This window comes from Microbulbifer donghaiensis, assembly GCF_900129095.1.
Classification (GTDB): Bacteria; Pseudomonadota; Gammaproteobacteria; order Pseudomonadales; family Cellvibrionaceae; genus Microbulbifer; species Microbulbifer donghaiensis.
The window spans coordinates 57,672-115,342 of the sequence record NZ_FQVA01000003.1; the positions used below are offsets into that span (position 1 = coordinate 57,672).

The 57,671-nt window shown below is 60.0% G+C and carries 49 protein-coding genes and 1 tRNA gene (2 of these 50 cut by a window edge); 32 read left to right on the plus strand and 18 right to left on the minus strand.

Features of this window, described 5'->3' with window-relative positions; translation table 11 throughout:
- On the plus strand, nt 1–275 hold the end of the coding sequence (locus tag BUC36_RS12375) for a YeaH/YhbH family protein (RefSeq protein WP_073275622.1). It extends 1,006 nt beyond the left edge of the window; the window shows 275 of its 1,281 coding nt (coding positions 1,007–1,281); its start codon lies beyond the left edge, outside the window; the stop codon is at nt 273–275.
- Entirely contained in the window at nt 275–1,864 is a 1,590-nt protein-coding gene (locus BUC36_RS12380) for a SpoVR family protein (protein WP_073275624.1), read from the plus strand. Before BUC36_RS12375 ends, BUC36_RS12380 begins: the two co-directional genes overlap by 1 nt.
- Nucleotides 1,865–1,931: 67 nt before the next feature.
- Here BUC36_RS12380 and BUC36_RS12385 read toward each other — a convergent pair whose 3' ends face one another.
- On the minus strand, nt 1,932–2,498 hold the full coding sequence (locus tag BUC36_RS12385) for a response regulator (RefSeq protein WP_073275626.1): 567 nt from the start codon (nt 2,496–2,498) through the stop codon (nt 1,932–1,934).
- 529 nt (nt 2,499–3,027) lie between these two features.
- On the opposite strand from BUC36_RS12385, the gene BUC36_RS12390 reads away from it, so the two are divergent.
- From BUC36_RS12390 to BUC36_RS12415, 6 genes are all read left to right on the plus strand, one after another.
- On the plus strand, nt 3,028–4,278 hold the full coding sequence (locus tag BUC36_RS12390; RefSeq protein WP_073275628.1) for a multifunctional CCA addition/repair protein: 1,251 nt from the start codon (nt 3,028–3,030) through the stop codon (nt 4,276–4,278).
- Complete coding sequence (locus BUC36_RS12395) at nt 4,271–4,999, plus strand: pteridine reductase (protein WP_073275630.1); 729 nt, start codon at nt 4,271–4,273, stop codon at nt 4,997–4,999. Before BUC36_RS12390 ends, BUC36_RS12395 begins: the two co-directional genes overlap by 8 nt.
- Before the next feature lie 68 nt (nt 5,000–5,067).
- Entirely contained in the window at nt 5,068–5,760 is a 693-nt protein-coding gene (locus BUC36_RS12400) for a response regulator transcription factor (RefSeq protein WP_073275632.1), read from the plus strand.
- Nucleotides 5,747–7,000, plus strand: a complete 1,254-nt coding sequence (locus tag BUC36_RS12405) for a sensor histidine kinase (RefSeq protein ID WP_073275634.1) — start codon at nt 5,747–5,749, stop codon at nt 6,998–7,000. Before BUC36_RS12400 ends, BUC36_RS12405 begins: the two co-directional genes overlap by 14 nt.
- A gap of 51 nt (nt 7,001–7,051) precedes the next feature.
- On the plus strand, nt 7,052–7,948 hold the full coding sequence (locus tag BUC36_RS12410; protein WP_073275636.1) for an alpha/beta hydrolase: 897 nt from the start codon (nt 7,052–7,054) through the stop codon (nt 7,946–7,948).
- Nucleotides 7,949–8,189: 241 nt separating this feature from the next.
- Complete coding sequence (locus tag BUC36_RS12415; RefSeq protein ID WP_073275638.1) at nt 8,190–8,465, plus strand: hypothetical protein; 276 nt, start codon at nt 8,190–8,192, stop codon at nt 8,463–8,465.
- 52 nt (nt 8,466–8,517) lie between these two features.
- On the opposite strand, the gene BUC36_RS12420 is transcribed toward BUC36_RS12415, so the two are convergent.
- Nucleotides 8,518–8,979, minus strand: coding sequence for a winged helix-turn-helix transcriptional regulator (locus BUC36_RS12420; protein ID WP_073276137.1), 462 nt, complete (start codon nt 8,977–8,979; stop codon nt 8,518–8,520).
- Nucleotides 8,980–9,108: 129 nt separating this feature from the next.
- Between BUC36_RS12420 and BUC36_RS12425 the strand changes: the two genes are divergently transcribed.
- Complete coding sequence (locus tag BUC36_RS12425; protein ID WP_073275640.1) at nt 9,109–10,221, plus strand: NADH:flavin oxidoreductase; 1,113 nt, start codon at nt 9,109–9,111, stop codon at nt 10,219–10,221.
- A gap of 73 nt (nt 10,222–10,294) precedes the next feature.
- Here BUC36_RS12425 and folK read toward each other — a convergent pair whose 3' ends face one another.
- The 3 genes from folK to tsaD are packed head-to-tail and all read right to left on the minus strand — an operon-like array spanning nt 10,295 to nt 12,219.
- Nucleotides 10,295–10,792, minus strand: coding sequence for a 2-amino-4-hydroxy-6-hydroxymethyldihydropteridine diphosphokinase (folK, locus tag BUC36_RS12430; protein ID WP_073275642.1), 498 nt, complete (start codon nt 10,790–10,792; stop codon nt 10,295–10,297).
- Nucleotides 10,793–10,794: 2 nt separating this feature from the next.
- Nucleotides 10,795–11,181 (minus strand): dihydroneopterin aldolase, encoded by a 387-nt coding sequence (folB, locus tag BUC36_RS12435; RefSeq protein ID WP_073275644.1) that lies wholly within the window; start codon nt 11,179–11,181, stop codon nt 10,795–10,797.
- A 3-nt stretch (nt 11,182–11,184) separates the two neighbouring features.
- On the minus strand, nt 11,185–12,219 hold the full coding sequence (gene tsaD, locus BUC36_RS12440) for a tRNA (adenosine(37)-N6)-threonylcarbamoyltransferase complex transferase subunit TsaD (protein ID WP_073275646.1): 1,035 nt from the start codon (nt 12,217–12,219) through the stop codon (nt 11,185–11,187).
- 316 nt (nt 12,220–12,535) lie between these two features.
- Between tsaD and rpsU the strand changes: the two genes are divergently transcribed.
- From rpsU to BUC36_RS18820, 11 genes are all read left to right on the plus strand, one after another.
- Nucleotides 12,536–12,751 carry a 30S ribosomal protein S21 gene (gene rpsU, locus BUC36_RS12445; RefSeq protein WP_020411530.1) on the plus strand — a complete coding sequence of 72 codons (216 nt, stop codon included), beginning with the start codon at nt 12,536–12,538 and terminating at the stop codon, nt 12,749–12,751.
- A 192-nt stretch (nt 12,752–12,943) separates the two neighbouring features.
- Complete coding sequence (locus BUC36_RS12450) at nt 12,944–13,390, plus strand: GatB/YqeY domain-containing protein (RefSeq protein ID WP_073275648.1); 447 nt, start codon at nt 12,944–12,946, stop codon at nt 13,388–13,390.
- Nucleotides 13,391–13,425: 35 nt separating this feature from the next.
- Nucleotides 13,426–15,405 (plus strand): DNA primase, encoded by a 1,980-nt coding sequence (dnaG, locus tag BUC36_RS12455; RefSeq protein ID WP_073275650.1) that lies wholly within the window; start codon nt 13,426–13,428, stop codon nt 15,403–15,405.
- Nucleotides 15,406–15,596: 191 nt separating this feature from the next.
- Nucleotides 15,597–17,474: an RNA polymerase sigma factor RpoD gene (rpoD, locus tag BUC36_RS12460; RefSeq protein ID WP_073275652.1), complete on the plus strand. Its 1,878-nt coding sequence runs from the start codon at nt 15,597–15,599 to the stop codon at nt 17,472–17,474.
- Nucleotides 17,475–17,591: 117 nt separating this feature from the next.
- Nucleotides 17,592–17,984 carry a diacylglycerol kinase gene (locus BUC36_RS12465; protein WP_084536054.1) on the plus strand — a complete coding sequence of 131 codons (393 nt, stop codon included), beginning with the start codon at nt 17,592–17,594 and terminating at the stop codon, nt 17,982–17,984.
- A gap of 134 nt (nt 17,985–18,118) precedes the next feature.
- Nucleotides 18,119–19,801, plus strand: coding sequence for an autotransporter family protein (locus BUC36_RS12470; protein ID WP_073275656.1), 1,683 nt, complete (start codon nt 18,119–18,121; stop codon nt 19,799–19,801).
- Between the two features lie 84 nt (nt 19,802–19,885).
- Nucleotides 19,886–19,962 (plus strand) — tRNA-Ile (locus BUC36_RS12475).
- Nucleotides 19,963–20,888: 926 nt separating this feature from the next.
- Nucleotides 20,889–21,218: a hypothetical protein gene (locus tag BUC36_RS12480; RefSeq protein WP_143186979.1), complete on the plus strand. Its 330-nt coding sequence runs from the start codon at nt 20,889–20,891 to the stop codon at nt 21,216–21,218.
- A gap of 150 nt (nt 21,219–21,368) precedes the next feature.
- Nucleotides 21,369–22,046 (plus strand): DUF2306 domain-containing protein, encoded by a 678-nt coding sequence (locus BUC36_RS12485; RefSeq protein ID WP_084535985.1) that lies wholly within the window; start codon nt 21,369–21,371, stop codon nt 22,044–22,046.
- Between the two features lie 93 nt (nt 22,047–22,139).
- Entirely contained in the window at nt 22,140–22,466 is a 327-nt protein-coding gene (locus BUC36_RS18815) for a hypothetical protein (RefSeq protein WP_143186980.1), read from the plus strand.
- 54 nt (nt 22,467–22,520) lie between these two features.
- Nucleotides 22,521–22,832, plus strand: a complete 312-nt coding sequence (locus BUC36_RS18820) for a hypothetical protein (protein WP_143186981.1) — start codon at nt 22,521–22,523, stop codon at nt 22,830–22,832.
- Between the two features lie 170 nt (nt 22,833–23,002).
- Here the strand turns inward: BUC36_RS18820 and BUC36_RS12490 are convergent, their stop codons facing one another.
- From BUC36_RS12490 to BUC36_RS12500, 3 genes are read right to left on the minus strand one after another with little or no spacing between them, the layout of a single operon-like run.
- Nucleotides 23,003–24,082, minus strand: coding sequence for a lipocalin-like domain-containing protein (locus BUC36_RS12490; RefSeq protein WP_073275662.1), 1,080 nt, complete (start codon nt 24,080–24,082; stop codon nt 23,003–23,005).
- On the minus strand, nt 24,075–26,474 hold the full coding sequence (locus tag BUC36_RS12495; protein WP_073275664.1) for an FtsX-like permease family protein: 2,400 nt from the start codon (nt 26,472–26,474) through the stop codon (nt 24,075–24,077). The genes BUC36_RS12490 and BUC36_RS12495 overlap by 8 nt, the downstream gene beginning before the upstream one ends.
- Nucleotides 26,450–27,136: an ABC transporter ATP-binding protein gene (locus BUC36_RS12500; RefSeq protein WP_073275666.1), complete on the minus strand. Its 687-nt coding sequence runs from the start codon at nt 27,134–27,136 to the stop codon at nt 26,450–26,452. Before BUC36_RS12500 ends, BUC36_RS12495 begins: the two co-directional genes overlap by 25 nt.
- 231 nt (nt 27,137–27,367) lie before the next feature.
- Between BUC36_RS12500 and BUC36_RS12505 the strand changes: the two genes are divergently transcribed.
- From BUC36_RS12505 to gntH, 3 genes are all read left to right on the plus strand, one after another.
- The gene (locus tag BUC36_RS12505; RefSeq protein ID WP_073275668.1) at nt 27,368–28,261 is read left to right on the plus strand and encodes a LysR family transcriptional regulator; all 894 of its coding nucleotides are present in this window, start codon (nt 27,368–27,370) and stop codon (nt 28,259–28,261) included.
- 97 nt (nt 28,262–28,358) lie between these two features.
- The gene (locus BUC36_RS12510; protein ID WP_073275670.1) at nt 28,359–28,760 is read left to right on the plus strand and encodes a RidA family protein; all 402 of its coding nucleotides are present in this window, start codon (nt 28,359–28,361) and stop codon (nt 28,758–28,760) included.
- Nucleotides 28,761–29,050: 290 nt separating this feature from the next.
- Nucleotides 29,051–30,595, plus strand: coding sequence for a guanitoxin biosynthesis MBL fold metallo-hydrolase GntH (gene gntH / locus BUC36_RS12515; RefSeq protein WP_084535987.1), 1,545 nt, complete (start codon nt 29,051–29,053; stop codon nt 30,593–30,595).
- A gap of 275 nt (nt 30,596–30,870) precedes the next feature.
- On the opposite strand, the gene BUC36_RS12520 is transcribed toward gntH, so the two are convergent.
- Both BUC36_RS12520 and BUC36_RS12525 read right to left on the minus strand, forming a co-directional pair.
- A complete protein-coding gene (locus BUC36_RS12520; RefSeq protein ID WP_073275672.1) occupies nt 30,871–32,259 on the minus strand; it encodes a M28 family peptidase in 1,389 nt (462 codons plus the stop codon).
- 98 nt (nt 32,260–32,357) lie between these two features.
- Nucleotides 32,358–32,579 carry a DUF2061 domain-containing protein gene (locus BUC36_RS12525; RefSeq protein ID WP_073275674.1) on the minus strand — a complete coding sequence of 74 codons (222 nt, stop codon included), beginning with the start codon at nt 32,577–32,579 and terminating at the stop codon, nt 32,358–32,360.
- 440 nt (nt 32,580–33,019) lie between these two features.
- On the opposite strand from BUC36_RS12525, the gene BUC36_RS12530 reads away from it, so the two are divergent.
- The 7 genes from BUC36_RS12530 to BUC36_RS12560 all read left to right on the plus strand — a co-directional run bounded on the left by BUC36_RS12530 (nt 33,020) and on the right by BUC36_RS12560 (nt 45,860).
- Nucleotides 33,020–35,092: a pectate lyase family protein gene (locus BUC36_RS12530; protein ID WP_073275676.1), complete on the plus strand. Its 2,073-nt coding sequence runs from the start codon at nt 33,020–33,022 to the stop codon at nt 35,090–35,092.
- Nucleotides 35,093–35,338: 246 nt separating this feature from the next.
- The gene (locus tag BUC36_RS12535; protein WP_073275678.1) at nt 35,339–38,029 is read left to right on the plus strand and encodes a fibronectin type III domain-containing protein; all 2,691 of its coding nucleotides are present in this window, start codon (nt 35,339–35,341) and stop codon (nt 38,027–38,029) included.
- A 91-nt stretch (nt 38,030–38,120) separates the two neighbouring features.
- Nucleotides 38,121–41,117, plus strand: a complete 2,997-nt coding sequence (locus BUC36_RS12540; RefSeq protein ID WP_073275680.1) for a TonB-dependent receptor — start codon at nt 38,121–38,123, stop codon at nt 41,115–41,117.
- A 137-nt stretch (nt 41,118–41,254) separates the two neighbouring features.
- A complete protein-coding gene (locus tag BUC36_RS12545; RefSeq protein WP_234994984.1) occupies nt 41,255–42,871 on the plus strand; it encodes a pectate lyase family protein in 1,617 nt (538 codons plus the stop codon).
- Between the two features lie 86 nt (nt 42,872–42,957).
- Nucleotides 42,958–43,713 carry a rhamnogalacturonan acetylesterase gene (locus tag BUC36_RS12550; RefSeq protein WP_073275684.1) on the plus strand — a complete coding sequence of 252 codons (756 nt, stop codon included), beginning with the start codon at nt 42,958–42,960 and terminating at the stop codon, nt 43,711–43,713.
- Nucleotides 43,714–43,758: 45 nt separating this feature from the next.
- On the plus strand, nt 43,759–44,907 hold the full coding sequence (locus BUC36_RS12555) for a pectinesterase family protein (RefSeq protein WP_073275686.1): 1,149 nt from the start codon (nt 43,759–43,761) through the stop codon (nt 44,905–44,907).
- Complete coding sequence (locus BUC36_RS12560) at nt 44,904–45,860, plus strand: alpha/beta hydrolase (RefSeq protein ID WP_084535991.1); 957 nt, start codon at nt 44,904–44,906, stop codon at nt 45,858–45,860. The genes BUC36_RS12555 and BUC36_RS12560 overlap by 4 nt, the downstream gene beginning before the upstream one ends.
- Before the next feature lie 66 nt (nt 45,861–45,926).
- Here the strand turns inward: BUC36_RS12560 and BUC36_RS12565 are convergent, their stop codons facing one another.
- The 5 genes from BUC36_RS12565 to BUC36_RS12585 form a co-directional block, all read right to left on the minus strand.
- Nucleotides 45,927–47,138 (minus strand): PQQ-dependent sugar dehydrogenase, encoded by a 1,212-nt coding sequence (locus tag BUC36_RS12565; RefSeq protein WP_073275688.1) that lies wholly within the window; start codon nt 47,136–47,138, stop codon nt 45,927–45,929.
- Nucleotides 47,139–47,201: 63 nt separating this feature from the next.
- Complete coding sequence (locus BUC36_RS12570) at nt 47,202–48,503, minus strand: TRAP transporter large permease (RefSeq protein ID WP_073275690.1); 1,302 nt, start codon at nt 48,501–48,503, stop codon at nt 47,202–47,204.
- Nucleotides 48,504–48,513: 10 nt separating this feature from the next.
- Complete coding sequence (locus BUC36_RS12575; RefSeq protein ID WP_073276143.1) at nt 48,514–49,035, minus strand: TRAP transporter small permease; 522 nt, start codon at nt 49,033–49,035, stop codon at nt 48,514–48,516.
- 86 nt (nt 49,036–49,121) lie between these two features.
- The gene (locus tag BUC36_RS12580) at nt 49,122–50,102 is read right to left on the minus strand and encodes a TRAP transporter substrate-binding protein (RefSeq protein ID WP_073276145.1); all 981 of its coding nucleotides are present in this window, start codon (nt 50,100–50,102) and stop codon (nt 49,122–49,124) included.
- Between the two features lie 135 nt (nt 50,103–50,237).
- Entirely contained in the window at nt 50,238–51,203 is a 966-nt protein-coding gene (locus BUC36_RS12585; RefSeq protein WP_327049693.1) for a sugar kinase, read from the minus strand.
- A gap of 275 nt (nt 51,204–51,478) precedes the next feature.
- Here BUC36_RS12585 and uxaC point away from each other — a divergent pair, with 275 nt between their 5' ends.
- Nucleotides 51,479–52,894, plus strand: a complete 1,416-nt coding sequence (gene uxaC / locus BUC36_RS12590) for a glucuronate isomerase (RefSeq protein WP_073275694.1) — start codon at nt 51,479–51,481, stop codon at nt 52,892–52,894.
- A gap of 53 nt (nt 52,895–52,947) precedes the next feature.
- Nucleotides 52,948–54,441: a mannitol dehydrogenase family protein gene (locus BUC36_RS12595; protein ID WP_073275696.1), complete on the plus strand. Its 1,494-nt coding sequence runs from the start codon at nt 52,948–52,950 to the stop codon at nt 54,439–54,441.
- Between the two features lie 259 nt (nt 54,442–54,700).
- On the opposite strand, the gene BUC36_RS12600 is transcribed toward BUC36_RS12595, so the two are convergent.
- The 3 genes in view from BUC36_RS12600 to BUC36_RS12610 are tightly spaced (at most 44 nt apart) and all read right to left on the minus strand, a layout consistent with a single transcriptional unit that may run on beyond the window.
- Nucleotides 54,701–55,489, minus strand: coding sequence for a gluconate 5-dehydrogenase (locus BUC36_RS12600; RefSeq protein ID WP_073275698.1), 789 nt, complete (start codon nt 55,487–55,489; stop codon nt 54,701–54,703).
- Between the two features lie 29 nt (nt 55,490–55,518).
- Nucleotides 55,519–56,361, minus strand: a complete 843-nt coding sequence (gene kduI, locus BUC36_RS12605; RefSeq protein WP_073275700.1) for a 5-dehydro-4-deoxy-D-glucuronate isomerase — start codon at nt 56,359–56,361, stop codon at nt 55,519–55,521.
- Between the two features lie 44 nt (nt 56,362–56,405).
- A protein-coding gene (locus BUC36_RS12610) for a glycoside hydrolase family 88 protein (protein ID WP_200797271.1) crosses the window boundary here: on the minus strand, nt 56,406–57,671 show its 3' portion. 1,248 nt of this gene lie beyond the right edge of the window; the window shows 1,266 of its 2,514 coding nt (coding positions 1,249–2,514); its start codon lies beyond the right edge, outside the window; its stop codon occupies nt 56,406–56,408.

The following is a 57,671-nucleotide window of genomic DNA, read 5'->3' on the forward strand; positions in this document are numbered from 1 at the left end:
GCGAGTGGAATATATACGGCGCCCAGGCCTCCGACGGCGACAACTGGAACGACGATTCCAGTACCTGCCACAAGATTCTGATCGACGACATCATGCCCCACGTGCAGTACTACTCCTATGTCGAGATCACACCACGGGATCACCAGGCTCTGTGGGAGGAATACGAAAGTGTTCGCACCCTGTTCCCGGAGCACTTTGCCATGGAGCAGATCGTCGACGTGCAGGACATCTATCCGGTTTTCCGCCAACTGTTCAGCCAGAAGGTATCCGCCTGATGTTAGATACGTTTACCACCGGCACCAACGCACCGGAATCCGAATCCGGCGGCCCCATTTCCACCAACTCCGAGTGGACCTTTGAGCTGATCCAGGAGTACGACCGCGCCATCGGCGAGCTGGCAGAAGAATTCGGCCTGGACACCTATCCCAACCAGATAGAGGTAATCTGTTCCGAACAGATGATGGATGCCTATTCCTCCGTGGGCATGCCGGTGGGCTACCATCACTGGTCTTTCGGCAAGCAGTTCATCAGCGTCGAAAACAACTATCAGCGCGGCCTGATGGGACTCGCCTATGAGATAGTGATCAATTCCAACCCCTGTATCGCCTATCTCATGGAAGAGAACACCATGACGATGCAGGCGCTGGTTATCGCCCACGCCAGTTACGGGCACAATTCGTTCTTCAAAGGCAATTACCTGTTCCGCTCCTGGACCGATGCAAGCAGCATTATCGACTACCTGATTTTTGCCAAAAACTATATTGCCCGCTGCGAGGAGCGCCACGGGCTGGAAGAGGTGGAGGCGGTACTGGACTCTTGCCACGCCCTGATGAACTATGGCGTGGACCGCTACAAGCGCCCCTATCCCATTTCCGCGGTGGAGGAGGAACGCCGACAGAAGGAGCGCGAAGAGTATCGCCAGCGGCAGCTGAATGACCTGTGGCGCACAATACCCAAGATGGGTAACGGTACCGAAGAAGCGGTCGAGCGACGCTTCCCCGAGGAACCGCAGGAAAATATCCTCTATTTCATCGAGAAGAATGCACCGCTGCTGGAGAACTGGCAGCGAGAACTGGTCCGCATCGTGCGCAAGCTGGCGCAGTACTTCTACCCGCAGCGACAGACCCAGGTCATGAACGAGGGCTGGGCCACTTTCTGGCATTACACGCTGCTGAGCGAATTGTACAAACGGGGACGGGTGACCGAAGGCTTTATGCTGGAGTTCCTGCAGAGTCACACCAACGTGATCTATCAGCCGTCTTTCGACAGTCCCTATTACAGCGGCATCAACCCCTACACACTGGGCTTCAGTATTTTCACTGATCTGCGGCGTATCTGTGAAAATCCCACCGACGAGGACCGTCAGTGGTTTCCGGATATCGCGGGTAGCAACTGGAAGGACACCCTGCAATTCGCCATGCGCGACTTCAAGGACGAGAGCTTTATCCTGCAGTTCCTGTCACCGAAGGTTATGCGTGACATGAAACTCTTTTGCATCAGCGACAACGACCGCGAGAATGAGATAGTCGTCAGCGCCATTCACGACGAAGATGGCTACCGCGAATTGCGCGCCAATCTGGCGGGCCAGTACAACCTGGGCAACAGGGAGCCGAACATCCAGGTCTACGCCGTGGATACCCGCGGCGATCGCTCACTCACCCTGCATCACACCCAACACCGCCGCCGGCCACTGGGGAAGGATACCGGCGAGGTGCTGAAACATCTGCACCGCCTGTGGGGGTTCGACGTGCACCTGCACAGCCTCAACGGTGATGAAATCACGGCCAGCTACCACTGCCCGGAACAGGGGCGCGACCGCCCCGAAGGCGATGAGGAATCGATGCTGGTCCCCAAGCCCATCTAGCAATACGGAATGGTGAAGGCGAAACAGCACTTACGCGAATTTTCCGCCTTCACCATTCCGCATCGACTCACACTTCCAGCAGCAACTTCACCTTGGCGGCCAGCTCGCTGCGCTCTCCCGGATGGGCCACCAGGGCGTCCGCCCCGGCGTCCAGCCAGCGCTGCTGGTCCTGCTCGCCAGCCGGCGCGATGACCACCACGCGCACATTGGCATACTCACTGCGCGAACGCAGGTGGTCGAGAATCTGGAAGCCGTTGACGCCCACCAGGTTCGCGTCGACCACCATCAGCGCAGGTTTACAGCCCGCCATCAGGGTACCCGCAACGAAGCTGTCGCCGGCCACCTCCACGTCACAGCCGACCTGCTGCAGGGCCTGGCGGCCGGCGGCGGTCAGCTCCGGATCGCTGGCCAGCAGCAGCACCTTGCGACTGGCAGCGGCCAGCTCGCTGGGTACCGGCATCGAGTTATCGCGCAGGAAGCCGACAAAATCCTCGACACAGATACGGTGATCGCCGCGGCCGGGCAGCTTGTAAGCCTTGAGCTGACCCCGTTCAATCCAGCGAATTACGGTGCGGAAGTTCACCCCACAGTATCTCGCTGCCTCCCCGGTGGTAAGCACATGCAGTTCGCTCATCTTTATTATTCCCCCAACATCCTGCAATTACTGGCAGGCACTTGCGAAATTTACTTGCGCAACAAGCCGCTTAAATCCGCCACTTGACGCGAAATTATCCTGTCTTTTTCAAGTGCCCTTATAAATTATGCTGTTCAACACTGAAAAACCAGTCTGAAACTCGGGCTATGTACTTAATTAACGAACGGCAGCAAAACTCCCTCAAAAAATACTGAAAGATATAGTTGACAGGTATGACAGGTTACATAGAATGGTCACAATTCGGCAGCTCACAGGACGCCGAGGGCCTTCGGGCCAGGCCAGGTAGGCAACAGTCTTTTTGAATGGCGAACGGATATTCCCCAAGCGAATACCCTAAGACCCTGGGCCCCCTTGTTTTTTCGGGGCCTTTTTTTTATCTTGCCGAAACTCCAGTCCCCTCTTTCTCTATCCGCCCTGTATGCTGATGCGGCGGCGCCGGAACTATTGGATTTATGGCAGTACAAAGCTCAGCCCGGCACCAAGTCCCCCGCTCCCCGGAGCAACTCCCGTGAAGACCTACCTGGTCGGCGGCGCCGTGCGCGACAAACTGCTCGATCGGCCGGTGCACGAGCGCGACTGGGTGGTAGTCGGCGCCGATGAAGGGAAGATGCGCGAGCTAGGATTCAAGCCGGTGGGTAAGGACTTTCCGGTATTCCTGCACCCGGATACCGGCGAGGAATACGCCCTCGCCCGCACCGAGCGCAAGAGCGGCCACGGTTATGGCGGTTTTACCGTCCACGCCGCGCCGGATGTGACGCTGGAACAGGACCTGCTGCGCCGCGACCTCACCATCAATGCCATGGCCGAAGACCAGGACGGCCAGCTCGTCGATCCTTACGGCGGCCAGTCCGACCTGGACGCGCGCCTGCTGCGCCACGTTTCCCCGGCTTTTGCCGAAGATCCGCTGCGCATACTGCGGGTGGCCCGTTTCGCCGCCCGCTACCACCACCTCGGCTTTGCGATCGCCGAGGACACCATGACCCTGATGCGGCAGATGGTCGATGCGGGCGAGGTGCAGCATCTGGTGGCCGAGCGGGTGTGGAAGGAAATCAGCCGGGCACTGACCGAGCCGGATCCGGATATCTTTATCCGCGTGCTGCGCGAATGCGGCGCACTGAAGATTCTGCTGCCGGAGGTCGAACAGCTGTTCGGCGTGCCGCAGCCGCCGCTGCACCACCCCGAAATCGACACCGGCGAACATGTCTTGATGGCCCTGCGCATCGCCCCACCGGACCTGCCGGTGCGCTTTGCGGTCCTGCTGCACGATCTCGGCAAGGGCATCACCCCCAAGGAAATCCTGCCCAGCCACCGCGGCCACGAATGCGGCGGGCTACCGCTGGTGCGCGACGTCTGCAAGCGCTGGCGCGTTCCCAAGCAACTGACGGCGCTGGCGACGGGGGTGTGTGAGTACCACCTGCACTGCCACAAGGCATTTGAACTGCGCCCGCAGACGCTGATGAAGATGCTGCGGGCACTGGATGCCCTGCGCCGCCCGGAACGCTTCGAACACTTCCTGCTCGCCTGCGAGGCAGATGCCCGCGGACGCAAGGGCCTGCAGGACCGCGACTACCCCCAGGTGGATTACCTGCGCAAAGTGCGCGACGCCGCCGCGGCTGTCACCGCGGACACGCTGATGGAACAGGGTTTCGAAGGCGCCGAGCTGGGCAAGGCCCTGGATCGGGCGCGCGTCCGCGCCATCGCCAAGGTAAAGGAGCGATACCTTGAAAACGACGACCTCGAGGACGACGGCGATGCGTAGCGCGCTGATCACCGGCGCCGCCGCGCGTCTCGGTCGCGCCATAGCCCGCGAGCTACACCGGGATCACCGCGTCATCATCCACTACCGCAGCTCCGCCGCCGCGGCACAGCAGCTGGTCGATGAACTGAATGCCATCCGCCCCGGCTCTGCCGTCGCGCTGCACAGCGACCTGGTCAGTGCCGCCGACTGCGCTCGCCTGGCCGAACAGGCGGCACAGCAGTGGGGCGGCGTCGACGTACTGGTCAATAACGCCTCCGCCTTTTTCCCGACGCCGGTCGGCAGCGCAACGGAGGAACACTGGGATCAGCTGATCGGCAGCAACCTGAAAGCCCCGTTTTTCCTCAGCCAGGCTCTGGCACAAAGCCTGGCGCAAGGTAGTGGTTGCATTGTCAATATGGCGGACATCCACGCCGAGCGCCCGATGCCACGGCATCCGATCTACTGCGCCGCCAAGGCGGGCCTGGTGATGCTGACCAAGAGCCTGGCCCTGGAACTGGCACCGCAGGTGCGCGTCAACGCCGTGGCCCCCGGCGCGATCCTGTGGCCGGAGCAGCAGACGGTGGACGACACGTCCAAGGCAAAGGTTCTCGAGCGTATTCCGCTGGCGCGCACCGGCGGCGCCGAGGATATCGCCCGCACAGTGCGCTTCCTCGTCAGCGACGCGCCCTATATCAGCGGCCAGGTGATCGCGGTGGACGGCGGCCGCAATCTCAATATCTGATTTCACTTCTATTTCACCCGGATGTCGTCACAATGATCTAGCGATCGAGAACCACAAGATCCATACCGGTGAAAGCACTCAAGATACTACTCATAGAAGACAACCCGACCATTGCCCGCCAGACCGGAGAGTTTCTGGGAGGACATGGCTGGCATATCGATTTTGCCCACTGCGGGCGCCTCGGCGTCGAGCTGGCACAGGAGCAGATTTACGACCTGATTGTTCTCGACTTAAACCTGCCGGATTTGGACGGGCTGGAAGTTTGCCGCCTGATAAAAGAACAGGCTGCGGTGAATATGCCGGTGCTGATGCTGACCGCCCGCGACGCCTTCAGCGACATGGCGGCAGGCTTCAACACCGGTGCCGATGACTATCTGTGCAAACCCTTCGACCCCCGTGAACTGGCGCTGCGCTGCCGCGCGCTGGCACGCCGGAACCAGCTGCATCAGAGCGACAAAATCCGCATCGGCGATCTCGTTATTCGTTGCCGCGAACACTCGGCATACAGAGAGGGGCAGGCTTTACAGTTGACCACAATCGGATTTCAGATACTTTCAATCCTGGCCCGGGCTCACCCGCAACCGGTCAGTCGCTCAGAAATATTGCACCAGGTCTGGGGCGATAATCCGCCGGAGACAGACGCACTTAAATCCCACATCTACGGCCTGCGCCAAGCGCTGGACAAGCAGTTTGCCGCGCCGATGCTGAAGACCATTACCAATCTGGGCTATCGACTGGAGGTGCCCGGTGCGGATCAATAGAAGCCTCCAGCGACGCGTCTTCGCCACCTTCGGCGCCTTCACCCTTCTGCTCTGCCTGCTCTATAGCGCCATCTGCGCGTTGGTGGCCTACGTCATCGAAGACCAGGTACTGGACAACCTGCTCGCCGATGAAGTCCGCTATATCGAACTGGAGTTTCGGGCCAGCGGCGAATTGCCCGCGCCGCGACTGCCCTATATCGAGCTCTACCACGACGGCAAGCCGGCACCACAGGATCTCCTCGCCGCAATACCCGACGGGAAGACCAGCGCCGAGTGGTTCGCCGATGGCGAGCGCCACTTCCACCTGCGCCGGCTGGACCTGGACGCAAATACTTCAGCGGTGCTCGCCGCCGAGGTGAGCCGGCTGCTCACCGTTTCCCGCCAGTCCGGCAACCTGCTGTGGCTGCTGATCAGCGCCCTGCTGGCCACCGCCGTTCTGGCACTGTGGACCGCTTTCCGGCTGTCCTCACGAACCGTCAGGCCGGTACTGCTCCTCGCCGAGGAGGTCGAAAATCGACAAACCCACAGTGCAGCCCTGTCGTTAACCGCCAGTTCCGCCCGGGATGAAATCGGCTTCCTGGCCCGGACACTTGAGAGCGCACTCAACCAGCTCGGGTCCGCCCTCCAGCGCGAAACAGAATTCACCCGCGACGTCAGCCACGAGCTGCGCACCGCCATCACCATTGCCAAAAACACACTGGCGCTGTCCCGCGGCCGTGCACTCTCGGCACAGGAAACCGAGCAGCTGTACAGTGCGTTATCCGAAATGGAAAACACAATCACCTCGCTGCTGGCACTGGCGCGGGCCGAGTCCACGGAGCAGGTTTCATTTGGACTGCGCCACCTGCTGGAAGAGCGACTGCTGGCGCGCCACCACTGCATTGCGGAGGCGCAGTTTCGCATTGACTTGCAACTGCCAGACAGTATTCACGCCCTCGGCAACCGCCACCTGTCCGCGCTGCTGGTGGACAACCTGCTCGACAACGCCCTCCGTCACGCGTCGCGGACGGAACTGCGTATCTATCAGGATGGCGATGCGCTGGTCTTCGAAAATCCAGTAGCGGAAGCGCCAGACACTGAGGCGGCGTTCCTGCCGCGACACAAAGGCGCGCGGAGCGACGGCATGGGCCAGGGACTCTTCCTTGCCAAGCGGATACTGAACGCGCTGGACTGGGATTTCTCCGCCCACTGCAGTAACGGCCGGTTTAGCTGCACCATTCACCCCAAGCTTTTCACCTGAATTTCACCTAACAGCAATTAGTCTGCTCCCATCAATTTGGAGACGGACCTTATGACCAGGAAATTATTCGGGACGACACTGATCGCATTGATTGGCGCGCTTACAGTTTGGTATCTGTTTTTTGCACTCAAGGCTGAACCGATACCGCAACCTCAGATTATTGCGGCCTACGACTACGAGCCACCGACCGATATCGATATGCGCCTCGAGGCTATCGGCGATGGCAAATTCAGTTTTTCGTTCCGGAGTTTTGACGGTGCACTGGTCAACGGCCAGATCAGCTACCCCCCTTCTCGGCAGGAAAAGCATCCGGTACTGATCGGCATATCCGCCATGGGCAGGGGTTACCAGCGCTGGTGGACAGATTCGTTCAAGGAGCGCCCGACAGTTACCCGGGTGAATGAAATCACAGAGCTGGCCACCGATAGGGGTTATGCGGTGATTGCCATCGATGCCAGGTTTCACGGCACACGGAAAGACCCTGACAGACCCCTGAGGTCGATCATGAACGACCTCCACTTTTTCGGCGACAAAACCGACTATGAAAATATGATTCGGAAAACGGTGCTTGATTACCGAGTGCTGCTCGACTGGATCTCCGATCAGCCGACACTGGATAGCGACAGGGTCACCGCTGTGGGCTATAGCATGGGAGCACAGGTCGGCCTGCTGCTCAGCGCCCTGGACCAACGTGTCGGCCAGCTAGTCGCCATGGTACCACCCCATATAGACGATAAAACCGCACTGGTTGCCCCCAAGAATCTCGCCTCGCTGATCGACGAACCGCGGGTGCTACTGGTTACCGCAAACGAAGATGAATACGCATCGGCGGCAGACAACAGGGCATTGTTCCTGGCAATTGCGAGCGAGAATAAGGAACAGTTGGCATTCGATAGCGGCCATATTCTCCCTGCCGATTACGTAGATGCATTGACCCAGTGGCTGTAGCGGAAGGAAAAACACCCAGCAAGGGCGGGAAGCGCCTCCGTGCAGGTTACGGTTTTCCGCCCTTCCCGCAGATATCCGGTGCTCGACGGTGATCGCGCTTTCCTGGACCCAGAACAGAACGGTGCAGTGCTTCTGATCGGCGATTTTTGAGCCGGGGCCGGCCTACTTAAAACAGATCAGTATCGACGGGCGCCTTCTCACCGGGCAGAACCCCTGGTCTGTCTGGCCACTGGCGGAGGCCATGGTCGAGGCGCTGGGTTATCAGCCAACCCCGCGCCCGCTGACACCCGCGGAACATACCGTGGAGCTGCTGCTTACTTATGAACGACAGGGCATGGCACCAGCGCGGAAAGCGCTGTTGCGGATTTCCGCGCAGAAAGGGGCAATTATCGACCACAGGCTCCTGGCCATGCATGGGATAGTTGCAATTATGCGCGGCGAGTTCGGCAAGGCGGTGGATATTGTGCGGCTACTGGCGCAGGCAAAGAGCCTGAAGGGAAGTCAACGTCAACAGTAGCAGCCAGCGCCCTTTACAGCCGGTCATTACGGCCGGTCAGGCTCAAAGGTGCTCAGCCAGCCTGCTCCAGCGGCTGGCCATTCTCATCCACAAACAGCACATCCCTGACAGTCAGCACCTCACCGTCGGCGTTCTGCACGACCACTTGCGCAAGCGGCTCACCGGAGCTTCTATCCACCAGCTGCATATCGTCCTTGTTGCCGTTCCAGCGCTCGCTCCACTGGCGCAGGGCGACCACCACCGTAAACAGATCCCGTCCCTTGTCGGTCAGGCGGTACTCATAGCGGGTGCCGTGCTCGCCCACATTGACGCGGGTCATCACGCCGTTGTCCACCAGGCGGGACAGGCGGTCACAGAGAATGTTCTTGGCGATGCCGAGGCCGTTCTGGAAGTCGACAAAGCGCCGCGTGCCCAGCATGGCCTGCTTGATCACCAACAGGGACCACCAGTCGCCCACCTCATTGAGCGCGCAGGCTACGGAACAGCCCAGATCATCAAAACGTTTACGTGTCATGCCGGCAGTATACGCGGAAAAGGTTGCATTAAGAAACCAAATCAAGTTTCATAACGCAACCATATTGACAGGGCCAGTCATTCGGCTGGCCCGCTGGTGCTATTTACTGAAGAGATTCGGGAGAGTGATATGAGTGATTCCCTGGATAGCCTGCTGCGTCCGTTCGAGCATAAATCCCTGAAATTGCGCAACCGGACGGCCATGGCGCCGATGACGCGCACCTTTTCCCCCGGCTATGTCGCCAATGAGCAGGTGGCGGGATACTACCGCCGTCGCGCCGAGGGCGAAGTCGGCCTGATCATCACCGAGGGTACTTTTGTCGGCCACAAGGCCGCCAACGGCTACGAGAATGTGCCGGCGATATTCGGTGACGAAGCCATGGCGGGCTGGAAGAAGGTGGTGGACGAAGTACATGCGGCCGGCGGCCAGATCATTCCCCAGCTGTGGCATGTGGGCGCCGTGCGCAAGGAGGGTATCGGGCCGGACAAAGCCGTGCCGGGGTATTCGCCATCCGGCCTGTTCAAGCCGGGCAAACCCAACGGCCACGCGATGACCAGGGAAGACATCCAGGATGTGGTCCGCGCTTTTGCCGACGCCGCCAAGGCGGCCAAGGAGGTCGGGTTTGACGGCGTGGAAATCCACGGCGCACACGGCTACCTGATCGACCAGTTCTTCTGGGAAGGCACCAACCAGCGCGACGACGAATACGGCGGCTCCATCGAAAACCGCGGCCGCTTTGCGGTGGAAATCGTCGAGGCCGTCCGCGAGGCAGTCGGCGAGGACTTCGCCATAGTGTTGCGCTACTCCCAGTGGAAGCAACAGGACTACGACGCCAGGCTGGCACAAAATCCGGAGGAGCTGCAGCGTTTCCTGACGCCGCTGGTCGACGCCGGTGTCGATATTTTCCACGCCTCGACCAGACGCTTCTGGGTACCGGAATTTGAAGGTTCCGACCTGAACCTGGCCGGCTGGACCAAGGAGCTTACCGGCAAGCCGGTCATCTCCGTCGGCAGCGTCGGCCTCGACGACGACTTTATCGGCGGCAACAACCAGGGCATGGGCGGCACCGCCAATCCGACCGGGCTGGACGAGCTCACCCGGCGCATGGACAACGGCGAGTTCGACATGATCGCCGTGGGACGCGCCCTGCTGCAGGATCCCAACTGGTTGGTGAAGATACGGGACGGTCGCGAAGAGGAGATCGTTCCTTTCACCAAGGAAGCACTGACCAGCCTGAGCTAAGGCTTAGCCGGGAGCAGAAACGAAAAAGCGGCCGAATCAGGCCGCTTTTTTATTGGGAAACTCCCCCCCCTACTTACTCTGCCGGCCAGTCAAAGGCAACCGGCCACAACTTCTGTGAAGCCTGATCGTATTCATCCCACAATTGCCGGTAGGTCTTGCCCGCCACTGGGTGGACGGCATCCGCTGCCAGTTCCGCCAGCGGCAACAGCACAAACGCGTTCTTGAGAATCTCCGCCCGCGGCAGCTTTACACCGTCGATGGTACCGGTTAGGTCGTCGTAGGTGAGGATATCGATATCCAGGGTACGGGCACTGAATTTCGGGCCGGCGCGCAGGCGGCCGTTGGCATCTTCGATTTCGCGCAGCCGCAGGGCCAGCTGGCCAACCGGCAGATCGGTGTGAATGCCCACCACCAGGTTGTAGAAGTTATCGCCTTCGAAACCCACCGCCACACTTTCGAACACGCGCGAGACCTGCAGTCCGCCAAACTGCTGCGCCAGCGCATTGAGGCCTGCACGGATATGCTGCGCGCGATCGATATTGCTGCCGAGACTGAGAAATACCTGTGCCACGGTCAGCCTCCGGAAAAAGCAGCCGCGCCACTGGCCGGCCTGTCGCCGCGCTCGATGATCACGCCCACATCCCGCGAGCCGCGCACGGCACCGGGTTTGGACAGGCGCAGCCGCAGCCAGGACACATTGAACTCGTCGCGCACAATCGCCGCAGCCTGCTCCGCCATGGTTTCCACCAGCAGAAATTCGCTGCCCTCGATAAAACCAATCAGGCGCTTGGCCACGGCCTTGTAATTGAGGGTGTGCTCGATATTGTCGGTGCGCGCGGCCTCGGCGATATCGAAGGCCATTTCCAGATCGAGACTCACGGTCTGGCGCACTTCGCGCTCCCAGTCGTAGATACCGATAATGGTATCCACTTTCAAATCCCGTATATAAACGATATCCATGGACTAGTTCAGGCTCCCACTCAGCTCCGTCATCGGCCAGCGCGGCCGCACTTCAATCTCCAGTCCCGCATGCTCACCCGCCTGCAGGCGCAGGCTGCCGGCATAGGCAATCATGGCCCCGTTGTCGGTGCAGAACTCGTGGCGCGGGTAATAGACCCTGGCACCATCTTTGGCCAGCGCTTTCTCCAATCGCTCGCGCAACAGTTTGTTCGCCGACACACCACCGGCGATCACCAGGGTCTTGTGGCCGGAAGCCTTGATCGCGCGGCGACATTTGATCACCAGTGTATCGACCACTGCCTCCTGAAAGGCCGCGGCAATATCCGCACAGGTCTGCTCGTCCGGCAGGCCGTCCGCCAGCGCGTGCTCGCGCACCGTGGTCAGGGTGTAGGTCTTCAGCCCGGAAAAACTGAAGTTCAGCCCGGGCCGATCTGTCATCGGCCGCGGGAATGTAAACCGGGATGGGTCGCCCTTTTCCGCCAGCGCGGCCAGACGCGGACCGCCGGGGTAGTCCAGGTCGAGCATCTTGGCCGCCTTGTCGAAGGCCTCGCCGGCGGCGTCATCGAGGGATTCCCCCATCAGCTCGTAGTCGCCAAGACCGCGCACATCCACCAGCTGGGTATGGCCGCCGGAGACCAGCAGCGCGACGAATGGAAACGCCGGCGGATTCTCTTCCAGCATCGGCGCCAGCAGGTGGCCCTCCATATGGTGAATCGCCACCGCCGGAATTCCCCAGCCGTAGGCCAGCGCGCGGCCGGCGCAGGCACCCACCATCAGCGCACCCACGAGACCGGGGCCGGCCGTGTAGGCGATGCCGCCCAGATCTTCCGGGCGGGTATCGGTCTTGCGCATCACCTGGCGCACCAGCGGCAGCAGCTTGCGCACATGGTCGCGGCTGGCCAGTTCCGGCACTACACCGCCGTAATCGGCGTGCAGATCCACCTGACTGAACAGGGCGTGACCGAGCAGACCGGTTTCGGTGTCGTAGATGGCGACGCCAGTTTCATCGCAGGAGGTTTCAATACCCAGAACGCGCACTTGGACTCTTACTCGTGACTACTTCGCGGGGTCGCTATCATACTCGAAAGGCTAGTAGTGGTGCAGGAATGCACCATCGCTGCCACAAGGGCTGCCGGCGAGCCGGCCAAAGGCTCCTGGCGACTCTGTGAGGCCAGACTTGGCGTTTTGACTGTTTTGCGGCCCCGGGTGGCGCCTCAGAGCAAGTAGGCAAAAGGCCTTGCGATCCCGTAGGCGAGTGTTTAGAATTTGCGCCCTCGCTGTGAACCGGCCACCGGAAGCAACTGCGAGAGCATTGCCGGAATGGCCGAGAGAAACGAATTTTACAGGTATCCTAATGCCCTCTGTACGAATCAAAGACAACGAACCTTTCGATATCGCCCTGCGCCGCTTCAAGCGCTCTTGTGAGAAAGCCGGTGTACTGTCCGAAGTACGTCGTCGCGAGTTCTACGAGAAGCCGACTGCTGTACGCAAGCGCAAGGCTGCTGCCGCTGTTAAGCGTCACGCCAAGAAGCTGCAGCGCGAAAACCGCAAGTTCCAGCGCCTCTACTAAGAGCTGCAGTCAGGGAAAAGCCTGACTCAGCGAGGTCGCCAGCGGGTTCAGCCCCGCAGCGGTTCAAAAAACGGCGTGCGAGCCTGACTCGCGCGCCGTTTTTCGTTTTCCCCGCCGCATTCTCCACCGGCGCCGGAAGCGCTATCCTTACTGGCCCAGTTCAATAACAACCCAGATTCCGGATCACGCAATATGAGCACCCTCAAGGAAACCCTGGCCCAGGCCACCAAAGACGCGATGAAAGCCCGCGCCAAGGAACGCCTGGCGACCCTGCGCCTGATCAACGCCGAGATCAAGCGCGTGGAAGTGGACGAGCGCATCGAACTGGATGACGCCCGCATCCTCGCCCTGCTGGACAAGATGACCAAGCAGCGCCGCGACTCCATCACCCAGTTCGAGAAAGCCGGCCGCGCAGAGCTGGCCGCCGTGGAGCAGGCGGAAATCGACGTGATCCAGGAATTCCTGCCGGAACAGCTGTCCGAAGACGAGATCGCCGAAATCGTCGCCGCCGCGGTGAAAGACACCGGTGCCAGCAGCATGGCCGATATGGGCAAAGTCATGGCCCTGGTGAAGCCACAGGTACAGGGCCGCGCCGACATGGGCGTTATCAGCAAGCTGGTCAAGGCGCAGCTCGGTTAAATCCGACTTCCTGACCGACACAGCAGCGAGATTCTATGGCCGGCAAGATCCCCCAGCACTTTATCGACGACCTGCTCGCGCGCGCGGACATCGTCGAGCTGGTGGACAGCCGGGTCAAACTGCGCAAGACGGGCAAGAACTACTCGGCCTGCTGCCCGTTTCACGATGAAAAAACCCCGTCTTTCACGGTAAGCCCGGACAAGCAGTTCTACTACTGCTTCGGCTGCGGCGCCAGCGGCAATGCGGTCGGCTTCCTGATGGAATACGACCGCCTGCCCTTCCCCGAGGCGGTGGAAAAGCTGGCCACGAGCATGGGCCTGGAAGTGCCGCGCGAGCAGCTGGCGCCGGGCCAGGAGAGGCGCCAGCGCGAAAGCCAATCGCTCTACCAGCTCACCGAGAAAGCGGCCGACTTCTACCGCAACCAGCTGCGCGCCCACCCGGCCGCCGGCCGCGCCATCGCCTACCTGCGCGGCCGCGGCCTGTCCGGTGAGATTGCGCGGGATTTCGGTATCGGCCTGGCCCCGCCGGGCTGGGACAACCTGCTGAATGAACTCGGCGACACGGCGCAGAACGCGGACCTGCTGGAGCAGGCCGGCCTCGCGATCCGCCGCCAGGATAGCGACGGCAATACCAAACCCGGCTCACGCCACCACTACGACCGCTTCCGCAATCGCATCATGTTCCCGATCCGCGACCAGCGCGGCCGGGTCATCGCGTTTGGCGGCCGGGTTCTGGGCGACGACAAGCCCAAGTACCTGAACTCGCCGGAAACCCCGATCTTCCACAAGAGCCGCGAACTCTACGGCCTGTGGGAGGCGCGCCAGGCCAACCGCACGCTGGACCGCCTGATTGTCGTCGAAGGCTATATGGACGTGGTGGCGCTGGCGCAATTCGGCATCCGCTGCGCCGTCGCCACACTCGGCACCGCCTGCGGCGAGGAACATATACAGCTAGCTTTCCGCCACACACCCGAACTGGTGTTCTGCTTCGACGGCGACCAGGCCGGCCGCACCGCGGCAAAACGGGCGCTGGAAGCGGCGCTGCCGCATATGCAGGACGGCCGCAGCCTGCGCTTCCTGCTGCTGCCCGAGGGTGAGGATCCGGACACCCTGGTGCGTCAGGTCGGCGGTGAGCGCTTCCAGCAGATGATCGACGAGCAGGGTCGCCCGCTGGAGGACTTCCTGTTCGACCTGCTCGGCGAGGGCATCAACCTGCAGACGATGGACGGCCGCGCGCGCCTGTCAAAACTGGCCGCACCGCTGCTCGACCTGCTGCCGGCCGGCGTCTACCGCCAGCTGATGTTCCAGCAGCTGGCCGCGCGCACCGGCCTCGACAAAGACACGCTGCAGGAAGTGATCAGCGCGGAAAAAGCCCGCGCAGCCAAGGCACAGGCGCAGCAGCCAGTCCCTCCGCCGCCCAAACCACAGTCGCAGCCGCAAGCGCAGGCACCGGAGCCCTACGCCCCGCCACCGGAAATGGACGAGATGCCGCCGCCGGCGGACGAGTATCCCGCCGGGGCGCCTGCACACCAGGCACAGGCAGAACCGCGCCGCAGCGGCCAGTACCGGCTGCCGGCGGAGCGCATGCTGATCGCGCTGCTGCTGCACCACCCGCAGCTGGCCCAGCAGATCGAGGACAGCGCACAGTTTCGCGCCAGCGGCCACCCGGACCTGCAGTTGTTCGCGCAGCTGGTGGACCTGCTCAAGAGCCGGCCGGACTACAATCTGAACCAACTGCTGGGCTACTGGCGCGCGCACCACGGCGCCGAATCCTGCGACGTACTGGCGCAACTGGCTGCCTCACAGCTGGTCAGCGGCGTGCGTCAGTTGGCGCAGGGCGACAGCAAGCTGGAATACGACCCGCAGGCCGAATTTGCCGACTGCCTGCAGCGGCTGGAGCGCGCCGCACAGAAGCAGCGCAACCGCGATTTGCTGGCGCAGCTGAAGTCCAGCGGCCAGCTCAGCCCGGAGGAGCAACTGGCCCTGCTGGCCAACTGGCGACAGAAACAGGATTAATCACCGGTGCAGGCCTTGAAAACACTGGGCCCAGCACCATATTCACTCACCCCGGACGGGATCGGGAAGCCCAAGCACATTAAACCTCGCACCAAGACGTCCCTTGACAGTCAGAGTGGTTATTGCTATCGCAAATACGCTATAATCCCGCGTCTTTGTCCCGTATTTTTCTCACAATTTCAGGGTTGTGCATGACCGACAAAACCCAACAGCAAACAACTTCCCGCATCAAGGAACTGATCGCCCGCGGTAAAGAGCAGGGCTATCTGACCTATGCGGAAGTCAATGACCACCTGCCGGAGGACATTTCCGATCCCGATCAGGTGGAAGACATCATCGGCATGATCAACGACATGGGCATCAAGGTGTTTGAATCAGCACCCGATGCCGAAGAGTTGTTGATGGCCGAAGGCGACAGCTCCGCTGACGAGATCGCCGCCGCCGAAGCCGCCGCCGCCCTTGCCGCGGTGGAATCCGACGTAGGCCGCACCACCGATCCGGTACGCATGTATATGCGCGAAATGGGCACCGTCGAGCTGCTCACGCGCGAGGGCGAAATCGCCATTGCCAAGCGTATCGAGGAAGGCCTGCGCGAGCTGATGGCCGCTCTTGCCTACTGGCCTGGTGCCGTGCAGCAGGTGATCAACGAGTACGAGCTGATCGAGAAAGAAGAGCGCCGCATTCCCGACGTGATTGCCGGCTGGCTCGACCCGGCGGAGGATGTCCCCCCCGGCGCCCAAGCCGGCCAGGCCGCCGACACCTCCAGCGCCGACACCAGCGACAGCGACGACGACAGCGATGGCGATGACGATGACGACGATTCCTCTTCGACTGAAGAAGAGGAAAACGTCGGCGGTATCGATCCGGAAGAACTCGCCGAGCGCATGAAGCTGCTGATCGCCGCGCAGAAGAAAGCCGATGCCGCGATCAAGAAGCACGGCCGCGATTCCAAACAGGCCGGCGAGGCCATGGAAGCCGTGGGCGAGATCTTCCGCTACTTCAAGCTGGCCCCGCGCCAGTTCGATCCGCTGTACAACGAGGTGCGCAGCATCCTCGATAGCGTGCGCGAGCAAGAGCGCGGCATCATGAACCTGTGCATCAAGAAAGCGAAGATGCCGCGCAAGACCTTCATCAAGGAATTCCCGGGCAACGAAGTCAACGACGACTGGATCCCCGGCATCATCAAGAAGAAGCGCGACTATTCCGATGCCCTGCGCCAGGTCGCCGACGACATCATCCGCGCACAGCGCAAGCTGGCCCAGTGCCAGGAGCGCGCCGGCCTGGAAATCGGCCAGATCAAGGAGATCAACCGCCGCATGTCCATCGGTGAGGCACGCTCCCGCCGCGCCAAGAAAGAGATGGTCGAGGCCAACCTGCGCCTGGTGATCTCCATCGCCAAGAAATACACCAACCGCGGCCTGCAGTTCCTGGACCTGATCCAGGAGGGCAACATCGGCCTGATGAAAGCGGTGGACAAGTTCGAATACCGTCGCGGCTACAAGTTCTCGACTTACGCCACCTGGTGGATTCGCCAGGCGATCACCCGCTCCATCGCCGACCAGGCGCGCACCATCCGTATTCCGGTGCACATGATTGAGACCATCAACAAGCTCAATCGCATCAGCCGCCAGATGCTGCAGGAGATGGGCCGCGAGCCGACTCCGGAAGAGCTTGGCGAGCGCATGGACATGCCGGAAGACAAGGTGCGCAAGGTACTCAAGATCGCCAAGGAGCCCATCTCCATGGAGACTCCGATCGGCGACGATGAAGATTCGCATCTGGGCGACTTTATCGAGGACCAGAACCAGGCCTCACCGGTGGATACCGCCACCCAGACCGGCCTGCACGACGCCACCCGCTCAGTGCTGTCCGGCCTGACGGCCCGCGAAGCGAAAGTCCTGCGCATGCGCTTCGGTATCGATATGAACACTGACCACACCCTGGAAGAAGTGGGCAAACAGTTCGACGTTACCCGTGAGCGTATCCGCCAGATCGAGGCCAAGGCACTGCGTAAGCTGCGCCACCCATCTCGCTCCGAGCATCTGCGGAGCTTCCTCGACGAAGGCTAAGCGCTACACTAAAAGCCCGGCAATGCCGGGCTTTTTTATGTGACACTTAAATGACAGCCGGCATCTTCCTGCAATCGCGAAATTCCGGCACCGACAATGCGCCGCAAGAAAAACACCATGCAACAAGAAGAGTTCATCAACAAACCCGGCAAGACCGGTATCTCCCGCCTGATCGACGCCACCTTTTATTCGTGGCACGGCCTGCTCGCCACCTGGCGCAACGAGGCCGCCTTTCGTCAGGAAGTCACCCTCGCCATATTCCTGATTCCGCTGGCCCTGTGGCTCGGTGAAAGTGGCATCGAGCGCGCCATCCTGGTCGGCTCGACGCTGCTGGTGATGGTGGTCGAACTGCTCAACAGCGCCGTGGAAGCGGCCATCGACCGCATTGGCCCGGAACGGCACCCACTGTCGAAGATTGCCAAAGACACCGGCTCCGCCGCAGTGTCCATCTCCCTGCTTTTGTGGCTGTTTACCTGGGGCTGCATATTGCTGCCGCGCTGGCTCGGCTGAGTGGTTTCCCTCCCGCCGCAGTGCGGGAGGGCTATCGCCCTCAAACTCCCCCTTGCCCCTGCCTAGCATGTCCGTCGGGCTCGTCTAGACTTTCCCCACTATAAAGAGTCCCACTAATAAACCAGGGAAGGTTTATGCCCTATTCGCGCGCGAAGGATGTTCTGCGTCACTGTGCCGGCCTGTTGTTGGCCGCCGCTATGGCCAGCTCGCAGCCCCTGCTCGCCGCCTGTACCGACAAAGCCTCCGCCAGTGGCAGCAATGTAACCTGCGACGACGCCAACACACTGGCGACCCGGCTGACGCTAGACGCTGGCAGCGGCCTGCGCCCACCGGAAATGCGATCGCTGGTATTCGCCGCCACCGGCCAGCCCTTGCTGCTGGCAAACAACGGCCATACCGACCTGCGCGACGCGCCGGAAGACCCACTGCGTGCCACTGGCGATGATACCGGCAGCGGCATCCTGCTACTCGACGTGATCCTCGGCGACGACAACAGTCCCGCCGAGCGGTTACAGATCAACGGCGGCCACTCGAGCGGCAGCACCCAGATTGCATTCAACGTACTAGGCGGTATAGGCGCCGCGACGAACAACGGCATCCTGGTAGTGGAAACGCTGAACAACGCCACCACCTCTCCGGGAGCCTTCTATATGACCGGCTCGCTGTCCGCGGGCCCCTATGAATATTTCCTGTTCCGCGGCGCCGACGAGCCGGCAGAGGCAGACAACTGGTACCTGCGCTCGACGCTGCTGCCGGGCAGCGCTCCACCGAGCACGCAGCCGGTATCCGTGTCCAGCCCGGGGATTTCAACCGATCCGCCGCTGCCGCTGGGGGCAGAACCGGTGATCGCGGCCGCACCGCCAGCAGGTGCCAGACCGATACCACTGTACCGGCCGGAAATTCCACTCTATGCCCAGGCGAAATCCCTCGCCCACTACGTGTCGCTCGCGGAAGTGGGCAGCTATCACAAGCGGCGCGGGGAACAGCGCTACTGGAGCAACGCGGAGAACAATGCCTGGATGCGGCTCTATTACCAAAGCGCCGATATCGACTGGGACGGTGACGTGTACAGCCGTTTCGACGGCAATCTGGGCGGCCTGCAGCTGGGCGGCAATATCTATTCTGCCCCCAGTTGCCGCGGCACCCAGGAGCTGGGTGTATTTATTGGCAGCAGCCGCGCCAACGGCGATGTCAGCGGCTTCGCTCGCGGCTTCAGGGACTTCGACGCGGGCCGCAACGAACTGGAGACTTACTACTTCGGCGGCTACTTCACCGACTACCGTATCAACCAGAATTACCTGAACCTGTTCGTCAAAGTCGCCTACCTGGAACTGGAGAGCCGCTCCGAACGCGGCGTCGACGACAGCGTTTTCGCCCCTCAGCTCAGCGTCTCGCTGGAGGGTGGCTGGACCCGGGCACTGAACCAGCGCATCAACCTGGAACCGAAGCTGCAGCTGGTGGCCAACTACACCAACTTCGACGCCTATGAGGACGGTATCGCGCGCGTCGAGCCGGACATGACGCCGGAACTCACTTTCCGCGCCGGCCTGCGCGCCTACAACCCCGATGGCCGCAACCAGTACTACGCCTTCGGCAACCTCTGGTACACCCTCGACGGCCACGACGAACTGCAGTTCGACAACCGCCTCTACCTGGAAAACGACCGCGGTGCCGCCTGGGCGGAAATCGGCGGCGGCATAGTGCTGCTGCAGCGGGAGAGCGGCGGCCTCTACTTCAATCTCAGCTACCTGCGCTCGATCGACGACCTGGACTGGGAGGCAGCCAGCGCCAACCTCGGCTTCGCCTTCGCCTGGTAACCCGCGCGGGAAAAAGCGTTGATTTACAAGGGAAAATCGAGTACTTTGCCCAACCGCCTGCGACCTCGACGCAAGCGGCTGTGGGGGCCCTTAGCTCAGTTGGTTAGAGCATCCGACTCATAATCGGCAGGTCCTGGGTTCAAGTCCCGGAGGGCCCACCATTTCCTCTCCCCATTTTGTTTATCCCCACTGAATTATCGAAGTCCGGCGCAATTCCGTAGCCTTACGAATTCAATGCGTATACAGGCAAATTTTGCAAAATTCCCGGCTTACTTTTACACGCCACCACTAACAGCACCGAGACAGATCTACTTTTTCCCTACGCCAATTTTTCTGGGCAACCGCACCAACACTTGCTCCACACGCGACGGAGCCCGACATCTTCGCGATCAGTTTTCACACAGATCGAGAGCACTGGAAAAGTACCGCAATCACGGCATGCCCACCCACCGACACAAAACTAAACCGAATTTAGAAGCCACGGGCTTTATAACACCTGCAGAAATAGCGTAACTTATTGACTTCTCTACAAGCGACCTCGAAAACAAAAGCCATCCCACATGGCGCGTAATTCGCCAGGGGGCCATATAATTCCAGGGCAATGTATTTGGGCGTCTTTAACTATTTGATTTTCTGGCCTTTTTAACGCAGCCGTAGAATCATTTCCGAGACATGAGGCCTCGGTGATATAAAACCCTAGGCTTTTGAATAAAATTGTTATGCGTATCTTGCGATGCAGCACGCATATAAAAACATGAGGCAAGGAAATGAATTAAAAATGATCAATTAGCTTCTGAAGAACCACGGCAAAGCAAATATATAACGTGGGGCGTTATCATTGGGTCTGTAATTGGCCTATTTGCCGGGATGTTTTGGTTTGAAATGGGGTTGTCACTTCTGTTCGGAACAGCATTTGGCTTAATAGTAGGAGCTTCTGTTGGCTCTCTCATTGATGGCAAATCGAAATCAAGCAGCTCGAATGTTTAGTAGAGCGGCGAATACAGATCGTATGATAAAGCTCTGTTGTGGGACCTTCGGTACGCTTCGCTTCCCTTCGGCCCCAAAGCTTGGCGTTAAGGTACGGTACATGAAGAAGTTAATTTTGACTTTTATTGTGCTGATCAGCGTGAATACCGAGTCTTTTGACACCCCTATCTGGAGTAATAAAAGTAAGGAACAAGATCGCCTCGTCGAAGAGAAAGTTTTGTTGACGGCAAAAAAATGGGCGAGCAAAATTTATTCTGGCCAGAATGAAATTCGGGAGTACGAGTATCGTGTTACAGAGGAAAGTACACGTACTCATGTAATGATTACGCCCGTTTATAATGATGGTTCGGTACTTGTAGATGGCGATATGTGTTTACTTGTCAGTAATGAGGGCGAGTTGATTGAGGCCAAGCAGTGCATTGCACCTTAACAAACGCAAGCAGGATGCTACGGCCCTTCGGGCCTCCGCGGGACGCCTTACGTTGTGCACGTTTTGCGCGGTCGCTATGCTCCCATTTTCACGCAAAATGCGCATAAAGTAAGTCGCCACTGCTGGCGGCGTTTGGCACTAGGAAGGAATATGAACAACATAGTAAACCTGATGAGGTATACAACGTTTGTTTTTATCGCGGCGGTGTCTTGCTATTTCGTGGTTAGAGATGCGGTGCCAGTCCTTACGTTCACTGGTGAACGTTACGCTACGTTTGAGTTAGATGTGATAATAGTATTTCTACATGTGCTCGGTGGTTTTCTTGCACTATTTATTGGTCCGCTCCAATTTAGCAGCAGACTTAGAAAAAGGTATCCGATTTGGCATAGAAGTGCTGGAAAGGTATACGTTTATTCAATATTTTTGGCAGCCCCTATCTCCTTTTATTTGTTGCTTGATTTTGGGGGAGTTCAATTTGCATTACCAACCTTTATTTTCGGCTTTCTATGGCTTCTTAATACACTGGTAGCATTTCTTCTGGCGGTAAAGAAACGTTTCTTACTTCACTTTCAGTTTATGGTCAGAAGTTATGCTTTGACTTTTGCATTTGTATCTGTGAGAACAGTTTGGCCACTTTTGGAGTTCTTGGGGATAATTGATAGTGCAACCGCTGAAGATCCAGGCGATTTTCTGTTTATTACGCGTGAATGGGGAATGCTAGTGATTACAATCCTGGTTCCTGAAGTTTGGTTTATCTGGAGATACCAGCTGCGTAGCATTTTCGTGCGTAACAAAACAATGCAGGCCGACATAAAAAGCTATGCTTAATTTTTGTATGTTCGCATGCCCACGTTTTTACAAAATTTAATCGACGCATTTTATTACGGCTGATTGCGGCATTAACTACATAATGATCGAATAATGAATAAGTATATAGTTTCATTCATCCTCAGCTTCTTCGTTGGGCATGCATACGCTGTTGTTCCAATGGAGAAAAAGACAGCGGGAAAAATGGAAGATCTCTCTCTTTCAGTTCCTGATGGGGAAAGCTTTTCAGATGTCAGATCGATTTGGCTTCAAAAAGCTGGCGAGAAATGCGACTCCAAAGAGTTTAAGATTATTCGATACTCTGAGCGAAATGCGTCGAATGGTGATGCACTGTCACTCAATCCGGCAATTGGTAAGTACGAGGCTGCTAAATTCCCTGCTTCAGTATCAGGTGTGTTCCAATGCCTCAAAGGGAGTTGACAAGGCCAGGCTGCATGCTACGGGCCGCCGGCCCTCCGCGGGACAGTTCACCTTGTGCACCTGCTGTCGGCGTTCTGGTTTTCTATGGCTAGAAAGATAAAAAGTCTCGGTTTAAGGCACTACGGAGCAAAAACTGTTGATGTCAATGCTGCAGTTGATTGGGAGTCATTGATTGCAGAGATTTTTGTCGGGTTCTTGTTAGGCGTATTTGCTTACATGGGATACGTCGCTAAGATTCCTCTTTTGTTCTTTCCTTGCCTCATTGGCTCAATCGCGTGCCTGTTTGCGATTGCAACAACAGTAGCGGCTTATTTTAAGCGTAAATCTAAGCGCAATAAGAATGTCGGTAGAGCGCCCGAATCCTAATGAACGCACGCAGGTAGCTCCGCCCCCTGGAGGCACCTCCACCGGACGCCCAATGCTATGGACGTTATGTTTCTGATTACGTGCCCAACTTAACTTCCATGTCTTATGTAGTGGTCAACTATTTCCGATAGTGTTAGGGCTGCTTTTAGTTCTGACGAATGTAATTAGCTTCAGTGCCCATACCCCGTCATCTCCAGATAGCCTTCCCCAGCATGACTGCCACTGACACTGACCGGCCCCTCCCAATAGCGCAATCGGCCCGGGTTCCAGTAATCGCCGGGCCAGGAACGGATCTCAAGATCCAGCCCCGCCGCCGGCAATTGCAGCTGCCAAACCACCGGCACTTTGCCAAAGCGGCTGTCGCGGTATTCGCGCGGCTGCAGGCTGAAGTCATTTGCACTGAGGGTCTGCGCGCTGCCATCGGCCGCGACGAGGGTGCCGGTGAAATAGGGTTCGGTGCCGCGGATGCGGAACAGCATCAGGTGGCGGCCGTCGTCCAGGTGCAGCGCCAGCCAGTCCCAGCCTTCTTGATCCGGCTGCAGGTACTGACTGCTCCATTCGCGGTCGAACCAGCCCTGCCCTGACACCTCGAAATGCAGCCCGTCGATCATCACTTCGCCGTCGATGGCCAGTAGCGGGTAGCTGAAATACATCGAGCCGCCGCCAGCGGCGGATTTGGCGCTGAAGCCGCGGCTGCCGTGCGGCACCGCGGGCAGACGCGGCTGCAGTTGCAGCCGGTAGGCGAAGTCTTCGCTGTCCACCGCCAGTGACCAGCGACCTGCTTCGCCGATCTCATCAAGGTTTTCAAGCTGCCAGTGATCGATCCAGGCCCGGAACGGCTGCGCCGTTACCCCCGCCTGGCCAGTGCCTCCGCGCGCGCTGCGATCTGCAAAGCGGTGATCGCCGGGACAGCTCAAGGCGGCGTGGGCAAACCAGATTTCGTCACGACGCCAGCCCGGTTCCTTGTCCCGGTAGGGCCCGGGCCGCAGGCCGAAACGGAATAGCGTCCACTGCACACCGAAGCGCTCGCCGTCGGCACTGTGCAGGTTGGCGGTCAGGTACCACCACTCGAGGCGATAATCATGGTGCGCACCCATATCCTCCGGCAGGCTGACGGTCATGCCCGGCGCCGCCTGGGTAAAACCCTCTGGCGAGTCCCGCAGCGCGCTGATCGACGCATCGCGCTCGACGGCTTTTCCGCAGCCGCTCAGCATCAATAACAGCAGCAGTATCCGGCCCGCCCTATTCATTCTTCAGCGTCTCCAGCCGCACCGGATCGCGCATCAGCGCGCCGACCGAAGCGCCGATCAGCAGGCAGACCAGCCAGACCTGGAGCCAGAAGCCGGGGTAGAGTTTTAACGGCAGGGCCCAACCGAAAGCCGCGGGATTGACCTTGGCCACCAACACCCAGCTGAGGAAAATCCCCAGCGGCGTCGCCAGCAACCCGAGCAAGCCGGTAATCAGCATACTGTGGACAATCAGGCGTCGGCGCAGGCGCCGCCGCGGTACACCGTAAACATGCAGCAGGGTATAGCTGCGCTGGCGCAGCCGGAAAATCACCAACCCCATCAGCGCCAGCGCCGCGCCGGCGAGTGAGAGCGTCAGGCCGTTCAGCAGGCGCGTCATCTGAAAAGTGCGCGCAAAGGCGGCGTTGGCGGCGCGCTTCAGCCCGGCCTGATCCCGCAGGCGTCCACCGGCCAGCCACGGGTATCGCCCGGGCCAGTCCTGCCAGTGGATGCCGCCGGGGTCGTTTACGCCGAGCACAAACGTCGTGTAGCGGCGCGGGAGCGCATCCGGCAATATCGCCAGCGACAGCATTAATTCGCCTTCGGGCCTGCCGTAGTCGGCGTAAATGCCGATCACTTGGCGCGATTGCGCCTCGGCACCGAGGCGGAAATGGATCTCGTCGCCCAGTGCCAGCGATTGCCGTCGGGCCAGCTGTTCATTGATCAGAATGCCCCGCTCTTCCAGTGCGCGCCAGGGATCGGCAACCGCGGCCAGGAAGGGCCAGTCCTGCACCAGCGGCGAGTTCGGATGCACCCCCAGTACATCCACCGGCAGCCCGTCGACCAGACCGCGTCCGCGCACCATCGGCAGTACGGTCTTCACCCCGGGGAGGGCCCGCAGCCGCCCATCCCAATCGGTTGCAGCCACCGGGCGACCGGGGTCCAGGTAGAGATCGCCCTGCAGGCGCTGGTCGAGCCAGCGCGCAAAGGTTGCCTCGAACCCGGCTACCATCGTCTGCACCCCGATGGCCGCCGCGATCGCGAAGGCCAGCGCCACCAATGGCAACTGCAGCAGCCGGCACAGTGCGCGCATTTCGGCGCAGGACCATTCCAGCAGCGCTTGCCGACAGCGACGCTCCGCCCGCGCCAGCAACCAGTTCAGCAGCCGCGGCAGCAGCAGGCCGGCGCCAATCAGGCAGCCGGTGGTGGCGAGGAATATCAGTGAGAGTTGTTCCGTCGCCAGCAGAACGGCCAGCGATACTATCAATAGGGTCGCTGGCAACAGGACCGCTGGCACCAGGAATCTGGGCAGCTGCATCGGGGGCAGAGGAATCAGCGCAACCTGTTTTTCGCTCGGCGTGGCGCCCGGTTGACCGCGGCGGCGCAACATCAGCAGATCGACGCAGGCCCAGCCGACGACCACCGCTAGAATCAACACCATGCCGAGCCAGGTTTCGACCGCCGGCGGGCTCTGCGCCAGGGTATCGACACTGAACAAGCCACTGAGGGTTCCTTTAAACCCTTCGGCCATTGCCGCCGCCAGCCGTGCGCCGAGCCAGACGCCGAAGCTGGCGCCGATCAGGGCCAGCAACAACACCTCCGCCACCAGTGCCAGCCGCAGTTGCGAAGTCGGCACGCCGAACCGCCCCAGGATCTCGAGACTGCGGCGCCGCTGCTCCAGCGCGAAACGATAGACACTGCGCACCAGCAGCGCCGCCACCAACAGCGCGAGGGCGCCCAACGCATTGAGATTCAGCAGAAAGGCCTCGACCAGGGGATCCGGTTCCACACCATAGTCTTCGATCTGGGCGCGGTAGCCGGCGGGCAGCTGCAGCCTGTCGAGTTCCGCCGCCGGCAGCAGAATCTCCAGCGTCGCGCGCCCGGCCGACGCGAGCTCGGCGGCCACGGCAATATCGGTCAGCAATACGCCCGCCGGCAATCCCTCGGTTTCGTCGAGCCGGTAATCACCGGTGCCCGGCGGGGCCAGCTGCCGCCAGCGCGCCAGGTCCCCGGCACTGCCGAGCAGCACTCGCCGATCCAGCCCGGCTACCAGCGTATCGGTAACCGGCGCGCCGACACTGTACTGGCGCAGGCAACCCGCAGTGAACGGATCGATTCCGAGGATTTCCGGTGCCTCTTCCGCCGGCAAGGTCACGTGCAAACGCGGTGAGGCGCAGAGAGCCGCCCGGCGCAACCGCGCGAAATCCTCCACATCCACCGCGCGACCATCCGCGCGCAGCACACTCAGGCGCGGTTCCAGTGCGGCTTTGGATTGCGTGACGGCTTCTTCGGCGCGTCCGGTCAGTGAGCGGACGCCACTCCAGAGCATGGCGGCGCAGATCAGGATCAGCAGCAAGCCGGCCAGCTGGCCGGGATGGCGGCGGTAATGGCTCAGGAAGACAGTGCCGAGTCCCATGGGCTCAGGGCTCCCTGCCGCAGTTCCAGCACCCGGTCGCAGCGCCGGGCGAGCTCCGCGTTGTGGGTGACGATCAGGGCAGCGACTGCCCGCTCGCGGATGGCATCGAAAAACAATGGAGCCACGCGCTGAGCCGTCGCCTGATCGAGGCTGCCGGTGGGTTCATCGGCCAGTATCACTTGCGGCTGCATGGCGAAGGCACAGGCCAGGGCCGCGCGCTGGCGCTGACCGCCGGAAAGCTGATCGGGATAGCGTTGCGCGGTGGCGGCAATATCCAGGCGCTCGAGCAACGCCTGGCCGCCGTGCTGGCCCAGGCCGGCCAGCCCGGCGCGAAAGGCAATATTGCGGGCCACCGTCAGCGTCGGGATCAGGTTGCCGTCCTGAAACAGGGTCGCGATGCGGGTGCGGCGCAACTCGGCCCAGCCGTCCTCGCCGAGGTCAGCCTGCTCGCGGCCGAACACGCGGAGCTGACCGCTGTCGGGACGCTGCAGACCATTGAGCAGGTTCAGCAGCGTACTCTTGCCGGAGCCTGAGGGCCCGACAATCGCCACCGCCTCACCGCGCCGTAGCTCCAGCGATAATCCCCGCAGCACCTCGATCCGCTCGCGGCCGGTGCGGTAGGACATGCAGAGATTGCGCGCCTGTATCAGGACTTCATTCATGGCATCATCGACTGGGTTTGGTCCCCGGCTGGCAGCGATGGGCTGCCGGCTTCTGGCTGTCACAGTATAGAGCCGGGTTGGACAGCGATTTCAGTTCCCGAATATGCCACAAACGACAGGCGGACAGATGATTGTCGGAGTAAGCTTGCGCTGCCTTGTCACTACAATTGTCAGAGCCTTTGCAGGTTCGATTCGCCGCACACAACTGCATTGTCGTCAGGCCAGTCCAACATGATAGAAAAACTCGAAATACACCACCTGCGAACACTCGATGCCCTGTATAGGTTTGAAAACCTATCATCGGCAGCAGAGTACCTTGACCTCTCACAGCAGGCGATCAGTCTTCAGCTAAGAAAACTCAGAGAGATTCTGTGCGACCAGCTTTTTGTCCGCACTGGGCACGGAGTAAAACCCACACCCTATGCAAATCGGATTGAACCTTATATTCACAAGGTACTCATTCATCTCAACGAAATCCCGCTACCTGATTCCATCGCGCCAAACCAGATAGAAAGAACGCTGGTGATTTCGGCCACCGACTATACGCAGAAGGTCATCGTAGGGGATTTGATCCAGGTGCTGCGAGAATCAGCGCCAGGGGTGAAAGTCATCGTCACCAATATCGAGAGCGTCAATTTGACGAAGAAAATGCGCCAGGGCGAAATTGACCTGGCATTTACTTCCGAAGGTTATGTTCCCGACGGCCTGATCTCCGAGCCGTTGTTTACCGAAAAATACCTCTGTGTATCGGCAAATAAAAATATTACTTTCGATGGCTTCTTGGCGCTGGAGCAGCTTGTAGAACATGATTTTGTCGTGACATCGCCCGGAACCGGCAGTTTTAAGGGATCGGCCGATGCCTGGTTCACACGGCAGGGCCTGCGCAGGAATGTGGTCGTCTCCGTCCCGTCGTTCTTCATGGCCCAGGAGTACTTGAAGCAAACGAATCTGGTCGGTTTTATCCCTTCACGGCTCCTCCCATGTGAGGGCCTGATGGAAATCCCTCTTGAAAAATATCCGCCGGGCTATGAGGTCGTAGCGGCGTATCACCCCGGCGCCAAGAGCGATGCTTTTATGACATGGCTGCTCGATCTGGTCGATAAACGGTTTTCCGCGTCAATATAGCGTTGCTTGTATCGGTCACAAGCTCTTCTGTATGGCTACCCCGACTCCTAGCCTCTACTCTGATCCGGCACTTATCGCACCAGACTATGAGGTTTCCATGAGCATTCAGAACGTCAATCCTGCAGATCTCTATGACGGCACGTCTTCCGGCATGTCTCATGCCAAAGTTGATACAGAAGTTGGGCTGGTATTTGTATCCGGGCAGGTGGATTGGGATACAAACTATGAGGTTAAAAACAGCAATATAGAAGCGCAGACAGAAGGTGCGGCAAAAAATCTGCTGTCTGTATTGGAAGCCGCAAATTCATCCGCAGAAAACATCTTGCAACTGCGCGTTTATGTCAGGGGAGAGGTGGCAGATCATATGGAAAAAATAGTCCCCATTATCGCCGGATACCTGGGTACATCCCGGCCCGCACTGACCGGAATCGGGGTCGCATCATTGGCTACCCCGGATACTCTGATTGAAATCGAAGCGGTAGCTAAAGTGTCAAAATAGAGACAGTTGGTGGCTACGAATCTGATCGCGGTAGAGGGAGTCTACACCCCGGCCATGCGGCCGTGGCGCTATGCTGGGGCACTCTTCTCCAGTTCACCCCCCCTGAAGCACTGACACACCAGGTCAGCTTCGATGCCTCCAGCGACACCAAAAGGGTAATGGTGGAATGCGCGTCGATACCGATGATTGTCCGTCCGGCTCAACCATACTTTGAGTTTTGATCCGTCGTTCTCAATGTTCACGGAGGAAAGATGAATAAGTCGGCATCAATAGTACTTTGCGGAATCCTAATGATCGGCACCAACCTGCTTCTCGCAGCCCCTACTGAAGCTGAAATCAGTGCCTACCTGAATGACAACCCGAACGACCTGTCCGGGTTACAGCACACGCACTCTCGCAAGGGTTACCAGCAATTTGACTTCAATACAGTCGACATCGAAAAACTCAAGCAGAAGAAAGGGAAGCTCTACTCTAGTCCCGAAGACATCATGAAAGTACTGACTGCCGGCGTGAACAACCCAACCGGAGACAAAAAGCTGTGGAAGGAAGGCCTGATGTTCGAAGGTATCGAGCCGATGGCGCACATGGCATCTGCCGCCAACTGGTATCCGCGCACGGAACCATTGCAGCCCAACGAAATGCGTGTGACCTTCATGGGCACATCACCGGTCATTCGGCCGGGACAGATGAACACGAGTATTTTTGTCGAGCTGGGAAACGGTGATAATTTCATATTCGACATTGGTGAGGGATCCATCGCGAATTATTCGGCGGCGGGGCTTGCCCTCAACGAACTCACCAAAGTATTTATCACACATCTTCACGTCGACCATTTCGGCTCCCTGCCCTACCTGTACGAATTCGGTGGCTGGTCCGGCCGCTGGCACGAACCACTGACCGTTTACGGGCCATCCGGAGCCAGTGAGGAGTACGGCACCAAATGGATGGTCGACGGCATGTTGAAAATGCTCAACTGGCATACCGACGCGTTCGATGTCTTTCCATCGGGCAACCAGATCCGCGTGGTGGAATTCGACTATAAGGATGATGGCGGCGTTATTTACGACAAAGACGGCGCTACGGTACGTCACTGGCGTCGCAGCCACGCCAAAGACGGCGCCTCGGGCTACCGCCTCGACTGGAAGACACCGGACGGCGAAAATCTCTGTTTTGTCTGGACTGGGGACGGCCGGCCATCCATGCTCGACCTGAAATATGCGAAGGGCTGCGACCTCTATGTCACCGAAATCCAGACCGAACTACTCGGCCTGAGTTCAATCGTCCAGGGCGTGCCGCCGTTCCTCGGTCGCTATACGGTAGACACACATCACACTCCCGGTTACGCCGCGGGTTGGCTCGCTAACAAGATACAGCCGCGACTGTTCATGACCACGCATATGCCCTTCGATCCGTACCTGAACGAAGAGACCGTGGCACAGGTGCGCGAGCACTGGAAAGGCCCCTACCATTTCGGCGCTCCGGACGGCATCGTTGTAAATATCACCCCTGATAAGGCGTGGGTGCGGGAGGGCATTCTGCCCGATTATCCGAATAATCGCGCACCGCAATTCGATATGTCAGACGGCAAGGATTTCGTGGTGCCCCACCCTCGCCACTCCCGTAAAGATATTCAGCAACAAGAGATCCGTAATCTCGAGGTGGATCCGCAACTGTATTATCCGAAAGGCTATCATCCGGAATTGTTGACCGAGTGGCCGATTGACGGAGACCTGGTGGTACCGACAGAAAAGATCCCGGAATCTATGAAAGAAGGGATGGGCGAAGCTGCGCGGGACAAGGCCAGATTGCGCGAGGCTCATGGTTTGGAGGAGTAACCAGGCAACGAGTCGCCCAATCGGCCACATCACAGCCGCCTGCCCGTTAGCATTGCCCTTGCAGGCAGGTTCGCGTTGCCGCTAAGGTCAGTCCCCCTTCGTCGATGATCTTCCATATACGGCATCGCGATCGTCGGCGATATAGGTCGCACCGCCCGGCTCCTGGGGCAGAGTTGCAGGGCGATCACTGATATCTATGTCGCGGAAGATCGGAAAAAAAGGGCCACATAAATTTATGTGGCCCTTTCCCCCCAATGAGGCGCAGAACCCGCAGGTTATTTTGCGGCGGATTCTCCGGGATAAAATGATCCCGCCGGCCCCGGGAATACCACCGGACTCTCGAAGCCGTCTTTGCTCACGGAGGCCACGCCAAAGAAATAATTATCGATCACGATATTTTCCAGCGTGTACTCGTCGACGTTACCGACGTAGCGGCTGTGGGTCCAGGTGGATTCATCGGTCAGGCGCCAGTAGATCTTGTAACCGGCCAGCAGGTTTTTCTCGCGCTTGTCGGCGGCCTGCCATTTCAGCGTGGTGTTGGGTGATACGGCGCCCTCGATGCTGACCTTGGTGGGCGGTGCCGGCGCCTTCGACAGGGCGGCCATGGTCAGCGCGTTAAGCGAGGTCAGCTTGGCAGCGTAGTCGAGGTTTACCCCCTCAATCACATCACCGTAGCGGATGCCATTCTCGGTGCGCAGGTCCTGATGCTGGCGGTTGTAATTCTCGTTGGTTTCCATGATGCGCACGCCGGGATAGCCCAGGTCGTTGAACGGGCGGTGGTGCCCGCCGCGACCAAAGCGGTCCAGGCGGTAGATCATCATCACGTCCAGGTTGGGAATATGGTTGTCGGCGATCTTGTGTACATAGCGGCCGAGGTTGCGGGACGGAGAGTCGACTTCACCGCCGGTAAAGCGGCGCATGCGCGCCTCGTCGGCACTCTCGTTCATGCGGGTGCCTTCCATAAAGACCCGCGCGGTGGTGTTGTTGATGACTCCGTTGATCCCCTCGATATTGCCGATCATGTCGTTGTTCAGCACACCGGTGATACGCCAGCCGTCCTTCTGCGCCGCGGCGGCCATGATCTTGCCACCGAACAGGCCCTGTTCTTCCCCGGACAAGCCGGCGTAGACGACCGAACCGGCGAACTTGTGCTTGCTCAGCACCCGCGCCGCCTCGAGGGCGCCGGCGAGGCCGGAGGCATTGTCGTTCGCGCCGGGGGAGTCCGAGGTGTAATCCATGACGTCGGACACCCGCGAGTCGATGTCACCGGACATGATCACGTAGCGGCCGGGGTCCACGGCACCGCGCTGCACGGCAATCACGTTCACCACCTCGGTACGCTCGGGAATGCGCTTCTCCCCCTCGACGAAACCGGACTGGTAATACACCTCCAGGCAGCCATCGCAGGCGTCGCTGATGCGTTTGAACTCCTCGTAAACCCAGCGCCGCGCGGCACCGATACCGCGCGTATCGGACTCGGTTTCCGACAGGGTGTGGCGAGTGCCGAAGCCGACCAGCGTGCGGATATCCTGCTCGATACGCTCCGCGGAGACGTCCTGGCGGATCTGTTCCAGCAGTGCCGCATCGGTATGCGGCATCGACAGGGCCGGCGCGGCCGCGGTGAGTGAGAGCAAAATTGTGGGAACGAGGGCAAAGCGACGCAAGATGGGCCTCCGACGGACGTGTTATGGCTTTTATGGCGCCCATGCTAACGCAGAATAGCGTTTGGATCCCGCCCACTGCGGGCTAAGTCGCCCCGTGATCAGGCGTGCAGCAGCTCTGCATAGCGATTGCTATTCCGCTCCGCGCGCCGGCGCGACTCCACGCGCTTCCACACCTTCTCGTGGAAGTAGTAGGCCACCGTATTGCACAGCGGCTCCACCAGTGCCAGCGCGCTGCCGACCAGGAGGTCCCCGGTCATCAGAAAGCCGACACTGAAAGCGACTGCCATATGGACGATGGCGAAACTGACGGTCTTTAGCATGGCGCTGCCCCACCCGGTTGTTGGTTACGCGTCCATTATTGCGAGCCATTCTCATTTGTGAAAATTACTTATGCAACTCGAGTTAATAGCCTGAACTTATCGGAAATCGTTTCGTTCGGGCGCGGACCCGCTTTGCCGGCGGCAAACCTGTGCAGCTGCGCACAATTAAAGAGCACACCAGGCGCCAAAAGACAAAACTGTCAGAGAGAGGCTTTACACAAAAATACAACCTGACTAACCTCTTCATCACTTTTGGCCTTGCCAAATTAAATATTGGCCAACCAAAAGCCTCACCCCAAAGGCCCGCGATAGCGCTGCCTGTCAGTAGGGGATCGCAGTACAGCGATGATGATTGGTCGGCTGTTCTTTCCCCGCAGTCCCAGCCGCAGTGACTGATTGTCGATTCCATCCAACTTCCAATAATAAATTCGGATAGACACATGAAAACCAAACTGAAAACGCCAGCGGTGCTCGGGACACTGCTCGGCAGCCTGTTACTGCCGGCCTGGGTGTCGGCCCAGCCAGTTGGCTTTGCCACGTTGAACGGCGGCACCACCGGCGGCGCGGGTGGCCAGGTCGTCTACGCGACGAGTGGCACAGAGATTCATGCGGCGCTGTGCAACCGCGCCGCCAGCGACACCCCCATCATCATTCACGTCGAGGGTACGATTAATCACGGCAACACCAGCAAGGTGTCCGGTGACAGCTGCAACACCGCCGACGACAAGATTGAGATCAAAGAAGTCAGCAATGTTTCGATCATCGGTGTCGGTAATGGCGCGCTGTTCGATGAGCTGGGCATTCACCTGCGCAGCGCGTCCAACATCATTCTGCAGAACCTGCATGTGCGCAACGTGAAGAAGTCCGGTTCGCCGATCTCCAACGGCGGTGATGCCATTGGCATGGAGAGCAATGTCTACAACGTGTGGGCCGACCACCTGACGCTGGAAGCCTCCGGCGGCGAGAGCGAGGGCTACGACGCTCTGTTCGACATGAAGGCCACCACCAAGTACGTGACCCTCTCCTACAGTATTCTGCGCAACTCTGGCCGCGGTGGCCTCGTGGGCTCCAGCGACAGCGATGACACCAACGGGCCGGTGACCTTTCACCACAACCTCTACGAGAACATCGACTCCCGCACACCGTTGCTGCGCCATGCGACCGCACACGCGTTCAACAACCACTATCGCGGCATCACCAAGTCCGGCATGAACCCGCGTATCGGCGGGGAGATGCGGGCAGACAACAACTACTTCGAGGATTCCAAGGACCCGTTGGGCACCTTCTACACCAACGACATGGGTTACTGGCAGGTCAGCGGCAACGTCTGGTCCAATATCACCTGGACCGCAGACGACGACGACAACCATCCGGCCGGCCCGAACCCGGTGTCGACGACGTCCATCAGTATTCCCTATGCGTACACGCTGGACGACGCCGGCTGCGTGCCGCAGATAGTGCTGGCCACGGCGGGCGCCAACACCGGCCTGTTGGTATCTGACGGCAACTGCCAGTCCGAGGGCGGCTCCTCTTCCGGCGGCAGCTCGTCGAGCAGTTCCAGTTCTTCCTCTAGCGGCGGCACCTCTTCCGGAGGCTCCAGCAGTTCCGGCGGTTCCTCTTCCGGTGGTTCTTCCGGCGGTGAGCCCGGCGAACTGGGCCCGAACCTGGCACTCAGCGGCGGCGCCGACGGCAGCAGCAAGGGTGGCGGCAGCAGCTATGGCAATGTGATCGACGGCGATCTGCAGAGCTACTGGCAGCCGGGTTCGTCCAGCGGCGAGCGCATCTCGGTCAAAGATTTTGGTGGCGCCTTCAACACCGTGATCATCCGCGAAATCGGCGGCGCCGTGCAGAACTGGCGGCTGGTCAACCACGACAATGGCCAGGAGCTGGCATCCGGTAGCGGTATCGGCGCAGCGCTGCAGGTCTATCTCGGCGATGTCACCATGGACAAGCTCAATCTGATGATCGACAGCGCCAGCAGCGCGCCACAGATCGCCGAGTTCGAGGTGTACAACGCGACCGGCGATGGCTCCTCATCCGGTGGTTCCAGCTCTGGCGGCACCTCTTCCGGAGGCTCCAGTGGTGGCGGCAGCACCGGCACCATTACCCTGCAGGAAAACGCCAGCGGCTTCTGTTCCGTGGACGGTGCGGTGGAAAGCGAGCACGCCGGCTACACCGGCAGCGGCTACGCCAATACCGACAACGCCAGCGGTGCCGGCATCGAGTGGTCTGTATCCGCACCCGCCGCCGGCGTCTATACCCTGCAGTGGCGCTTTGCCAATGGCAGCGGCGACCGGCCGGCGAACGTACTGGTGAACGGCGGCCAGGTGGCCGGTATCACCATGGCCGGTACCGGTGCCTGGACCAGCTACACCGACAGCGGCACGGTGGATGTCGGCCTCAGCAGCGGCACCAACCTGCTGCGGCTGCAGGCCAGCGGCAGTTCCGGGCTAGCCAATATCGACATGCTGTCGGTTACCGGCATAGACCCGGCGGCGGGCAGCTGCAACTAAGTATCCGATCTCACAGGATCGCGAGGCGTCCCACGGGGCGCCTTTTTTATTGCCGCCCACCTCCCCGAAGTGCCTTACCTACCAGCCTGCACCGGCACTACCCAAAAAGGATTACCAATTCAAGATGCAGCTTGAATATGGCTGACCAATCTGCTTAGATTGCCAAACCACAAGGTTTACAAACCTGAGACTCTGGGTACTCGAGCTCGATAACAATAACTAGCGATGACGTAGAGAGGATCAACCATGAATGCCTGGTACAGTACCCCGGCCTCCCTTTTCTTGCTCAGCTGCCTGACCGCCTGTGGCGGCGGCGGTGCCGATTCAAACAACGAGGGCGACATCCTGTCCACGCCGCCTTCCAGCTCGTCCTCCGGTGGCGGCGTATCCGACGGCGGCTCCTCCGGTGGTAGCTCCTCGAGCGGTGGCTCCTCCAGCGGCGGCTCCTCCAGCGGCGGATCGTCCGGCGGCGATACCGGCGGCCCCATCCTCAGCGAGAATTTTGGCGACGAACAGTTCGCCAATATGGACCGCACCGACAACATCGCGCTGTTCAGCCCCGACTACAAGGCGGTCGAAATTCACAACGGCGACGAATGGCCCGCTTTCTATTACCCGACCTGCTGCTACTTCGACGACGCATCCACGGCGGGTGATGGCTATATCGACGACCTGGCGGAGCGCCTGGGCCTGAAGAACGACAGCGGCAACCCTGCCCTGCTCATTCACAACGCCCGTTTCTCCGTCGGCCAAACCAAACCGGACAACGACGCCTCAGACCCGAAAATCAATTCCACCACGTCCGACGACCTGAGCACCTGGGGCGAGCTGGACCTGAGCCAGAACTACCGCATTTCCTTCTGCGTGAAGGAGGCGGACGGCACCGGTCTGATGCAGATCTATGTAGACAACAACTCGACCAGCGAGGCCAACTCCTACCACGGCGGCGGCAGCCGCGGCTCGCGCATCTTCAATGTGAACGCGAACCTGCTGGTTCCCGGCGAGCGTGTGCAGGTGAATATTCCCGGCGACACCCTGGTGGCCGGTGAAGTCGTGGACTCGCGCCCCGAGCTGGTGGGCACCGCCAGCTCCTTCCTGCAACTGCGGGCCGACAGCGGCGCAACCGTGATTATCGACGACCTGCTAATCGAGCAGCAGAGCGAGAGCGGCGAAGCCGCCCTGGCCGCCTGTAACGTCTTCACTCCGGCCAGCGCTCCTGAGACACCGGAAGCACCTACTCTGAGCGGCGGCGACCAGAGCATCCGCGTGAGCTGGAACGGCGTCGTCGGTGCACTGCAATACGACATCGCCTACGGCACCGAGGACGAAGTCACCAAGGCTACACCGGTGGAAGATGTCAGCTCTCCGCACACGCTGGAAATGCTGACCAACGACACACCGTATTTCGTGTTCCTGCGGGTCAAGAATGCCGTCGACTGGAGTGACTGGAGTGCAGCGGGCACCGCAACGCCGGAAGCACCGCCGGCGCCGGTTGGCGACAGCTGCGTACCGACAACACAGGTCAATACCGCCACTCCCTGGAGTGTTTACGATGGCTGTAAATCACCGAGTGAAATCGGCTCCGTGGTTTACGACACGTCGTCCGCGACCGAATTCGACTTCGGTAGTTCGGATGCGACACTGTTCACTGCGGTAACCAATGCCGAAGACGAAAAGCTGGGTACCGCCCTGCTCAATACGACCGCAGATGCGTCGTTCAAGAGCCGCGGGGAGATTCCCGATATTTTTGCCGCCGGTTATCCCAAGCACTTCACCGCTATCGCCCGCATCAAGGCTGACGATCCGGCCCAGCGCGGCTTCGAGATACAAACCTATTTCGGCGAAGCGAGCAAACGAGTGAATATGCAGTTGCGTCCGGATCAGGGTTCCGAGCAGGGCCGTATCCACCTGGAGAAATTCACTGATAGTGACGCTACCGACGGCGGCGATACGGACGTCAAAGCCGAGGCGCCACTGCAGGACGGCGATTTCCATATCTACCATATCGCCTTCACGATGACCGACGCCGACACCCTGACGGCCAAAGTCTATATCGACGGCGATGACACACCGGTGATCAATGAGACCAGTACCGGGCGGGCTTCGAGCGGTGAAAACAAGTTCCGCGTCGGTGAGGATTCCAGCTCCGCCCACCTGGCGGAAGTGGACTGGATCATCTGGACCACTGACGCAGCGACTGCGGCCAAGGCGCCCTCCGAACTGATCGACCAGCTGCCAGACACCATCGGTGAGCTCGGCGCCTACGCATCGGGCGGCGCGGCCTGGACAGGCGCGGCACTGGATCTGGGCGGTGACAGCGGCACGGAACCTTCCGGCTCGGTACTGCTGAACGAAGCCGACAAAGTCACTATTACTGCTGCGGGTGGCAGTGTCAGCTCGGACTCTGTGCGGAAGTACTTTGCCTATCAGGAAATTGCCGGAGATTTCACCTTCACGGCGCGCCTGAAGTCGGTGACCACAACCGGTGGTATTCCCTTTGAAACCAGCAATAACAGCTATCGTTTCGGGGTCGCCGTGATGGAAAGCGTGACCCCGGCGGCTTCCTTCCAGGATGTGGGCCGCTTTGCCACCATCGACTACTGGGTAAGCGATACCGCCACACCCGCCTTCGACGGTTCGCGTGCGCACAAGCTGGATGTCGGGGCGACCACTGAATCGAAACGCTCCCGTTCCAGCGCCGGACTGGCCATCGGCGACTACCTTCGCATCCAGGTTGTCGATGAGGCAGGCACACCACGTGTAATCCGGTCTTTTGCGCCCGCAGCCTTCCCCACGGCCTTCGAACAGCTCAACAGCTCTTCGTTCAAGGACGAAGGAGGCACTGGATTCCCGAGCAGCTGGTATGTAGGCGTTTACGGCGCTCCGGGCGATGACCTGACCCTCGAATTCGACGAGATCACCATTACCCAGGACTAATTAGCCAGAACTGATTAGACAGGCCAAACACTGCTGGCCGGATTTATCCAGCCGGCACGACCGCCTGACTAAGGATGGGAGAACAAAGATAGTGAAACAGTACAGCAAAAAAATTCTGCCCCTGGCAGTCGCCCTAGCGAGTCTGCAGGCATTCGCGCAGGAAGCGGAACAAAAAAATGAACAAGCCTCCAGTGACACCACCCTGGAGGAAGTTTATGTAGAGGGTGTGCGCAGCGCCGACATCAACGCGCGCGCCGCCGAACGCAGTAAAGACAACTTCAGTTCTATCGTCACCCAGGACGATGCCGGTAATTTCTCCGACCAGAACGCGGCGGAACTGTTACAGCGCATGCCCGGCATCACCCTGCAGAAGAGCGAGGGCGAGGGCAAGTTCGTCTCCCTGCGCGGCCTCGGCCCGGGAATGGTCAGCGTGCGCATGGATGGCGGCACCATGGCCAACGCCGGTGGCGGCACCAATGAGACACTGGAAGACCGCGCCTTCTCCCTCGACAGCCTGCCTTCCGACGTACTGCAGTCCATCGAGGTGAACAAATCCCTGACCCCGGATATGGACCTGGATGCCATCGGTGGCTCCATCAACGTAAAAACCCTGTCGGCCCTGGATCGCGGCAAAGATACGGTCAAGTTGCGCGCGCAGAACTACTACCAGGACCAGGCCGAGGAGAACTCTCCGAAGCTCACGCTGCAGGGCACCAACCTGTTCCTGAACGATACCCTCGGCGTCGCCTACACCGCGTCCTGGGAGAAGCGGGTAACGCAGGGCTACGAAACCCGCCACCACGCCGACACACTGCCGAGCTACGTCACCGTCGACGATCAGGTCATGCTGATCCCGTGGGAGTTTGAGACCCGGCAGGAAAACGCCGAGCGCGAACGTTTCGCCGCACTGCTCAATCTGGAGTATCAGCCCAGCGACAACAGCCGCTACCACCTGAAATTCAACCACACCAGCTACTCCGACGAAGATATCGCCTTGCGCGAATACTACCGCTTCAATTACAGCGACTCGGACGATGTGTCCTTCCTGGATCCGGGCAGCAATGTGTTCGGCGGCGGCGGCGTGGACCTGCAGCAGCAGTATTTTATCCAGGAGTCGGAAGTAACCACCAACACCCTGGCGCTGGGCGGTGAGAATCGCTTCGGCCAGGGCTGGGAGGTCGATTACGAGCTGGTGACGTCCCGCAGCGAAAATGAGAAGCCGGACGGCCGCCGCGTGCAGTTCCGCCTGCGCGAGCTGAACGCGCTGGGCCAGTCCGGCGACGACTTCGTAAATGGCCAGATCATCTCCGGTCCGCAGCTCGCGGAACTGGCGGAGACCGGCAGTATCGGCAGCGGTGCCATTTCCGGGGCCAACGGCTACCAATACGGCAGCGCCGCCCAACCCAACCTGATCTATGACAACCTCTTCCTCGAGGAAAACCTGCGGAAAGACGCGGTGGACCAGTTGTCACTGAACCTGCGCAAGGACTGGGACCAGGGCGGCCCGCTGAACTACGTGAAGGGCGGCATCAAGCTGCAACAGCGCGAGCGCAGCAACGACAAGAACCGCGCCAGCGTGGTGCCCTTCGACCGCAGCGTCGCCGGCTGTGATGGCGACCAGTTGTGTCAGGATCTGGCCGGCGCCCGCCTCGGCGATTTCGAAAACTATGTCCCCGAAAACGGCAACTTCGACCACGCCTTTATCACCCAGCGCGAAGCGGAGCGCCTGATCGCCGCCACCCGCGCCATCGGTGATAACTACGATGCGCTTGAGCGCGAGGTTGAATCCACCAGGCTGGACTACGAACTGAGCGAAGACACGTCCGCCGCCTACCTGATGGCGGAGTTCCAGGTGCTGGATGATGCCACCCTGATCGCCGGTGCGCGCTATGAGAACACCGAGTTCGAATCCACCGGCTATATGGCGCTGCGCAACGACCGCAACGAGGATGGCGAGGGGCTCGACTCTTTCGATATCGCGCTGCCTCTGGACAACACCGGCAATAAGTACAACAACTTCTTGCCGGCGCTGCACTACCGTCACGAGCTGAGTGAAAAGCTGCTGGGCCGCGCCGCCCTGTGGACCAGTTTCAGCCGCCCGGATTTCGGCAAGAGCCGCGCCTTCTTCGAGGTCACCGACCGGGTCATCTTCTGTAATACCGACCCGAACTCCGAATTTAACGGCGAGTGTAACGAGGACCCGAACGATATCGGTTCCATCCGCGGCGACGTGGATTACCAGGCGCAGTATTTCGAGATGGCAGCGGAGAACTCCGTGCGCATCGGCAACCCGAAACTGGATCCGATGAAAGCCACCAACCTCGATCTGTCCCTGTCGTGGTATGGCGAGGAGACCTTCCTCGAGGGTGCGCTCTTCTACAAGGACATCAGTGACTTTATCGTCGACGCCTCCGGTGTGGATATCGCCATCAACGACCTGCCCTTCCGCCTGCCGGTGGAACAGGTGACCATGTTCCAGATCCCCGCCGATCTCGTCATCACCAATGCCACTTCCTACCTGAATGGTGAAAGCGCGAGCGTGTACGGTGCCGAGTTGAGCTACAGCCAGTATTTCGACGGCCGCTGGGAAGACCATTCCGTCGGGCGCTGGCTGGACAATATCTTTATCCAGTCCAACCTCACCGTGCAGAAGAGTGACGGCAAGGTCGGCGACACCGTGCGCACTGGCAGTATTCAGTTGCCGGAACAGGCTGACATGGCGGCCAACCTGACCCTGGGTTGGGAGAACGACGATCTGTCCGTGCGCTTTATCGCCAATTACACCAGTGAAATCCTGAAGCGTATCGGTAGCTGTACGGCGGCCGATCTGGAGGCGGATACTGCAATCGGCTTCGCGCAGAATTGCCAGAGCTGGGCGGACGTCTACCAGGATGAGTCGGTCACCTTCGATGTGAAGGCCACTTACAGGCTGATGGATGGCGTGCGCCTGTATCTGGATGCCATCAATGTCACCGACAGTGTCGGGCAGTACTACTTCGTCGGCAATCAGTACTCCGGCGGACGCATGCTGTTTGATGTCGAGCAGTATGGTCCCGGCTACCAGCTGGGCCTGACCGTGGATTTCTAAACCAGCAGTTTATGCGCATCATCATGCCCTAGCCTTGTGCCCCGCGCCGCGGGGCCTTTTTTTGCGCGCCGGGGCAGGATGGCATAGGTACCAGTATATTTTTTGAGGCTCATGCGATGACCTGTCGTTTCCGCTCTTTGACTGCACTCTGTGCATTTTCCCTGCTGCTGTCCGCCTGTGGTGGCGGTGGCGGTTCCGGTAACACCATTCCGCCGGCCAACACCGCCACTTCCAGCAGCGGTTCCTCGTCGAGCAGCTCGTCGTCCGGCGGCACATCTTCCAGTGGCTCCTCTTCGTCCGGCGGCAGCACATCGTCCGGCGGCTCTTCCAGCAGCTCGTCCGGTGGCAGTTCCTCCGGCGGTACCGCCACTATCAGTGAAGCCTGCCGCACACTGGCCACCGACTCAAACGTCAACTGGCGCGATTCAGCGGAGCTGGCTACCGATCAGGAAATTGTCGAATGCCTGTCGCAATCCCTGGGCCGCGCCGTCGGTTACGGCGAGCAGGCACTCGGCGGCTACGATCCCGATGGCGAAAGCAAGCTGACCGTTATTACTAAAGACGGCGGTAAGTCCATCGAGCAGCAGATCCTGGAAGCCATCGGCGGCGACGGGCACAACTGGATAGTGTTCGACAAGTTTGATTTTGCCGAGGAAACCGAAGTCGCCCTGTATCGCGACTATTGTGATCAGGCGTCGGTACAGAACGCCATCGGCGGCACCGAGGCGCAGTGCGTCGACTACCACCAGTGGTGCACCGATAACGGTTTTGGCGCGGAGAGCGCCTGCCTGACGGAATTCTTTAACAACCGCCTGAACGATGGCGCTCTGCCGATCCGCAACCCGGTGATCGGCACCAACAAAACCATCGATGGCCGCTTCAGTAAGGCCTATTTCCGCTTCAACGGTTTCTCGATAGGTACCGACAGCAACGGCTCCGACAATGTGATCCTCACCCACCTGGATTTCCGCGGGGCCGGCCACACCGAAGACCACGATCTCGATCCGGATATGATCCGCGCTACCGGCGGCTCACAGGATATCTGGATTCACAAGAACACCTTTGATCTCACTGGCGATTCCGCCTTCGACGTCAAGCGCGGCACCCACCACCTGACCATGTCCTTCAACCGACTGATGGACGTGAAGCGCGCGAGCCTGCACGGCTCCAGCGACGATCGCACCGAGAATGCCGATATCCGCACGACCATGCACCACAACGCCTTCGTCACCCGCGATGATCTTTACGATACATTTGGTAGCGGTGGGCGGCGGGTACCGCTGCTTCGCCGCGGCAGTTCGCATATGTTCAACAACCTGTTTATGAATTACCGCCGGGAAGTGCTCAGCGTCCGCGTCGGCGCCAGTGTCTTGTGGCAGGACAATATGTTCCTGGTCAATAAAGACATCAGCGCTGACTCGCTCGACTACCTGCAATCCAACCTCGTGACCGACATCAGCGGCGGCAACTTCCGTGCCGAGGGCTCGCGCATCTGGATGGCAGACGCGGCCTGCGACCTGGATGCCGCCGACTTCCGCGACATCAACGCGGCCAGCGGAGTAGTGGCTGACCTCGCGGCGGATTACTCGCAGGAATCACGGGATAAGATCGCCGCCGAGAGAGTCGCGGCTGGCCAGCAACTGGCGGACTATATCAGCGCGACTGCCGGCAAGTACGGCGAAATGCCGTTCAACTCGCCGCTGGCTAATAATCAGGCCTACGTGCTGGATCTCGGCAAGGTCTCCTGCCAGTAGCGGCAACTGGCCGAAGTGGGTGTGTCGACCGAGATACTTTTGAGACTCTTTAGAGACACCTTAGGACACTTTAGAGATACGAAGAAATGAAAAAACTCATCTACGCACTGCCGCTGCTTCTCTCCGCGGCGGCAAATGCAGAAACTGTCTTCATGGCCGGCGACTCGACCATGTCCATGAAGGATGTGAAGGACTATCCGGAAACCGGCTGGGGAGTGCCCTTCCAATATTTCTTCGATGATAGTGTGCGAGTTGAGAACAGGGCCAAAAATGGACGCAGTACCCGCACCTTTATTGAAGAGGGCCTGTGGGATGGCATCATTGACGACCTGCAGCCGGGCGACGTGGTCATTATCCAGTTCGGCCACAATGACGAGTCGGAGAAGAAAGCCGACCGCTATACGACGCCCGCCGAGTACCGGGCCAATCTGGTGCGATTTATTCGCGAGACCCGCGCCCGCGGCGGCCTGCCGCTGCTGCTCACGTCGATCACGCGTCGCTATTTCAACGGGCACGGCGGAATCAGGCATACGCACCCCTACGCACCGCTCGCCCGCGAAGTGGCCCGCACTGAAAAGGTCGACTTTATCGATATGGAAGCCATTACCCGCGAGTATTTCCAGGCGCTGGGCGACAGGGACTCCGCGCTGCGCTTTATGCATATTCCGCCGGATACACACCCCAACTATCCAAACGGGGTAAGCGACGACACGCACCTGAATCAACTGGGCGCCCGCGAAGTCGCCCAGCTGCTACTCCGGGAACTCAAGAAAATGGACCACCCGCTTGCCGACCGGTTGCGGCATCCGGATCCGAAGCACCTGGGTTTCAGCTATCGCTGACTCGCAACTGCGGAAGAAAAGACGAACGGAAAAGTATCGACTGATATGCGCTACAGAGTTTTACTGACAGCGGCGCTGGCCATAGTCATCGGCAGCAGGGCGCTCGCCAGCAGCTACCACGCGGTGGTGGAACAGCAAGCTACGGCAAATACCGACGCCGGCGTGAATGTCTACGACACCATCGCGGCGGCCCTGCAGGCGGCGCCAAACGATGGCAAAGAACCGCACATCATCTTTATCCGTGCCGGGCATTACCGCGAGAAGCTCACCGTGGACAAGCCGAACATCACCCTGATCGGCGAATCGACAGACGCCACTCGCTTAACGTTCGACGCCTACGCCGGCCAGCCTATGCCGGGGTCGCAGGAGACCTGGGGCACATTCCGCTCCGCCACTGTCACGGTAAACGCGGCGGACTTTCGCGCAGAAAACCTGACAATCGAGAACAGCTTCGATTTTCTCGCCAATGACGCGCGCAGTGGCGATGACCCGCAAAAGGTTCGCGGCACCCAGGCGGTGGCGCTGGCGATTGACGGCGACAGCGATCGCACGGCCCTGCGCAATGTGCGCCTGTCAGGCTATCAGGACACGCTGTACGTAAACGCCGGCCGCAGCTATATCCTCGACAGCGTGATCGAGGGCAATGTGGACTTTATCTTTGGTGCCGGGCGCGCGCTGTTCGAGCACAGCGTTATCGTCAGCCGGCCGCGCGGCAAAACTGTAATGCCTAGCGGCTATATCACCGCGCCCAGCACCGATATCGGCAACGATTACGGACTGGTTTTTCTCAAGTGCCGGCTGTTGAAGGAAGACGGCGTGCCGCAGAATTCAGTGCCGCTTGGCCGCCCCTGGCATCCGACCACCGACTTCGCCGACGGCCGGTACGCGGACCCCGCCGCGATAGGTGCGAGTGTATTTATCGACACCTATATGGACGACCATATCGCCAGCGACGGCTGGGCGTCGATGCGCGGCACCAGCCGCGACGGCAGCAAAAGCACGGTGTTTGAGCCGGAGTCAGCAAGGTTCTTCGAGTACCGCAGCCGCGGCCCCGGGACAGCCAGGAACAGTAAACGTCGCCAGCTGAACAGGCGGCAAGCCCAACAGTACACGCGCACCAGTATCCTCGGCGATTGGAAACCGGTATTTTTCCACGAGATCGCCGGCAAGCCGCTGGGCCCAGGTAATGAATGATGCAGATACGTAAGTCGCTATCGAGTGGCGTCGCCTTACTCGGCCTGCTCGGCTGCCTGCAAGCGCACGCCGCGCCCTTTACCATCGACAACGTCCTGCAAAAGCTCGATGGCAAGTATCCGGGGCTGGCGCGGGTGGACGATCGCCTGCCGGACAATGTGGTCGCATATGAAAACCTGCGCTACCGGCAATCGGCGGAAGAGCCCCTAGAGCTGGATATCTACCGCCCGCGCGGCACGGATCGACTGCCGGCAGTATTGATCATTCACGGCGGCGGCTGGGAAACCGGTCACCGCCATATGGAGCGTCCCTTCGCCAAACGACTGGCCGCTCGGGGATTTGTCGCGGTGCCGGTCAGTTACCGCCTCGGGCCAAGCGGGCGCTTCCCTGCAGCGGTCCACGATTTGAAAGCCGCTGTGCGCTGGCTGCGTGCCAATGACGCGGCCTATGGGATAGATCCGCAGCGCATTGCCGCCGTCGGCGGATCTGCCGGCGGCCACCTGGCGGCACTGCTCGGCGCCAGTAACGGCATAGCACAACTCGAAGGTGACGGAGAGAACCTCTCGCTTTCCAGCGCGGTGCAGGCTGTTGTGGATATCGACGGTGCCGTCAGCTTTACCGATGCACGGATTATCGAACAGGAACGTCGGCGCGAGGGCGCCCCGAGCCGCTTTCTCGGCGGCGCTTATGCCGAGCGCCGCGAGACCTGGTATGCAGCGTCGCCGCTCTACTATCTCGGTGCCGAGAGCGCCCCTACGCTGTTTATCAACAGTACCGCGCCGACGCCGATACTGCCGGGACGCGAGGAAATGCAGGCGCGCTTGCTGGCGCTGGGTATCGACGCGCAGCGTGTCACGCTCGCGGACACACCGCACCCATTCTGGCTGGTGCACCCCTGGTTCGAGGAGACGCTGGAGAGGACGGCGCTGTTTTTGCAGAAGAAACTGCTTTAAAGAAATCGACTGCCTGCGCCGTCGGCACGATCGGCGCGGGCAGATTCGCGTAGCCGCTAAGGCAGATCACCCTTCGTAGGTGACTTTCCAGATATGTCCGTTGCGGTCGTCGGCGATATAGAGAGCGCCGTCCGGCCCCTGGGCCAGCCCGGTGGGACGGTTGTTGGAATCTTTGCCGTGGAAGCCGTCGGCGAAAACGGACCACTTCCCGCTCACTTCACCTTTGCCGTTCATCGGCACGAACACCACGTTGAAGCCGGCCTGCGGCAGCGGCGCGCGATTCCAGGAGCCGTGGAAGGCGAGGAAGGCACCGTCGCGGTAGCGCTCGGGGAAGCGGTCGCTGGTGTAGAAGATCAGATCGTTGGGCGCCCAGTGGGCGGGGAATCCAATCAATGGATCCCGATACTTGCCGGCGTCGGCGCGCTTGCTGCCATCGCCGCCGTATTCCGGTGCGAGCATGCGCGCGTTCGCCATCGGATCCCAGTAGGTGAACGGCCAGCCGTAGTCGCCGCCGGGTACCGCGCGGTGGAATTCCTCCGCCGGCAGCTCCGCATTTTTCGCATCGTTGAAGTACTTGGGGTACAGCTGGGACAGCTGATCGCGACCGTGGCTGGCGAAATACAGCGCGCCGGCGCTGTGATTCCAGTCCATGGCCAGCCCGTTGCGGATACCCGTCGCATAGCGCTCGCCATCGACACCGTGGCGCTGGCCCGGTTTGTCGGCGGCAAAACGCCAGATGCCGGATTGCGATTCGAGCTGCGGACAGGGGTTCAGTCCCGGGCTGCCGGGCGTGCGCGGTTTCTCCTGACAGGCATTGGACGGCGCACCTACGGTGACATACATATTGCCCTTGCCGTCAAAGGTCATCGGCTTAGTGGCATGCTGGGACTGGGGGGCGAAACCGGAAACGATAGTCTCCGGGGCAGAAGTGGGTACCGGTGCGTCTCCCAAACGGTAACGCTTTACCTCAGTATCGGAACTGAAATAGAGGTAGCCGTTGTGGATCGCCAGGCCGGTGCCGGAACCCTCGCCGAAGTAGTGGCGCTGGTCGGCGGCGCCATCACCGTCGCTGTCCACCAGTGCCACCAGGCCGTGCCCCTGCACCGGCCGCATCAGCGACGCGTAGACGACGCCGCTATCGGACACGGCGAGATGGCGCGTGGCCCCCAATTCATCGGCGAGCAGCGAAACGGCAAAGCCCTCCGGCACACGGATTTCCGCCTGCGCTGTCGCGGAAAGAGAAAACACAGCGGCGGCGATCAAATTCTGAAAACGCATGAACGGTCCTCTTCAATTTTCTGAACGCCACCCTAACCGCTCAGACCGTTCTTGCCAATGCATCTAGTCGATCAGACCCAGCGCGCGCGGCAGGTACTCGCTGATTGCCGGGACATAGGTCACCAGGATCAGCACCAGGAACATCATCGCGTACATCGGCAGCAGCGGCCGAATCAGGCTGGTGATGGATGTCTTGGAAATGCTGGCACCGACAAACAGCACGCTGCCCACCGGCGGGGTACACAGGCCAATACACAGGTTCAGGATCATCACGATACCGAACTGCAGCGGCGACATGCCCAGCTCGGTCACCACCGGCAGGAAAATCGGTGTGAAGATCAGCACCGCCGGCGTCATGTCCATAAAGGCGCCGACGGCCAGCAGGATCAGGTTGATGGTCAACAGGATCAGCAGCGGGTTGTCACTGATGGTGATCAGTGCCTGGCTGATGGTCTGCGGAATATTTTCGTAGGACAGGATCCAGGACATGGCCGATGACGCGGCGATCAGGAACATCACGATCGCGGTGGTTTCCACGGACTTGACCAGAATGCCCGGCAGCTGATTAACCCTGACTTCGCGATACACGACTACCGACAGCAGCAGCGAGTAGAGCACCGCGATAGCGCTCGCCTCTGTTGCTGTAAAGAAGCCACTGATAATGCCGCCGATCACCAGCACCACCAGGAACAGGCTCGGTATCGCATCCAGGGTTTTCTGCACGGCCTCGCGCCAGGGTGTCACTGCACCGACCGGGTAACCCTTGGCCTTGGCCCAGATGCCGCACACCATCATCAGCCCGAGCGCCAGGATCAGCCCGGGCAGGTAACCGGCAATAAACAGCGCGGCGATGGATACACCACCGCTGGCGAGCGAGAAGACGATCAGGATATTGCTGGGCGGAATCAGCAGGCCGGTGGTCGACGAGGCGACAGTTACCGCGGTATTGAAATTCTTGTCGTAACCCTCCTTGTTCATCGACGGAATCATAAAACCACCGATGGCCGAGGTGGCCGCAACCGCGGAACCGGAGATGGAGCCGAACAGGGTACAGCTGATGATATTCACAAACGCCAGCCCGCCCGGCAGCATGCCGACCAGTACCCGCGCGAAGGCGATAATACGCCGGGCGATGCCGCCGCTGCCCATCAGCATGCCGGACAGGATAAAAAACGGAATCGCCAGCAGCGCAAAACTGTCGATGCCGGTGGCCATACGCTGGGCCATGGTAATCAGCGCGGGCAGCGGATCGATGGTGACCAGCATGGTCAGCAGCGTGGCGATGCCGATACTGATGGAAATGGGTACGTGCAGTGCGAGCAGGATCAGGAAACTGATCAGCAGTACGGCGACAGAAATTTCCATATTGATCTCCTTACACCTGACCCTGGGCTGACGCCATTTCTGTGGACTGCGGGCTGTCGTCGATGGCCGCACTTTTTCCGCTCAGAACCTGAACCAGTTGATCCGCACTGAACAGGCAGATCAGCGTGCCGGACAGCGGAATAACGCTGTACACATAGCCCATCGGGATACTCAGTGCGGCGGAGAGCTGATTCAGTTCGAAGGTGAGCATGACCAGCTGTATACCGCCAAACACCATTGTGGCGGCGGCAAACACGAAGCACATGGAGATGGTCAGTAGCTGCACTTTACGGCGCAGACCTTCCGGCAACGCGTTGGTCAGCAGGTCGATGCCGAGATGGGATTTCTTGCGATAGGCATAGGCCGCACCGAGAATGCCGATCCACACCAGCAGGTAGCGGGCCAGTTCCTCGGTATAGGAACTCGGGCTCATCGGCAGGAAGCGCGTCAGTATCTGCCAGGTGACATCCAGCACCATCAGCGCCAGCAGACCGCCGAGCACCTGCTCCAACAGCCGGTCGATTCGTTTCATGATCATCGCTGCGTTACCTTTTTATATTTATTCGGTAGTCGCTGTGCGGAGGCCGCTATCGGCTGACTCCGCAAAGAATTTTTTAGTTATTGGATCTCGGCAATTTGCGCCAGCAGTGCGCCGACTTCAGTGCCTTCGTAACTCGCGTGCAGAGGCTGCACCGCATCGATAAACGGTTGCTTGTCCGGGTAGATCACCTGCACCCCTGCTGCCTCGACGGCGGCGAGGGATTCACGCGTGGACTCCTGCCACAATGTGCGCTGGTAGGCGACGGCCTCGTCCACCGCTAGCTGCAGCCAGGCCTGTTGCTCGGGGTTGAGCTTTTTCCAGATTTCGGAACTGATCAGCAGCATGTCCGGCACATAGGTGTGCTCGTCCAGCGTGTAATACTTGGAGACTTCGTAGTGCTTGGACAGGTAGAAACTGGGCGGATTGTTTTCCGCTCCGTTGACGACGCCCTGCTGCAGCGCCGTGTACAGTTCGCCCCAGCTCACCGGCGTCGCCGCGCCGCCGAGGGTGTTGACCATCTTGATGGCGGTCTGGCTGTTCTGCACACGAATTTTCAGGCCGTTCAGGTCCGCCGGCGTGTGAATGGGTTTGTCGTTGGCGTAGAAACTGCGGCTGCCGGCATCGAAGTAACCGAGGCCGCGCAGGCGCGCGCGCTCGCCGGCCACCAGCAATTCGCGGCCGATATCGCTCTGCAGCACTTTCCAGAAGTGATCGGAATCGCGGAACACGTAAGGCAGGTTGAAGATTTTGAGTTCGGGCACGAAGCCCTCCATTGGACTGGCGGAGACCTTGGTCATCGCCAGGCTGCCGATCTGCAACAGCTCGATCAGCTCGCGCTCGCTACCCAGCTGGCCGCCGGGATAGATATCAATACGCATACTGTCGCCGGACAGTTCGCGCAGGCGCTGGTCCATAAATTCCATCGCGCGGTGTACGGAATGCTGCTGGTCGAGGGTGTGTGCCAGCTTCAGCACCGTCTGCGACTGCTCGAATCCACAGCTGCCGACCAACAGCAGCAGCGCCATTACCGCCACCCTGAGTGGCAGAGCTCTCTTCATCATCTCGTGCACCTGCTCTCTATTCTTATTGCTACAGGTAGAGCCGGAAGCCTTTTCCGGCTATTCGGCAGACCAAATTGGTCATACCATTCTATAGGCGGGTGCCTCGCACTGCAACGCCGCAACAGGACCGCTTCAGGCGCGCACCAATCGCGCAGGTTGCCCGCCACTGGAAACACCGCAGGCGTACTGGGCGGCCGGAATGATTGCGCCGCGGTGGCGGATGACCGCTGCCGCGCAGCGGTTTCCGGCACTGACGGCGGATTCCGGCTCCTCGCCCTGCAGGCGCGCTGCCAGATAGCCGGCATTGAAAGCGTCGCCGGCACCAGTGGTATCGACAATCTCCGACACCGGGGGCACGGCAATGGCGCTGAGCTCGCCGTCGTAGTGCAGCAACACCGAATCGGCGCCGCGCTTCAGTACCAGCTCCGCCAGCCGGTAGCGGCCGTTGCGCTCGAGACAACGGCCAGCGTTGCGATCACCCCACAGCGCCTGTTCATCCTCGAAGGTCAGCAGGGCTATGTCCGTCTGCTCCAGGAAGGCGGCGACGACCTGGCGCGCCTCATCGCGGGAATGCCACAGGCGTGGCCGGTAATTGCTGTCGAAGGCGACGCGGCCACCACCCCGGCGGAACTCGGCGAGGAATGCTAGTAAGTGCTCACGCGCTTGCGGAGCCATGATAGCCGCCGTGATACCGGAGAGATAGAGGTAATCCATGCCCTGCAGGTACGACTGCAGCGGCGCGCGCGCATCCGCCTCGGCGAACAGTTCCCGCGCGGGCGACTCACCGCGCCAGTATGTGAACTGGCGCTCGCCGTCGGCGCTGTTCTGAATGGCGTAGAGACCGGGACAGCGACCGGGCCGCCGAACGATAGCCGAGGTATCGATGCCCTCCAAGCGCATCTGCTCCAGCATCTGCTCGCTGAAGAGATCGTCGCCCAGCAGGGTGACATAGCCGACCTCGACACCGTTCCGCGCCATATAGACCGCCGTGTTGTAGGTGTCGCCGGCGAAGGACTGCGCCATCAGCGTCGCTCCTCCGCTCTGCACCTTCTGCGGAGCCAGCTCCACCATTACTTCCCCCACAGCGGCTATCTTCACGATTTTCTCCTTGTTCCTCATTCTTCGCTACGGCTCGATCAATTTAGGCCTTACCATAATTGTTGACTGGTATAACCAATTTTTGGCACCATGGCAACTCCAGACTCATGCTGGGTTTCTCCATGACTGACGCGGCCTCCCCGCGTGCCGCGTAAGCACCCCGCCCCACAGGGGCGGGGCTTTTTTTGCGCCGGACGATTTACCCACGGCCATACTTGCCGGATCGATACCGCGTTATTCTTTGTAGATAGAGCCAATAAGAAGAGTACAGCCCTATGACACGCCCTCTGCAACTGCACCCCGATCGCCTGTTTCCGGCCGACTCACTCAGCCGAGATATCGCGCGCAAGCTCTACGAGAGCGTCAAGGATCTGCCGATCATCAGCCCGCACGGCCACACGGATCCTTCCTGGTTCGCCGACAACCTGCCGTTCGGCAACCCGGCCGAGCTGCTGATCAAACCGGACCACTATGTATTCCGTATGCTCTACAGTCAGGGGGTACCGCTGGAAAGTCTCGGCATCCCCAGTCGCGACGGCACGCCGGTGGAAGCCGACCCGCGCGCTATCTGGCAGCGCTTTGCCGATAACTATTACCTCTTCCGCGGCACGCCCTCGCGCATGTGGCTGGATACCGTCTTCCACGACGTGTTCGAACTGGATGTGGCGCTGGACGGCCACACGGCGGAACTCTATTACGAGCGCATCGACAGCTGCCTGAAAAAACCCGAATTCCTGCCGCGCGCATTGTTCGAGCGTTTCAATATCGAGGTCATCGCCACCACCGAGTCGCCACTGGACGATCTGCGCCATCACCAGAAAATTCTCGACAGCGGCTGGAATGGCCGCGTCATTACCGCCTATCGCCCCGATCCGGTACTGGATCCGGACTACGAGGGCTTTGCCGACAATCTGCGCCAACTGGCGGAAATTACTGGCGAGGACACCAGTAATTACGCCGGCTACCTGGCCGCGCTGCGCAACCGCCGCGAGTTCTTCAAGCAGATGGGCGCCACCTCCACCGACCACGGCCACCCCACCGCGACAACCGCCAACCTGGAACGGGCAGAAGCGAAAGCGCTGTTTGCACGGGTGCGCGAGGGCAATGCCACTGCAGAGGACGCTGAACTGTTCCGCGGCCAGATGCTGACGGAAATGGCGCGCATGAGTATCGACGACGGGCTGGTGATGCAGATTCACCCGGGCTCGGTGCGCAATCACAACCCGCTGGTGTTCGAACGCTACGGCCGCGACAAGGGTGCGGATATTCCGTCGCGCACCGACTATGTCCACGCGCTGCGCCCGCTGCTGGAAGCGGTCGGCAACGAGCCGGGCCTCACCATCATTCTGTTCACACTCGACGAGACCAGCTACAGCCGCGAGCTGGCACCGCTGGCCGGTCACTACCCGGCACTGAAACTCGGGCCGTCCTGGTGGTTCCACGACAGCCCCGAGGGCATGCGCCGTTTCCGCGAACAGGTCACGGAGACCGCCGGTTTCTACAATACCGTAGGCTTTAACGATGACACCCGCGCATTCCTGTCCATCCCGGCGCGCCACGATGTCGCGCGGCGTATGGACTGCGGTTTCCTCGCGCAACTGGTGACCGATCACCGCCTGACGGAAGACGAGGCGTTTGAACTGGCGCACGACCTCAGTTACACGCTAGCCAAGCGCGCCTACAAACTGTAGCCAGCGCAACAACAATCCAGATCTGCGACAGCGGTACCGGGGATACGCAAGCCATGAATCCGACGCTATTGAACAATCACACGCTGGCGCAGTTGCCAGCAACCGTCACCACGCCGAGCTACGGGCGCCGCGAGCTCAGCGCGGGAATAATTCACCTGGGCATAGGTGCCTTCCACCGCGCGCACCAGGCCTGGTATACCGAGCAGGTGATCGAAGCCGGCGCGCGGGACTGGGGCATTATCGGTGCCAGCCTGCGCTCACCCACGGTACGGGACCAACTGGCGCCGCAGGACTGCCTATATTCCGTGGTGGAGAAGAGTAACGCGGGTGAAAAAGTCCGCGTGATCGGCTGTGTGCAGGATGTGCTTGTCGCACCGGAGAGCCCGGCCACCCTGCTGGAGGCGATGGCACAGGAAGATATTCGTATTGTCTCCCTGACCATTACCGAAAAAGGCTACTGCCACGATCCCGCCAGCGGTGCGCTAAACCTGCAACACCCCGACATCCGTCACGACCTGGACAATCCGCAGGCACCGAAGAGTGCGCTGGGCTTTATCGTCTATGCCCTGCAGGAACGCAGAAAAAGAGACCTGCCGGGTTTCACGCTGCTGTCCTGCGACAATTTGCCAAACAACGGCAAGCTGCTCGAGCGCGTGCTGTTCGAATTTGCCGAGCAGGTGGATGCGGAACTCGCCGGCTGGATCCGGGAGAATACCCGCTGCCCCTGCACTATGATCGATCGCATAGTGCCGGCCACCACGGACGCCGACCGCGACGCGCTGCAGGCGATACTCGGTGTGCGCGACAACGCGGCGGTGATGGCGGAGCCTTTCAGCCAGTGGGTGATCGAGGACAATTTTCTGCGCGGCCGCCCGGAGTGGGATAGCGCCGGCGCAACCTTTGTCGAAGATGTGGAAGCCTATGAGCTGCTCAAGCTGCGCCTGCTCAACGGCTGTCATTCACTGCTCGCCTACAGCGGCTATCTCGCTGGTTTCGAGACCATTGCCGATGTAATGGCGGAACCCGCTTTCGCCGCGATGGCTAATCAGTTTCTCGCCAGCGAGGCCAGCGCCGCCGTCGAGGCGCCACATGGCTTCGATCTGCAGACCTACCGGCAACAGCTGCTGGAGCGCTTCTCCAACCGCGCGCTGCGCCACCGCACCTGGCAGATTGCCATGGACGGTTCGCAGAAGATTCCGCAGCGCTGGCTCGGTACGCTGCGCCACCAGCTGGAGAGCGGCGGCTCCATCGAACTGCTGACTTTTGCCCTCGCCTGCTGGATACGCTATGTGTCAGCGGTGGACGATGCCGGCAACCCGATCGAAGTTTCCGATCCACTGGCGCGGGAGATGAAGGCCATCTGCGACGCGCATCGCGACAAGCCGAAGGAACTGGCCGGCGCCTTCCTGCAGTTTGCCGCTGTATTCGGCAGCGATCTGCAGCACAGCCAGCGGCTGCAACAGGCACTCACTACCTGGCTCACCTCCATTGGCAAGCACGGTGTACTCAGTACCGTGCGTATGCAAATGGAAAAGAGCGTCGCCTAAAAAATATGGGCGGCCATCGGCCGCCCTTAGAGTGTTGGTAAATCCCGAATTCCGTTCTGAGCAGGTGCGGTGGCGGCCAAGCACTAGGACGAGTATTTCGAAACGCTGTGAATACATCCCTGTAAGCTCCGGCGGCGACGTCCTGTCGCCGACGGTTCGAAATACTCGCCCTAGCACTTTGCCTTAATTTTTGACTCCATACTTTGTCAGCAACCAAAGGGCGGCCATGCGCCACCCCTATTTCACCTTTTCAAACCGACTATTCGTTGGCTGGCTTGCCGATGGTCGCCAGTATGCCGCCATCGACATAGATGATCTGCCCATTGACGAATTTGCTCGCATCGCTGGACAGGAATACTGCGGTGCCCTGCAAATCTTCCGGATCGCCCCAGCGGCCCGCCGGCGTGCGATTGATGATGAAGTCGTTGAACGGGTGGCCGTCGACGCGGATTGGCGCCGTCTGGCTGGTGGCAAAATAGCCCGGTCCGATACCATTCACCTGAATATTGTGCCGCGCCCACTCAGTGGCCATATTTCGGGTCAGCATTTTCAAACCGCCCTTGGCGGCGGCGTAAGCGGAAACCGAATCCCGCCCGAGTTCACTCATCATCGAACAGATGTTGATGACCTTGCCGGCGCGGCGCTCAATCATGCGCCGGACCACCGGGCGCGTCATGGTAAAGACTCCGGTCAGGTTCGTTTCGATCACCTTGTTCCACTCGGAGAGCTCCATCTCCAGCAATGGCACCCGGCGAATAATGCCGGCGTTGTTGACCAGAATATCGATCGGGCCCCGCTCCTGTTCGATGACGCCCACCATGTCATTGACGATGCTTTCTTCGGTGACGTCGAACAGATAGCCATGCGCGTCATAGCCTTTTTCGCACAGTGCCGCCACGGCGCTGTCCAGTTTTTCCCGTGAGGAGTGACCGGTAATAACCAGCCTGGCGCCGGCATTGCCGAGTCCTTCGGCCATGGCCATACCCAGGCCGTGAGTGGCACCGGTGACCAGGGCAAGCTTGCCCGTGAGATCGAAGAGTGAAGACATTTTCCTTCCCCAGTAATTGCCAGAACCAGTTAGCGCAGCTCGTTCGGCTGCACGTGATCCATATCACCGTAGTCGAGGTTCTCCCCGGCCATGCCCCAGATAAAGGTGTAATTGCTGGTGCCGACACCGGAGTGCAGCGACCAGGTGGGTGAGATCACCGCCTGTTCGTTGGCCATCCAAATGGTCCGCGTCTGCTGGGGCGGTCCCATAAAATGGCAGACGGCCTGGTCTTCCGGCAGGTTGAAATACATATAGGCTTCCATGCGGCGGCTGTGGGTGTGGCACGGCATCGTATTCCAGACACTGCCCGGTGCGAGTTCGGTCATGCCCATCTGCAACTGGCAGGTTTCCAGCACATCGCTCACCAGCAATTTGCGCAGGGTGCGCTGATTGCAGGTCTCGCTCGCCCCCAGCTCGATAACCTGGGCGTCGCCCTGCCCGACTTTGCGGGTCGGGCACGCGCGGTGCGCCGGGGTCGAGTTGATATAGAATTTCGCCGGCGAAGATTTCACGTTGCTGGAAAATTTCACCTCTTTGGAACCGCGGCTCACGTACAGTGCTTCCTTGGTGCCGATTTCATAAACGGTACCGTCCACTTCCACGCAGCCCGGGCCGCCGACGTTGATGACGCCCAGTTCGCGGCGCTCGAGGAAATAATCCGCCTTCAGCGTGTCGACGGTTTCCAGCTTCACTTCTTCCGCCACCGGCATCACACCGCCCACGATCATGCGATCCACGTGGGTGTAGGTAATGCGCACGGTGTCCGCTTCAAACAATGTCGGCACCAGGAATTCCTGGCGCAGGCGCTCGGTATCGTAGTTTACATAGTCCGCCGGATGGCAGGCGAAACGCTCATCGAATACAGTGGTCATGATCTTCTCCCCTCTTGTTGACTTCCGGGTGAATCTTCAATGCTTCAGGATTTGGTTTTCAGCAGCTTGTACATCTCAACCCCGGCGGTGATAAACGGCGCCGTGCCCTTTGGGTCGTCGTCGTAAATCGGCTCGCTCATGTAATATTCGTAACTGCCATCGCGGCCATAGCCTAGGCCTGCCACCTGACACATATCGGTGATACTGATGGTTCCGTCGGCGTGGACCTGCACGAACTCGTCGAGCAAGCCCTGATAAGCCTTTTTGGCCGTGTCCAGATATTTATCTTTCGGCAGGTAGCCCTGGTTGAGGGCCTTGGCATAGAAGTAAGCGAACATCGCGCTGGCGGTGGACTCGCGGTAGTTGGCGCGCTCTCCCGGCCTGTCGATAATCTGCCACCAAGTGCCGGTTTCCGGGTCCTGGTGCTGTTCAATCACCGGTGCCAGCTCGGCAATCATATTCAGCAGATACTCGCGCTCCTGGACATTTTCTTCGGGAATAAAATCCAGCACGTCGACTAATGCCATTGCCAGCCAGCCCATGCCGCGGGCCCAGTGGTAGCCGGAAAGTCCGCTTTCCCCGTCCGCCCAGACCTGCTCGCGCTTTTCATCCCAAGCGTGGTAATACAGACCCGTGTCCGGATTCTTCAGTCGCTTGTGCACCAGCTTGAATTCCGCCAGCACTTCTTCGACATCGGGCGACTCGTGCATCAACTGCTCGTAATGTGCGAGGAACGGAATCCCCATATAGACACCATCGAGCCACACCTGGTAGGGGTAGCGCTTCTTGTGCCAGAAAGCCCCCTCGGAAGTGCGCGGATGGTGCACCAGCTGTTCGCGGAGCGTATCGACTGCTTTCTTATAGCGCTCACCATGTCCGCGCTCGTACAGGCGCAGCAGCATGGTGCCGGCGCGCACGCTGTCGATATTGTATTTTTCCTGCACGTAGCCATTGATACTGCCATCGTCGTTGACGAAAGATCCCATAACCTGCTCTACCGCCTGGACGTAACGCGTATCAGGGGCTACCTGGTTCAGTTCGTCGTAGGCCTGCATCACCATGCCGGTGGTGTACTCAAAATAGGACGGGCGTTTGCGGATATGGTCGTACCCACCAAAGGCATAGTCGAGGGTTTTGCGCTCCAGCTCCGAGTCCGCCAGTCGCTTGCTCCACCCGAGCGCCGCGTCGGCGGTCAGCGGCTGCTGGGTGGCGGCCTCGCTCACGGCAGTGGTCAGGCGCTGGCGCAGCGGCATGGTGAGTTTTTCCGCTTCCCGCTGCAGATAGCTCTCAAACTGCCCCTTGCTGGTGAT

Coding starts and splice junctions, on each gene's coding strand:
- BUC36_RS12380 (WP_073275624.1), top strand. CDS start 275: ATGTTAGATACGTTTACCACCGGCACCAACGCACCGGAATCCGAATCC.
- BUC36_RS12385 (WP_073275626.1), bottom strand. CDS start 2,498: ATGAGCGAACTGCATGTGCTTACCACCGGGGAGGCAGCGAGATACTGT.
- BUC36_RS12395 (WP_073275630.1), top strand. CDS start 4,271: ATGCGTAGCGCGCTGATCACCGGCGCCGCCGCGCGTCTCGGTCGCGCC.
- BUC36_RS12410 (WP_073275636.1), top strand. CDS start 7,052: ATGACCAGGAAATTATTCGGGACGACACTGATCGCATTGATTGGCGCG.
- BUC36_RS12415 (WP_073275638.1), top strand. CDS start 8,190: ATGGTCGAGGCGCTGGGTTATCAGCCAACCCCGCGCCCGCTGACACCC.
- BUC36_RS12420 (WP_073276137.1), bottom strand. CDS start 8,979: ATGACACGTAAACGTTTTGATGATCTGGGCTGTTCCGTAGCCTGCGCG.
- BUC36_RS12425 (WP_073275640.1), top strand. CDS start 9,109: ATGAGTGATTCCCTGGATAGCCTGCTGCGTCCGTTCGAGCATAAATCC.
- folB (WP_073275644.1), bottom strand. CDS start 11,181: ATGGATATCGTTTATATACGGGATTTGAAAGTGGATACCATTATCGGT.
- rpsU (WP_020411530.1), top strand. CDS start 12,536: ATGCCCTCTGTACGAATCAAAGACAACGAACCTTTCGATATCGCCCTG.
- BUC36_RS12450 (WP_073275648.1), top strand. CDS start 12,944: ATGAGCACCCTCAAGGAAACCCTGGCCCAGGCCACCAAAGACGCGATG.
- dnaG (WP_073275650.1), top strand. CDS start 13,426: ATGGCCGGCAAGATCCCCCAGCACTTTATCGACGACCTGCTCGCGCGC.
- rpoD (WP_073275652.1), top strand. CDS start 15,597: ATGACCGACAAAACCCAACAGCAAACAACTTCCCGCATCAAGGAACTG.
- BUC36_RS12465 (WP_084536054.1), top strand. CDS start 17,592: ATGCAACAAGAAGAGTTCATCAACAAACCCGGCAAGACCGGTATCTCC.
- BUC36_RS12470 (WP_073275656.1), top strand. CDS start 18,119: ATGCCCTATTCGCGCGCGAAGGATGTTCTGCGTCACTGTGCCGGCCTG.
- BUC36_RS12480 (WP_143186979.1), top strand. CDS start 20,889: ATGAAGAAGTTAATTTTGACTTTTATTGTGCTGATCAGCGTGAATACC.
- BUC36_RS12485 (WP_084535985.1), top strand. CDS start 21,369: ATGAACAACATAGTAAACCTGATGAGGTATACAACGTTTGTTTTTATC.
- BUC36_RS18815 (WP_143186980.1), top strand. CDS start 22,140: ATGAATAAGTATATAGTTTCATTCATCCTCAGCTTCTTCGTTGGGCAT.
- BUC36_RS12490 (WP_073275662.1), bottom strand. CDS start 24,082: ATGAATAGGGCGGGCCGGATACTGCTGCTGTTATTGATGCTGAGCGGC.
- BUC36_RS12495 (WP_073275664.1), bottom strand. CDS start 26,474: ATGGGACTCGGCACTGTCTTCCTGAGCCATTACCGCCGCCATCCCGGC.
- BUC36_RS12500 (WP_073275666.1), bottom strand. CDS start 27,136: ATGAATGAAGTCCTGATACAGGCGCGCAATCTCTGCATGTCCTACCGC.
- BUC36_RS12505 (WP_073275668.1), top strand. CDS start 27,368: ATGATAGAAAAACTCGAAATACACCACCTGCGAACACTCGATGCCCTG.
- BUC36_RS12510 (WP_073275670.1), top strand. CDS start 28,359: ATGAGCATTCAGAACGTCAATCCTGCAGATCTCTATGACGGCACGTCT.
- gntH (WP_084535987.1), top strand. CDS start 29,051: ATGATCGGCACCAACCTGCTTCTCGCAGCCCCTACTGAAGCTGAAATC.
- BUC36_RS12525 (WP_073275674.1), bottom strand. CDS start 32,579: ATGCTAAAGACCGTCAGTTTCGCCATCGTCCATATGGCAGTCGCTTTC.
- BUC36_RS12530 (WP_073275676.1), top strand. CDS start 33,020: ATGAAAACCAAACTGAAAACGCCAGCGGTGCTCGGGACACTGCTCGGC.
- BUC36_RS12535 (WP_073275678.1), top strand. CDS start 35,339: ATGAATGCCTGGTACAGTACCCCGGCCTCCCTTTTCTTGCTCAGCTGC.
- BUC36_RS12550 (WP_073275684.1), top strand. CDS start 42,958: ATGAAAAAACTCATCTACGCACTGCCGCTGCTTCTCTCCGCGGCGGCA.
- BUC36_RS12555 (WP_073275686.1), top strand. CDS start 43,759: ATGCGCTACAGAGTTTTACTGACAGCGGCGCTGGCCATAGTCATCGGC.
- BUC36_RS12560 (WP_084535991.1), top strand. CDS start 44,904: ATGATGCAGATACGTAAGTCGCTATCGAGTGGCGTCGCCTTACTCGGC.
- BUC36_RS12565 (WP_073275688.1), bottom strand. CDS start 47,138: ATGCGTTTTCAGAATTTGATCGCCGCCGCTGTGTTTTCTCTTTCCGCG.
- BUC36_RS12570 (WP_073275690.1), bottom strand. CDS start 48,503: ATGGAAATTTCTGTCGCCGTACTGCTGATCAGTTTCCTGATCCTGCTC.
- BUC36_RS12575 (WP_073276143.1), bottom strand. CDS start 49,035: ATGAAACGAATCGACCGGCTGTTGGAGCAGGTGCTCGGCGGTCTGCTG.
- BUC36_RS12580 (WP_073276145.1), bottom strand. CDS start 50,102: ATGAAGAGAGCTCTGCCACTCAGGGTGGCGGTAATGGCGCTGCTGCTG.
- uxaC (WP_073275694.1), top strand. CDS start 51,479: ATGACACGCCCTCTGCAACTGCACCCCGATCGCCTGTTTCCGGCCGAC.
- BUC36_RS12595 (WP_073275696.1), top strand. CDS start 52,948: ATGAATCCGACGCTATTGAACAATCACACGCTGGCGCAGTTGCCAGCA.
- BUC36_RS12600 (WP_073275698.1), bottom strand. CDS start 55,489: ATGTCTTCACTCTTCGATCTCACGGGCAAGCTTGCCCTGGTCACCGGT.
- kduI (WP_073275700.1), bottom strand. CDS start 56,361: ATGACCACTGTATTCGATGAGCGTTTCGCCTGCCATCCGGCGGACTAT.